Origin of the sequence: Aeromonas enteropelogenes (genome assembly GCF_020097295.1) — a bacterium.
GTDB lineage: Bacteria > Pseudomonadota > Gammaproteobacteria > Enterobacterales > Aeromonadaceae > Aeromonas > Aeromonas enteropelogenes.
On the sequence record NZ_CP083625.1, the window covers coordinates 2,075,001 to 2,132,671 of the forward strand.

Annotated in this window: 48 protein-coding genes, 2 rRNA genes, 4 pseudogenes and 1 riboswitch (2 of these 55 cut by a window edge); of the genes and pseudogenes, 34 read left to right on the plus strand and 20 right to left on the minus strand. The window is 58.0% G+C overall.

What is annotated here, in order from left to right:
* From LA321_RS09810 to LA321_RS09835, 6 genes are all read left to right on the plus strand, one after another.
* Positions 1-1,367, plus strand: a 23S ribosomal RNA gene (locus tag LA321_RS09810); it begins 1,522 nt to the left of the window's first position.
* A 124-nt stretch (positions 1,368-1,491) separates the two neighbouring features.
* A 5S ribosomal RNA gene (gene rrf / locus LA321_RS09815) occupies positions 1,492-1,606 on the plus strand.
* 226 nt (positions 1,607-1,832) lie between these two features.
* On the plus strand, positions 1,833-2,282 hold the full coding sequence (locus tag LA321_RS09820; RefSeq protein WP_042070203.1) for a pullulanase: 450 nt from the start codon (positions 1,833-1,835) through the stop codon (positions 2,280-2,282).
* A gap of 210 nt (positions 2,283-2,492) precedes the next feature.
* Positions 2,493-4,640 (plus strand): adenosylcobalamin-dependent ribonucleoside-diphosphate reductase, encoded by a 2,148-nt coding sequence (locus tag LA321_RS09825; RefSeq protein ID WP_042070202.1) that lies wholly within the window; start codon positions 2,493-2,495, stop codon positions 4,638-4,640.
* Between the two features lie 10 nt (positions 4,641-4,650).
* Positions 4,651-5,334 (plus strand): TSCPD domain-containing protein, encoded by a 684-nt coding sequence (locus LA321_RS09830; protein WP_026455905.1) that lies wholly within the window; start codon positions 4,651-4,653, stop codon positions 5,332-5,334.
* 208 nt (positions 5,335-5,542) lie between these two features.
* Positions 5,543-6,913, plus strand: a complete 1,371-nt coding sequence (locus LA321_RS09835) for a PhoH family protein (RefSeq protein WP_042070200.1) — start codon at positions 5,543-5,545, stop codon at positions 6,911-6,913.
* A 69-nt stretch (positions 6,914-6,982) separates the two neighbouring features.
* Here LA321_RS09835 and LA321_RS09840 read toward each other — a convergent pair.
* The 4 genes and pseudogenes from LA321_RS09840 to thiB form a co-directional block, all read right to left on the minus strand.
* Positions 6,983-7,117: pseudogene (locus LA321_RS09840) on the minus strand (thiamine ABC transporter ATP-binding protein); the annotation flags it as partial.
* A 30-nt stretch (positions 7,118-7,147) separates the two neighbouring features.
* Positions 7,148-7,855, minus strand: a complete 708-nt coding sequence (gene thiQ, locus LA321_RS09845; RefSeq protein ID WP_042070198.1) for a thiamine ABC transporter ATP-binding protein — start codon at positions 7,853-7,855, stop codon at positions 7,148-7,150.
* Positions 7,856-7,936: 81 nt separating this feature from the next.
* Positions 7,937-9,559, minus strand: coding sequence for a thiamine/thiamine pyrophosphate ABC transporter permease (gene thiP, locus LA321_RS09850; protein ID WP_042070197.1), 1,623 nt, complete (start codon positions 9,557-9,559; stop codon positions 7,937-7,939).
* On the minus strand, positions 9,556-10,536 hold the full coding sequence (thiB, locus tag LA321_RS09855; protein WP_042070196.1) for a thiamine ABC transporter substrate binding subunit: 981 nt from the start codon (positions 10,534-10,536) through the stop codon (positions 9,556-9,558). Before thiB ends, thiP begins: the two co-directional genes overlap by 4 nt.
* A gap of 99 nt (positions 10,537-10,635) precedes the next feature.
* A riboswitch (TPP riboswitch) is annotated at positions 10,636-10,726 on the minus strand.
* A gap of 91 nt (positions 10,727-10,817) precedes the next feature.
* Between thiB and LA321_RS09860 the strand changes: the two genes are divergently transcribed.
* On the plus strand, positions 10,818-11,108 hold the full coding sequence (locus tag LA321_RS09860; protein ID WP_042070195.1) for a PilZ domain-containing protein: 291 nt from the start codon (positions 10,818-10,820) through the stop codon (positions 11,106-11,108).
* Between the two features lie 64 nt (positions 11,109-11,172).
* Here LA321_RS09860 and LA321_RS09865 read toward each other — a convergent pair whose 3' ends face one another.
* The 5 genes from LA321_RS09865 to leuA all read right to left on the minus strand — a co-directional run bounded on the left by LA321_RS09865 (position 11,173) and on the right by leuA (position 16,895).
* Positions 11,173-12,099 (minus strand): hypothetical protein, encoded by a 927-nt coding sequence (locus LA321_RS09865; protein WP_042070193.1) that lies wholly within the window; start codon positions 12,097-12,099, stop codon positions 11,173-11,175.
* A 105-nt stretch (positions 12,100-12,204) separates the two neighbouring features.
* Complete coding sequence (gene leuD / locus LA321_RS09870; protein WP_042070191.1) at positions 12,205-12,804, minus strand: 3-isopropylmalate dehydratase small subunit; 600 nt, start codon at positions 12,802-12,804, stop codon at positions 12,205-12,207.
* A gap of 16 nt (positions 12,805-12,820) precedes the next feature.
* Positions 12,821-14,218, minus strand: a complete 1,398-nt coding sequence (gene leuC / locus LA321_RS09875) for a 3-isopropylmalate dehydratase large subunit (protein ID WP_042070189.1) — start codon at positions 14,216-14,218, stop codon at positions 12,821-12,823.
* A gap of 32 nt (positions 14,219-14,250) precedes the next feature.
* Complete coding sequence (leuB, locus tag LA321_RS09880) at positions 14,251-15,336, minus strand: 3-isopropylmalate dehydrogenase (protein ID WP_042070188.1); 1,086 nt, start codon at positions 15,334-15,336, stop codon at positions 14,251-14,253.
* Positions 15,333-16,895 (minus strand): 2-isopropylmalate synthase, encoded by a 1,563-nt coding sequence (gene leuA / locus LA321_RS09885; RefSeq protein ID WP_026455913.1) that lies wholly within the window; start codon positions 16,893-16,895, stop codon positions 15,333-15,335. Before leuA ends, leuB begins: the two co-directional genes overlap by 4 nt.
* 408 nt (positions 16,896-17,303) lie before the next feature.
* On the opposite strand from leuA, the gene LA321_RS09890 reads away from it, so the two are divergent.
* The 8 genes from LA321_RS09890 (at position 17,304) to LA321_RS09925 (ending at position 24,268) form a co-directional block, all read left to right on the plus strand.
* Positions 17,304-17,927, plus strand: a complete 624-nt coding sequence (locus LA321_RS09890) for a TetR/AcrR family transcriptional regulator (RefSeq protein WP_026455914.1) — start codon at positions 17,304-17,306, stop codon at positions 17,925-17,927.
* A 136-nt stretch (positions 17,928-18,063) separates the two neighbouring features.
* Entirely contained in the window at positions 18,064-18,561 is a 498-nt protein-coding gene (locus tag LA321_RS09895; protein ID WP_042070187.1) for a phosphatase PAP2 family protein, read from the plus strand.
* On the plus strand, positions 18,558-19,667 hold the full coding sequence (locus LA321_RS09900; RefSeq protein ID WP_042070185.1) for an MJ1255/VC2487 family glycosyltransferase: 1,110 nt from the start codon (positions 18,558-18,560) through the stop codon (positions 19,665-19,667). The genes LA321_RS09895 and LA321_RS09900 overlap by 4 nt, the downstream gene beginning before the upstream one ends.
* Positions 19,668-19,708: 41 nt before the next feature.
* A complete protein-coding gene (locus tag LA321_RS09905) occupies positions 19,709-19,861 on the plus strand; it encodes a hypothetical protein (RefSeq protein ID WP_156130703.1) in 153 nt (50 codons plus the stop codon).
* 391 nt (positions 19,862-20,252) lie between these two features.
* Positions 20,253-21,971: an acetolactate synthase 3 large subunit gene (locus LA321_RS09910; protein WP_042070183.1), complete on the plus strand. Its 1,719-nt coding sequence runs from the start codon at positions 20,253-20,255 to the stop codon at positions 21,969-21,971.
* On the plus strand, positions 21,971-22,465 hold the full coding sequence (ilvN, locus tag LA321_RS09915; RefSeq protein ID WP_026458423.1) for an acetolactate synthase small subunit: 495 nt from the start codon (positions 21,971-21,973) through the stop codon (positions 22,463-22,465). Before LA321_RS09910 ends, ilvN begins: the two co-directional genes overlap by 1 nt.
* A gap of 98 nt (positions 22,466-22,563) precedes the next feature.
* Positions 22,564-23,190, plus strand: a complete 627-nt coding sequence (locus LA321_RS09920; RefSeq protein WP_042070181.1) for a LysE family translocator — start codon at positions 22,564-22,566, stop codon at positions 23,188-23,190.
* Positions 23,191-23,308: 118 nt separating this feature from the next.
* On the plus strand, positions 23,309-24,268 hold the full coding sequence (locus tag LA321_RS09925) for a LysR substrate-binding domain-containing protein (RefSeq protein ID WP_042070180.1): 960 nt from the start codon (positions 23,309-23,311) through the stop codon (positions 24,266-24,268).
* An 83-nt stretch (positions 24,269-24,351) separates the two neighbouring features.
* Here the strand turns inward: LA321_RS09925 and LA321_RS09930 are convergent, their stop codons facing one another.
* The 4 genes from LA321_RS09930 to LA321_RS09945 form a co-directional block, all read right to left on the minus strand.
* On the minus strand, positions 24,352-25,533 hold the full coding sequence (locus LA321_RS09930) for a M20 metallopeptidase family protein (RefSeq protein ID WP_042070178.1): 1,182 nt from the start codon (positions 25,531-25,533) through the stop codon (positions 24,352-24,354).
* Complete coding sequence (locus tag LA321_RS09935) at positions 25,533-25,982, minus strand: hypothetical protein (RefSeq protein WP_026457657.1); 450 nt, start codon at positions 25,980-25,982, stop codon at positions 25,533-25,535. Before LA321_RS09935 ends, LA321_RS09930 begins: the two co-directional genes overlap by 1 nt.
* The gene (locus LA321_RS09940) at positions 25,979-26,797 is read right to left on the minus strand and encodes a DUF3100 domain-containing protein (protein ID WP_042070176.1); all 819 of its coding nucleotides are present in this window, start codon (positions 26,795-26,797) and stop codon (positions 25,979-25,981) included. Before LA321_RS09940 ends, LA321_RS09935 begins: the two co-directional genes overlap by 4 nt.
* Before the next feature lie 247 nt (positions 26,798-27,044).
* Positions 27,045-27,926: a DMT family transporter gene (locus tag LA321_RS09945; protein ID WP_082043370.1), complete on the minus strand. Its 882-nt coding sequence runs from the start codon at positions 27,924-27,926 to the stop codon at positions 27,045-27,047.
* 259 nt (positions 27,927-28,185) lie between these two features.
* On the opposite strand from LA321_RS09945, the gene LA321_RS09950 reads away from it, so the two are divergent.
* The 15 genes and pseudogenes from LA321_RS09950 (at position 28,186) to LA321_RS10020 (ending at position 48,168) form a co-directional block, all read left to right on the plus strand.
* Positions 28,186-28,716 carry an Arm DNA-binding domain-containing protein gene (locus LA321_RS09950; RefSeq protein WP_082043369.1) on the plus strand — a complete coding sequence of 177 codons (531 nt, stop codon included), beginning with the start codon at positions 28,186-28,188 and terminating at the stop codon, positions 28,714-28,716.
* Positions 28,599-29,612 (plus strand): annotated as a pseudogene (locus LA321_RS09955) (IS110 family RNA-guided transposase). The gene LA321_RS09950 and the pseudogene LA321_RS09955 overlap by 118 nt, the downstream one beginning before the upstream one ends.
* Before the next feature lie 910 nt (positions 29,613-30,522).
* Positions 30,523-31,245: a hypothetical protein gene (locus LA321_RS09960; protein WP_042070175.1), complete on the plus strand. Its 723-nt coding sequence runs from the start codon at positions 30,523-30,525 to the stop codon at positions 31,243-31,245.
* A gap of 76 nt (positions 31,246-31,321) precedes the next feature.
* Complete coding sequence (locus LA321_RS09965) at positions 31,322-31,813, plus strand: hypothetical protein (RefSeq protein WP_042070174.1); 492 nt, start codon at positions 31,322-31,324, stop codon at positions 31,811-31,813.
* A 94-nt stretch (positions 31,814-31,907) separates the two neighbouring features.
* Positions 31,908-33,047, plus strand: coding sequence for a hypothetical protein (locus LA321_RS09970; RefSeq protein WP_042070172.1), 1,140 nt, complete (start codon positions 31,908-31,910; stop codon positions 33,045-33,047).
* A 65-nt stretch (positions 33,048-33,112) separates the two neighbouring features.
* Positions 33,113-34,582 carry an SrfA family protein gene (locus LA321_RS09975; RefSeq protein ID WP_082043368.1) on the plus strand — a complete coding sequence of 490 codons (1,470 nt, stop codon included), beginning with the start codon at positions 33,113-33,115 and terminating at the stop codon, positions 34,580-34,582.
* Between the two features lie 18 nt (positions 34,583-34,600).
* Entirely contained in the window at positions 34,601-37,669 is a 3,069-nt protein-coding gene (locus LA321_RS09980; RefSeq protein WP_042070171.1) for a virulence factor SrfB, read from the plus strand.
* The gene (locus LA321_RS09985; protein WP_042070170.1) at positions 37,666-40,368 is read left to right on the plus strand and encodes a putative virulence factor; all 2,703 of its coding nucleotides are present in this window, start codon (positions 37,666-37,668) and stop codon (positions 40,366-40,368) included. Before LA321_RS09980 ends, LA321_RS09985 begins: the two co-directional genes overlap by 4 nt.
* Before the next feature lie 5 nt (positions 40,369-40,373).
* Positions 40,374-41,438, plus strand: coding sequence for a hypothetical protein (locus tag LA321_RS09990; RefSeq protein WP_042070169.1), 1,065 nt, complete (start codon positions 40,374-40,376; stop codon positions 41,436-41,438).
* Between the two features lie 137 nt (positions 41,439-41,575).
* Positions 41,576-43,408 (plus strand): vWA domain-containing protein, encoded by a 1,833-nt coding sequence (locus LA321_RS09995; RefSeq protein WP_201942168.1) that lies wholly within the window; start codon positions 41,576-41,578, stop codon positions 43,406-43,408.
* Between the two features lie 17 nt (positions 43,409-43,425).
* Positions 43,426-44,118 (plus strand): ABC transporter ATP-binding protein, encoded by a 693-nt coding sequence (locus LA321_RS10000; RefSeq protein ID WP_224212267.1) that lies wholly within the window; start codon positions 43,426-43,428, stop codon positions 44,116-44,118.
* Positions 44,105-45,319 (plus strand): ABC transporter permease, encoded by a 1,215-nt coding sequence (locus LA321_RS10005; RefSeq protein ID WP_224212256.1) that lies wholly within the window; start codon positions 44,105-44,107, stop codon positions 45,317-45,319. Before LA321_RS10000 ends, LA321_RS10005 begins: the two co-directional genes overlap by 14 nt.
* Positions 45,309-46,853: a formylglycine-generating enzyme family protein gene (locus LA321_RS10010; RefSeq protein ID WP_156140916.1), complete on the plus strand. Its 1,545-nt coding sequence runs from the start codon at positions 45,309-45,311 to the stop codon at positions 46,851-46,853. The genes LA321_RS10005 and LA321_RS10010 overlap by 11 nt, the downstream gene beginning before the upstream one ends.
* Positions 46,854-46,996: 143 nt before the next feature.
* A complete protein-coding gene (locus LA321_RS10015) occupies positions 46,997-47,668 on the plus strand; it encodes a hypothetical protein (protein WP_042070165.1) in 672 nt (223 codons plus the stop codon).
* A 203-nt stretch (positions 47,669-47,871) separates the two neighbouring features.
* A complete protein-coding gene (locus tag LA321_RS10020; RefSeq protein ID WP_042070164.1) occupies positions 47,872-48,168 on the plus strand; it encodes a TM2 domain-containing protein in 297 nt (98 codons plus the stop codon).
* A 63-nt stretch (positions 48,169-48,231) separates the two neighbouring features.
* Here the strand turns inward: LA321_RS10020 and LA321_RS10025 are convergent.
* From LA321_RS10025 to dusB, 5 genes and pseudogenes are all read right to left on the minus strand, one after another.
* A pseudogene (locus tag LA321_RS10025) lies at positions 48,232-48,876 on the minus strand (IS1595 family transposase); the annotation flags it as partial.
* A 34-nt stretch (positions 48,877-48,910) separates the two neighbouring features.
* Positions 48,911-49,998, minus strand: a protein-coding gene (locus LA321_RS10030) for an IS3 family transposase (RefSeq protein WP_156140914.1) whose coding sequence is annotated in 2 segments (ribosomal slippage) — positions 48,911-49,746 and positions 49,746-49,998 — 1,089 coding nt in all. Because the reading frame shifts where the segments join, the coding sequence is not laid out codon by codon here.
* A gap of 64 nt (positions 49,999-50,062) precedes the next feature.
* Positions 50,063-50,158 (minus strand): annotated as a pseudogene (locus tag LA321_RS20290) (IS1595 family transposase); the annotation flags it as partial.
* Between the two features lie 193 nt (positions 50,159-50,351).
* On the minus strand, positions 50,352-50,648 hold the full coding sequence (fis, locus tag LA321_RS10035; RefSeq protein ID WP_005309538.1) for a DNA-binding transcriptional regulator Fis: 297 nt from the start codon (positions 50,646-50,648) through the stop codon (positions 50,352-50,354).
* Between the two features lie 26 nt (positions 50,649-50,674).
* Entirely contained in the window at positions 50,675-51,640 is a 966-nt protein-coding gene (dusB, locus tag LA321_RS10040) for a tRNA dihydrouridine synthase DusB (protein ID WP_026458041.1), read from the minus strand.
* A gap of 291 nt (positions 51,641-51,931) precedes the next feature.
* On the opposite strand from dusB, the gene LA321_RS10045 reads away from it, so the two are divergent.
* From LA321_RS10045 to LA321_RS10060, 4 genes are all read left to right on the plus strand, one after another.
* Positions 51,932-53,338 (plus strand): TolC family protein, encoded by a 1,407-nt coding sequence (locus LA321_RS10045; protein WP_042070160.1) that lies wholly within the window; start codon positions 51,932-51,934, stop codon positions 53,336-53,338.
* Positions 53,339-53,411: 73 nt separating this feature from the next.
* A complete protein-coding gene (locus tag LA321_RS10050; protein WP_026457043.1) occupies positions 53,412-54,416 on the plus strand; it encodes an HlyD family secretion protein in 1,005 nt (334 codons plus the stop codon).
* Positions 54,416-55,555, plus strand: coding sequence for an ABC transporter permease (locus LA321_RS10055; protein WP_026457044.1), 1,140 nt, complete (start codon positions 54,416-54,418; stop codon positions 55,553-55,555). Before LA321_RS10050 ends, LA321_RS10055 begins: the two co-directional genes overlap by 1 nt.
* Positions 55,555-56,766 carry an ABC transporter permease gene (locus tag LA321_RS10060; RefSeq protein ID WP_042070159.1) on the plus strand — a complete coding sequence of 404 codons (1,212 nt, stop codon included), beginning with the start codon at positions 55,555-55,557 and terminating at the stop codon, positions 56,764-56,766. The genes LA321_RS10055 and LA321_RS10060 overlap by 1 nt, the downstream gene beginning before the upstream one ends.
* Before the next feature lie 56 nt (positions 56,767-56,822).
* Here LA321_RS10060 and LA321_RS10065 read toward each other — a convergent pair whose 3' ends face one another.
* Together LA321_RS10065 and LA321_RS10070 are read right to left on the minus strand one after the other, a co-directional pair.
* Entirely contained in the window at positions 56,823-57,458 is a 636-nt protein-coding gene (locus LA321_RS10065; RefSeq protein ID WP_042070157.1) for an NAD(P)-dependent oxidoreductase, read from the minus strand.
* 129 nt (positions 57,459-57,587) lie between these two features.
* Positions 57,588-57,671 carry the final stretch of a DnaA ATPase domain-containing protein gene (locus LA321_RS10070; RefSeq protein WP_042070155.1) on the minus strand. 771 nt of this gene lie beyond the right edge of the window, so 84 of the gene's 855 nt are visible here — the last part of the coding sequence; the start codon falls outside the window, past its right edge — the gene reads right to left on this strand; the stop codon is at positions 57,588-57,590.

Below are 57,671 nucleotides of genomic sequence, written 5' to 3' on the forward strand. Positions count from 1 at the left end.
GGTGCGGAAGCCATTGATGCCCTGCTTCCAGGAAAAGCCTCTAAGCTTCAGATTACAAGTCATCGTACCCCAAACCGACACAGGTGGTCGGGTAGAGAATACCAAGGCGCTTGAGAGAACTCGGGTGAAGGAACTAGGCAAAATAGTACCGTAACTTCGGGAGAAGGTACGCTCTTGTTGGTGAAGTCCCTTGCGGATGGAGCTGACGGGAGTCGCAGTGACCAGATGGCTGGGACTGTTTATCAAAAACACAGCACTCTGCAAACACGAAAGTGGACGTATAGGGTGTGACACCTGCCCGGTGCCGGAAGGTTAATTGATGGGGTTAGCGCAAGCGAAGCTCTTGATCGAAGCCCCGGTAAACGGCGGCCGTAACTATAACGGTCCTAAGGTAGCGAAATTCCTTGTCGGGTAAGTTCCGACCTGCACGAATGGTGTAACCATGGCCATGCTGTCTCCACCCGAGACTCAGTGAAATCGAATTCGCCGTGAAGATGCGGTGTACCCGCGGCTAGACGGAAAGACCCCGTGAACCTTTACTACAGCTTGGCACTGAACATTGAACCTACATGTGTAGGATAGGTGGGAGGCTTTGAAGGCGTGACGCCAGTTGCGCTGGAGCCGTCCTTGAAATACCACCCTTGTATGTTTGATGTTCTAACGCAGGCCCCTGAATCGGGGTCGCGGACAGTGCCTGGTGGGTAGTTTGACTGGGGCGGTCTCCTCCCAAAGAGTAACGGAGGAGCACGAAGGTTGGCTAATCCTGGTCGGACATCAGGAGGTTAGTGCAATGGCATAAGCCAGCTTAACTGCGAGACGGACAGGTCGAGCAGGTACGAAAGTAGGTCATAGTGATCCGGTGGTTCTGAATGGAAGGGCCATCGCTCAACGGATAAAAGGTACTCCGGGGATAACAGGCTGATACCGCCCAAGAGTTCATATCGACGGCGGTGTTTGGCACCTCGATGTCGGCTCATCACATCCTGGGGCTGAAGTCGGTCCCAAGGGTATGGCTGTTCGCCATTTAAAGTGGTACGCGAGCTGGGTTCAGAACGTCGTGAGACAGTTCGGTCCCTATCTGCCGTGGGCGTTGGATGATTGAAGGGAGTTGCTCCTAGTACGAGAGGACCGGAGTGAACGAACCTCTGGTGTTCGGGTTGTCACGCCAGTGGCACTGCCCGGTAGCTAAGTTCGGAATCGATAACCGCTGAAAGCATCTAAGCGGGAAGCGAGCCCTGAGATGAGTCATCCCTGACCCCTTGAGGGTCCTGAAGGGCCGTTGGAGACCACAACGTTGATAGGCGGGGTGTGTAAGTGCAGCGATGCATTGAGCTAACCCGTACTAATTACCCGTGAGGCTTAACCATACAACACCCAAGAAGTGTTTCTGGCCTTGTAGCAAGTGCATGAACTACTTATAAATTCAGTGATAATGACAAAGCAAACTAGCTAGGTCGTTATTCACGTCAGCTTTCTGGATTGAAGAATTTGCCTGGCGGCCATAGCGTCGTGGAACCACCTGATCCCATGCCGAACTCAGAAGTGAAACGCGGTAGCGCCGATGGTAGTGTGGCATTCGCCATGCGAGAGTAGGACACTGCCAGGCACCCAACACGAAAACCCCGCTCAGTGAGCGGGGTTTTTTATTGCCTGAAATTCAGTGTTTTCGATGCCCCGCTTCATTCGTTCAGTATCTATTCACGACAGGTATTTGCTGGATATGAAAAGAACAGAATGTGATGCCTCTACCTTTCTTGTGATCCCCGCTCTGGTTTAATTCATCAGTCCACCACGATGGACCAAGGAATCACAATAATTTGAGGAATGGACATATGTTCAAAAGAACAGTAACGATGATACTGGCGGCGGGAACCCTGGTATTGGGCGGTTGTGCATCCAATGGTGGTGCTGAGTCGTCGGCCGGCAATGGCGATTTTGGTGGCAAGTCCATCTACCTGCGAGGGGAGATGAATGACTGGATGGCAACCGATGAGAGCAAGGTGGTCAAGGTGGCCGACAAGCTCTACATGGCCAAGGGCACGCTCAAGAAAGAGTGGGCCCCCTACAAGTTCAAATTTGCTGACTCCGGCTGGAGCTGCGGCACCAACTTCGGCTACAAGAGCCCGAGTGACGGCGTTGCGGTGCTGGGTGGTGAGGCTGTGCCGGTCAATCCCTGCTCCAAGTACGAAGACATGAAATTTTCACCAGAGGTGGACGGGGTCTACGAGTTCTATCTGAATATGGCCGGCGAGACGCCGACCGTATATGTCAAACAGCCCTGAGCTCAGTCTGAACGTTAAATCTTTCAGGAAATGAACCAGTTAAATGCCCCGGTCCAGAAATCTGCTGGCCGGGGCGTTTTTTTAGGATAGAATCAGCGCCCTCATGGCGGCAGGTGTACTATATATTGTGTCATTTTTATTTAAAGTCACTATTGGTTGTGTTTTCTGCCGCACGGTGACCTAGATGCATTCATATAAGGTTGATTGAATATGGCTAAATCCGAACCGGTACTGGCGAGTGAAACCGGCTCTCGCCTTATCCCCTTGCAAGAGACCTCTCTCGAAATCTGGGATAGCAAGTATCGCCTCAAAAGCAAGGATAGCGTGCCCGTCGATGGCAGCATCGATGACACCTACCAGCGAGTGGCCCGAGCCCTGGCCGAACAGGAGCAGGATCCGGCGGCCTGGTATGAACCTTTCCTGTGGGCGCTGCGCAATGGTGCCATTCCGGCTGGCCGCATCACCTCCAACGCGGGGGCCTTCGAACACAAGCCGGCGACCTCGACCATCAACTGCACTGTCTCCGGTACCATCGAAGATTCGATGGACGATATCCTCGGCAAGGTCCATGAGGCAGGCCTGACCCTGAAGGCCGGCTGCGGCATTGGCTATGACTTCTCGACCCTTCGTCCGCGCGGTGCTTTTGTCTCCGGTGCCGGTGCCTATACCTCGGGTCCGCTCTCCTTCATGGATATCTATGACAAGATGTGTTTCACCGTCTCGTCTGCCGGTGGTCGTCGTGGTGCCCAGATGGGTACCATGGATATCCGTCATCCCGATGTGATCGAGTTCATTCAGGCCAAGCGGGAAGATGGCCGCCTGCGTCAGTTCAACCTCTCCCTGCTCATCACCGAAGACTTCGTCAAGGCGGTGAAGGAAGATGCTCCCTGGTCGCTTATCTTCCCCTACACCGCCAAAGAGGTGGAGCTGGATGGCATAGCGCTCGACGACCCGGAGCTGGTGATTTGGGCCGACTGGCCCAACAAGGAAGGGGTGGTTTTCAACGAGCTGGGGCAGGTCGCCTGCAAAGTCTACAAGACCCTGCCTGCCCGCAAGCTGTGGAATGTCATTATGACCTCCACCTACGACTATGCGGAGCCCGGTTTCATCCTGATCGACAAGGTCAACCAGATGAACAACAACTGGTTCTGCGAAGAGATCCGCGCCACCAACCCTTGTGGCGAGCAGCCGCTACCGCCTTATGGCGCCTGTCTGCTGGGATCGGTCAACCTGACCCGCTTCGTGCGCGATCCCTTCACCGAGCAGGCCGCCTTCGACTGGCCCGCGTTTCGCAAGGTGGTGGCCATCTTCACCCGCATGCTCGACAACGTGGTGGAAATCAACCAGCTGCCGCTGGCCAAGCAGCGCGAGGAGATCGTAAACAAGCGTCGTCACGGCATGGGCTTCCTTGGCTTGGGCTCGACCCTCACCATGCTGCAGATCAAGTATGGCTCTGCCGCCTCCGTCGCCTTTACCGAGCAGGTTTCCCAGGAATTGGCCATGACCGGCTGGCAGGAGTCTCTGCAGTTGGCGAAGGAGAAGGGCCCGGCTCCCATCATGGAACAGGAGTTCGAGGTGACCGGCAAGATGCTGCGACTGCGTCCCGAGATGGCTGCCGATGGCATCAAGTTGGGCGACAAGGTGAAGGGCAAGGTGCTGCACGCGCGCTACAGCCGCTACATGCAACAGGTGGCCGAGGTGGATCCCGTGCTCGTTGCCGAACTGGCCGAAGTAGGTGGCCGCTTTACTCACCACAGCAGTATTGCACCGACCGGTACCATCTCGCTGTCGCTGGCCAACAACGCCAGCAATGGCATCGAGCCAAGCTTTGCCCATCACTATTGCCGCAACGTCATCAAGCCGGGCAAGAAGAGCAAGGAGAGCGTGGATGTCTACTCCTTCGAGCTGCTGGCCTACCGTGAGTTGGTGAATCCGGCCGCCATGCCCTATGCCGAGGATGAGGCGAGCCGGCTACCGGACTACTTCATCACCGCCGATGACATCAGCCCGGCCCAGCATGTGGATATTCAGGCCGCGGCCCAGCGCTGGATCGACTCCTCCATCTCCAAGACCGCCAATGTGCCGACCGATTTTCCGTTCGAGCAGTTCAAGGATATCTACATGTATGCCTCGGACTCCGGCCTCAAGGGCTGCACCACCTTCCGCTTCAACCCGGAGGCCTTCCAGGGCGTGCTGGTGAAGGAGAAGGATCTGGAGAACACTCAATACGAGTTCACTCTGGAAGATGGCTCCGTCATCACCGCCAGGGGCAATGAAGAGATCGAATACGACGGCGAGCTGCACACCGCTGCCAACCTCTATGACGCCTTGAAAGAAGGCTATTACGGTAAATTCTGAGAACGACATCATGGTCAAGAAGATCGACAAGAAAATCGTCGCCTATAAGGTGCACACCCGGGATGAGCCACAAGAAGATCTGGCACCGCAGGACGACGTGGTACACATGCACGAGACCGTGCTGCGCCCGGAGCGGCTGATGGGCACCACCTACAAGCTGAAGACGCCGGAACATGTCTCCGAGCACTCGCTGTTTATCACCATTAACGACATCATCCTCAACGAAGGCACTGTTCATGAGACTCGCCGTCCGTTCGAGATCTTCATCAACTCCAAGAGCCTGGAACACTACCAGTGGATCGTGGCGCTGACCCGCATCATCTCGGCGGTTTTTCGCAAGGGCGGGGATGTCACCTTCCTGGTGGAGGAGCTGCGCTCCGTGTTCGACCCCAAGGGTGGTTACTGGAACAAGGGCAAGTATGTTCCCTCCCTCATCGCCGAAATTGGCAACGTGATCGAGACCCACCTCACCGAGATTGGCATGCTCAAGGCTCCCGGGCTGGATGAACACCAGCAGGCGTTTCTGGCCGAGAAGCAGGCGGAACTCCAGGCTGAGCAGAACGAGGAAGCGCAGTCGGCCGGCAATGGCTTCCCGGCCAATGCCGCGCTCTGCTACAAGTGCCACACCAAAGCGCTGGTACTGAAGGATGGCTGCATGACTTGCCTCAACTGCGGCGATTCCAAGTGCGGTTAAGTAGATGAACCAGCAAAGCGACCGGCCACAGTGCCGGTCTTTTTTTTTTGCTGCTTTTATGCGCAAACGATCGGGGTGAACAAGCGATTTGTTGCGCGATGGTAAAATCGGGCGTAGCGTTGAAAGTAATAAAACTGTCACGGCCGTGTGGTTTCAATGACATCTGAGATTCACACACGTGGCACCTTCAGTGCCAAGGAGGATGCTTATGGACAATGCTGACCGAAAGCTGTTTATCCTGGATACCAACGTTCTGCTTCACGAACCCCTCGCCATCTACTCCTTCAAAGAGCACGACGTACTGATCCCCATGACGGTGCTGGAGGAGCTCGACAACATCAAGGATCGCCACAAGGATGTCAGCCGTGACGCCCGGGTGGCTATTCGGGCACTGGAGGATGTGTTTCGCGATGCCTCGACCGACGAGATCACCCAGGGCGTTCCTCTGGCCGGTGAGGCCAGTGGCCACATCTGCATCTTCAGCGATCACCATCTGCCCCAGGATGCCGAGGTGTTCACCGACAAGGAGGCGGACAACCGCATCATCAACGCCGCCCTCTATCTGCAAAAGCATGAGATGAAGCGCCAGGTGGTGCTGGTGACCAAGGATATCAACATGCGCCTCAAGGCCAAGGGAGCCGGACTGGCGCACGTGGAGGATTATCGCAGCGACCAGCTGATCGACGACATCCGGCTGCTGGCCAAGGGCTTTCAGGTGGTGCCCGGAAGTTTCTGGGAGCGGGTGGGGGAGTGCGAGAGCGAGACCCACGGCCGCGACACCATTCACGTCATTGATGACAAGCTGCTGGACGGCGTCCACGTCAACCAGTACCTGATCGATGAAGAGAACTTCTTCGCGGCCCGGGTGCTGAGCCACGATGGCCACAAGATCCGCCTCAAGGATCTGGGGCGTGAGCGCCTGCTGTCGCGCAAAGCCTGGGGCGTACATCCCAAAAACGTCTATCAAGGCATGGCGCTGGACGCCCTGCTCGATCCCCACATCGATCTGGTGATCCTGACCGGCCCGGCCGGCTGCGGCAAGACCCTGCTGGCCATGGCGGCGGCCCTGGAGCTGGTGATCGAGAAGGGGATCTACGACAAGGTGATCGTCACTCGTAACACCCCGGAAATCGCCGAGAGCATCGGCTTCCTGCCCGGCACTGAAGAAGAGAAGATGATGCCCTGGCTGGCGGCCATCACGGATACCCTGGAGGTGTTACACAAGCAGGACGAGAACATGAACGGGTCGCTGAGCTACATCATGGAGAAGGCCAACATCCAGTTCAAATCGGTCAACTTTATGCGCGGGCGCAGCATCCAGAACACCTTCGTGCTGCTGGATGAGTGCCAGAACCTGACGGCCTCCCAGATCAAGACCATCATCACTCGCTGCGGCGAGGGGACCAAGATCGTCTGCTCCGGCAACCTGGCGCAGATCGACTCCAACTACCTGAGCCCGGTGACCTCGGGTCTGACCTACATAGTCGAGCGATTCAAGGACTTCGATGGCAGTGCCAACATCTTCCTGAACGGGGTGATGCGCAGCAAGCTCGCCTCCTTTGCTGAGGAAAACCTCTGATTGCAGGCGGCCTCTGCCCATGCAAAAGGGGAAGCCAGCCGGCTTCCCCTTTTTGATCTCATCGCTGGTTTATTGCCCCAGATAGCGCAGCAGCCCGGGATGATCGCTCTGTTGCAGGATGGCCGGTGTGCCTTGCAAAGCGATGCGTCCCTCGTCGATAAAGAGCACCTGATCGGCGATAAGCTGGGCATCTTCAGAGAAATGAGGGGGAAACCATCGCTGTTAATTGTTCCTTTATGGTGCGGGAGTACAGCCAAGGTAGCGCAGCAGCCCGGGGTGATCGCTCTGTTGCAGGATGGCCGGTGTGCCTTGCAGGGCGATGCGTCCCTCGTCGATAAAGAGCACCTGATCGGCGATAAGCTGGGCATCTTCCGGATTGTGGGAAACCATCAACACTGTGATGCCCTGTTCACAGGCAAGGCGGGCGACTTCGGCCAGCATCTCCCGGCGCAGGGCGGGATCGAGTGCCGAGAAGGGCTCATCCAGCAGCAGCAGCGGCTTGCCACGCACCAAGGCACGGGCAAGCCCCACACGTTGTTGCTGACCACCGGAGAGCTGCTCCGGCAGACGTGTCAGCATCTCGCCAAGGCCCACTCGTGCAGCGGCATCTCTCACCTGTTCCCGCTGGGCAGGAGTCAGTCTCAGGCCTGGGTGCAGGCCGATGGCGATGTTGTCGAACACCGAGAGGTGCAGGAACAGGTTGTGATCCTGAAATAGGGTGGTGACCGGTCGCTCGGCCAGCCCCAGCGGCAGCAGATCCTGGCCGTCGAAGCTGAGAGCGCCAGACTCCACCGGCACGAAGCCGGCGATCATGCCGAGCAGGGTAGACTTGCCCGCGCCGCTTGGGCCGATCAGCGCGGTGATCTCCCCCTTCGGCAGCGTCGCCGTGAAGCTCACGCGCCAATCCGGGTAGCTGGTGACGAGGGTATCAATGTTCAGCATTCTTTCTTCCTCAAGGGGTCCGTTCGACCAGCCAGAACAGCCGCAGACACGGTAACGCAGGGGAGCAAGCTCCTTTGTCGCTCAATGCTCGACATGTTTCCCTCCAAGTCCCCGTTCGACTAGCCAGAACAGGGAAAAACAGAGCATCAGCAGCAGCAGGGCAGTGGCGGCCGCCTCGGTCAGGCGATAGCTGCCGAGTTGCTGATAGAGCAGCCAGGGCAGGGTAGTGAGCTCCTGGCTACCAAACATGGCGATGGCGCCAAGATCCCCCAGCGAGAGGATCATGGAGAGCGCCGCCGCCTGGGCCAGCGGGCGGCGCAGCAGGGGCCACTCCACCAGACGCAGGCGATGCAGGCCGTGTACCCCCAGGCTGTCGGCCAGCCGGTCATACTGGCGTACCACCAGCTGCATGGGAGCGGAGAGAGTGCGTAGCACATAGGGCAGTGCCATCAGGGCGTTGACCAGCACCACCAGCCAGGGACCGAGAGCAAACACGTCGGTGAAGGGCATGAACATGATGAACAGGCCGGTGGAGAGCACCACGGCCGGGATCATCAGGATCATGGAACCGCTGGCTTCCCACAGGGCGGCGGCCCGGCGCTTGTGTTCACGTACCTTGAGGTGACGACTGGTGAGCAGCAGGGCGGCCCCGAGCAGGGTGGCCAGGGTACCCGCCGCGAGCGCGATCAGGATCGACTGGCCACTGGCCTGCCATAGCCGGTTCGAGCTCAGCGCCGTCAGCAGGCCGGGGTGAAAACCGGCCACGACGATGGCCAGCAGTGGCGGCAGGAAGATGGCCAGCCCGCTGAGCAGTGCCAGAGTATCGACCGCGAGCGTGCCAGGCTGGTGGCGGTCTGGGCGCAAGCAGGGGCGGCGTGAGCTCAGACGGTTGGCCGGTGTGGTTTGCAGCTTGTGCTGCAGCAGGAGCAGGGCGGCGGTCAGCAGCAACTGCACCAGCGCCAGTCCGCCGGCGGTGGCGAGATCGAAATCAAAGCGCAGCGCCTGATAGACGGCTACCTCCAGGGTGGTGGACTTGGGGCCGCCGCCGAGGGCCAGTACGGTCGTGAAGCTGGTGAAGCAGAGCATGAAGATTAGGCTCGCCAGACCCGGCAACTGGGCCCGGATCAGCGGCCACTCCAGCAGCCTGAAGATGTGGGAGGAGCGCATGCCGAGCTGGCTGGCGAGGCGCCAGGAGGATTCTGGGATGCTCTCTATGCTCTGCAGAAGGAGGCGCGCCGCCAGCGGCATGTTGAAGAAAACGTGGGCCAACAGGATGCCGAACAGACCGTAGAGGTAGTTGCCGGGATCCAGCCCGAGGGAGCGCAGCAACTGCGGCAGCCAGCCCTGCTTGCCGTGTACCGCGACGATGCCGAAGATGGCGATGATCACCGGCAGCACCAGGGAGAGGCCAAACAGCTTGAGCAGCAGGCGGCGACCGGTAAAACGGCGCCGGGCCAGGGCGCGGGCGACCGGGATGGCGAGCCCGAGGCTCAGCAAAGTGGAGAGCAGCGCCTGCCCGAGGCTGAAACCCAGTACGTGGCGCAGGTAGGGATCGGCCAGCAGGGTGCGAGGGGAGAGCCCCCCGGCCTGCCACAACAGGGCCGCGAGCGGCCCCAGGGACAACAGCAGGATCAGGCCGGTGGCTGCGCTGCCAGGCAGCCACCAGAGAGGGCGAGTTCCTGATTTCACGAAGAGACGATTCACTGGGTGACGGCTTGCAACCACTCGCGGATCCACTCCTTGCGATGGGTGGCGACCTCATCGGCAGTGAAGGCCAGCGGCTTGCTGACGGTGATCATCTGCTCGAATCCTTTGGGCAACGGCATGTCTGTCACCGGATACATCCAGTTGCCGGTGGGGATCTCCTGCTGGAAGGCGGGGCTCACCATGAATTGCAGGAACTGGTTGGCCAGCTTGTCCTGCGCCGTGCTCTTGAGTTTGGCCGCCACTTCAACTTGGCGATAGTGCCCCTCTTCGAACGCGGCTGCCTGATACTGGGGCTTGCTCTCGGCGATGAGATGGTAGGCCGGGGAGGTGGTGTAGGAGAGCACCATGTCAGCCTCGCCATCGAGGAACATGCCATAGGCCTCTGACCAACCCTTGGTGACGGTGACCGTCTTCTTGGCAAGTTGGGCCCAGGCGGCAGGAGCCTGGTCGCCATAGACGCTCTTCATCCACAGCATCAACCCCTGACCCGGGGTGGAAGTGCGGGGATCCTGGTAGATCACCTTGATATCGGGGCGTTCCACCAGCTCTTTCAGGCTCTTGGGCGGTTGCTTGAGCTTCTCCTTGTCGTAGACGAAGGCGAAGTAGCCGTAGTCATAGGGCACGAAGGTGTCATCCTGCCAGCCGCCCGGCACTTTCAGACCATCCAGCTTGATGGTGTGAGGGGCGAACAGGCCGCTCTGCTTGGCTTCACTCAGCAGGGCATCATCCAGCCCCAACACCAGATCGGCCTTGCTGTGTTTGCCTTCCAGTCGCAGCCGGTTGAGGATGGCGACGCCATCTTCCAGCGCCACCAGATTGAGGTTGCAGCCGCACTCCTTCTCGAAGGCCTGCTTGATCTTGGGACCAGGCCCCCATTCGGCGGCGAAGGAGCTGTAGGTGTAAACGGTGAGGGTATCGGCCGCGAAGGCGCTGGCCGAGAGCAGGCTGGTGGCAACCAGCAGCAGGGTTTTCATCGAGGGCACTCCCTGTGAGTCACGAGGTGCCATCGGTATGGTGTTTGGCGATGGCACCTCTGGGGTTGTGAAGTGCCAGCGGATGAGGGCGCCCGCAACGGGAGCCATGCCTCAAATTCCTCCGCCAGCATTATCTGGATCAGGTATACGGGTATAATCTCAGCGGCAAGCCGCACCCCGTTTGAGAAACGAACCGCATTGTATTAACGTTCTTGGGGGGAGGCCAGCACTATGTTTCTGCAGGCCGTCGAGATGGCGCCAGTACAACAGAGGATGCTCGCGTGATAACCAATACCAAGGAAAGACGCGCCTTCCAGCGCATGATCATCAATGCTCCCGTTACCATCTTTCAGCAACAACAGGTGCTGGAGGGGATCTGCCGGGACCTCAGTGCCAACGGCATGGGGATCGCCATTGCCGAATACCGGCTGGATGTAAATCAGCCCATCCGGGTGAGCCTTGCCACCAACAACAACCTGTTGCCCCCCTTCGAAGCCCAGGCCCGCATCATACGGGTACTGGAAGAGGAAGAGGGGCTGCTGCTGGCCGTCGAGTTTCAACCCCTCGGCTGAGCCCTTGTTGATATGACCCATGAATCGACCGGCAACCCGCCGGTCGATTTTATTTTGGCCTCCGTCAGGGGGTTGCCTGCACCGGCTGGATGCTCAGTTGCCCGCTGTCGATCAGCGTCTTGCTGGTCGGCGCTATCTGGCCGGGAGGGAGCTCCGCCGGCCCCGTGGGTTCCAGCAGCAGATAAGTCTGCCCCTGCCAGCTGATGGTCTCATCCCCGGGCTGGGCGGGCAAGTCGACGGCCAGCAGCGCATGACCCGGCACGAAGACCATGGCCTGTTTAAGCTCGGGAAAGAGCTGGGCAAGCAGGGCTGCCATCAGGGTAACCTTGCTGTCGCAGTCGCCGCGATTTTGCATCAGCACTTGGCGCGGCGTGAGAAAGCCCTTGCCCAGCCGTCCCCCCAGATTGTCCAGCTGCAGATAGGGAATGCTCTGGATGAAGGTGAGCATATGGGCCGCCGTTTTCTGGCGCGCCTCCACTTCGGTGCCACCCTCCTGCTTGAGCTGGGCAGCCAGCGGGGCCAGCTCGCCGCGGCTCTCCAGCGCGATGCGCACATGATCCTGTTTGACGGCCAGCTGTCCATCGGGCGGGGTGAAGTATTGAAAGTAGTGCTTGTGCAGCCAGGCCTCTTCGGCCTTGTTGCGCTCGGCTTCCAGCCAGGCCATCGCCTCGCCGGCCTTGTCCGGATTGCGGCTCTTCATGTGCAGCTCGAGTGAGGGGCGGGCCAGGGTAAATTGTACCTCCGGGTATTGCTGGCGTACCTGGCGCAGCAGTCCCTGCAGCACCTCTTCTTGCATTCGTGCCGGGCGGTAAGCGATGAGGGGAGGCAGCTTGCCCGCTTCCAGCCGGTAGGTGAGCTGCTGACGTTCTCCCTTGCTGTCTTGCCAGCCGACATTGTTCTGGCCACCACTGACATTGAAATAGGTTTGTTCGGCGCTGGCCGGCAGCGCAAACAGCAGGGCGGCGAGCAGCGGAACTGGCATGGCTTTCATCGAGACTCCTTTGCAGGTGCGCACTCCCTGGCACCCATGACCGGACAATAAAACGGGGAGCCAAGGCTCCCCGTTGATTCTACTCGTTTTATTGCAATCAGCTCGTCAAATCCAGCTCGGCTGTTTTGCTTCGAAGGCGCTGATGGCGGCCTCGTGCTGCAGAGTCAGGCCGATGGCGTCCAGCCCGTTGAGCAGGCAGTAACGGCGGAATTCGTCGATCTCGAAGCTGAAACTGAGCGCACCGGCCCGCACCTGATTGGCCTCCAAGTCCACTTCGATCTCGATGCCCGGCTGGGCGGCGACCAGCTGGAACAGGGCGTCGACCTCCTCCTCCTTCAGCCGTACCGGCACCATGCCGTTGTTGATGGCGTTGCCGTAGAAGATGTCGGCAAAGCTTGAGGCGATCATGGTCTTGAAGCCGTAATCCGCCAGCGCCCAGGGGGCGTGCTCGCGGCTCGAGCCGCAGCCGAAGTTCTCGCGAGCCAAGAGGATGCTGGCGCCGGCGAATTGTGGCTGGTTCAGCACGAACTCGGGGTTGGGCTGCTGGCCCGCATCGTCCAGAAAGCGCCAATCGTGGAACACGTGCTTGCCAAAACCAGTGCGGTTTACCTTCTGCAGAAACTGCTTCGGAATGATGGCGTCGGTGTCGACGTTGGCGCTGTCGAGGGGGACGACGATCCCTTTATGCTGTTTGAACCCTGTCATCTTGTTCTCCTCGTAATTACAGCGCGCGAATGTCGGCGAAACGGCCGGTAACGGCGGCGGCGGCGGCCATGGCCGGGCTCACCAGGTGGGTACGGCCGGCACGGCCCTGGCGCCCCTCAAAGTTGCGGTTGCTGGTGGATGCGCAGCGCTCGCCTGGCTGCAGGCGATCGTTGTTCATCGCCAGGCACATGGAGCAGCCCGGCAGGCGCCACTCAAAGCCGGCCTCGATGAAGATCTTGTCCAGCCCCTCGGCCTCGGCTTGTGCTTTCACCTGCTCGGAGCCCGGCACCACCAGCGCCTGTACCCCGGCGGCGACCTTGCGGCCACGGGCAATGGCGGCGGCGGCGCGCAGATCCTCGATGCGGCTATTGGTGCAGGAACCGATAAACACCTTGTCGATGGCGACCTCGGTGAGCTTCTGGCCGGCATTGAGCCCCATGTATTCCAGCGCCTTGCGGGCGGATTGCTGCTCGATGAGATCGGCAAAGCTCTCGGGGGAGGGGATGGGGGCATTGACGTCGATCACCTGGCCCGGGTTGGTGCCCCAGGTCACCTGCGGTGCGATATCGGCGGCTTCCAGCACCACTTCGGCGTCGAACTTGGCGCCTTCGTCGCTCTTGAGGCTCTGCCAGTAGGCGATGGCCTGTTCCAGTGCCTCACCTTTGGGAGCGAACTCCTTGCCACGGATATAGTCGATGGTGGTTTGATCGGGGGCAATCATGCCCGCCTTGGCGCCGAGCTCGATGGCCATGTTGCACACCGTCATCCGCCCTTCCATGGTGAGTCCTTCGATGGCCTCACCGGCGAACTCCACCACATAGCCGGTACCGCCGGCGTGGCCGACCTTGCCAATGATGGCGAGCACCACGTCCTTGGCGCTGATCCCCTCGGCCAGCTTGCCGCGTACGCTGATGCGCATGGTCTTGGCGCGCCCCTGTTGCAGGGTCTGGGTGGCCATCACGTGCTCGACCTCGGAGGTGCCGATGCCAAATGCCAGCGATCCGAAGGCGCCGTGGGTGGCGGTGTGGGAGTCGCCGCAGACGATGGTGGTGCCGGGCAGGGTGATGCCGAGCTCGGGGCCCATCACGTGGACGATACCCTGGTACTTGTGGTTCAGGTCATAGAGGCGAACCCCGAACTCCTTGCAGTTGGCGGCCAGGGTCTCCATCTGGATGCGGGCCATCTCGCCGGAGGCGGCGATGTCCTTGGTGGTGGTGGAGACGTTGTGATCCATGGTGGCCCAGGTCAGATCCGGGCGGCGCAGCTGGCGGTTCATGGCGCGCAGGCCGTCGAAGGCCTGCGGGCTGGTCACTTCATGCACCAGGTGGCGGTCGATGTAGATGAGGGGCGTTTCGCCTTCCACTTCCCGCACCACGTGGGCGTCGAATACTTTCTGATAGAGGGTCTTGGCCATTGCTCAGTTTCCTTGTTATCGATTCCGTGGCGTCAGATGCGGGCGGCGATCTGGTCACCCATGGCGGCGGTGCTCTGTACCGGGTGGCGGGCGCTTGCCTGGTGCAGGTCGGCGGTGAAGTAGCCTTCGGCCAGGGTCTGGGCCACGGCCTGCTCAATGGCCTGGGCGGCAGCTTCCTGGCCCAGGCTATAGCGCAGCATCAGGGCGGCGGAGAGGATCTGGGCTATGGGGTTGGCGATGCCCTTGCCAGCGATGTCCGGCGCCGAGCCACCGGCCGGTTCGAACAGGCCGAAACCGGATTCGTTCAGGCTGGCGGAGGGGAGCAGCCCCATGGAGCCGGTGATCATGGCGCATTCGTCGGAGAGGATGTCACCAAACAGGTTGGAGCAGAGCAGCACGTCGAACTGGGACGGATCCTTGATGAGCTGCATGGTGGCGTTGTCGATGTACATGTGATTCAGCGCCACGTCCGGATAGGACTTGGCGACTTGTGTCACCACCTCGCGCCACAGGATGGAGGAGGCGAGGACGTTGGCCTTGTCGATGGAGGTGACCTTGCCCTTGCGTACCTGGGCGGACTCGAAGGCAATCTTGGCGATGCGCTCGATCTCGAAGCGATGGTACACCTCGGTGTCGAATGCCTTCTCGGTGGGGCCTTCACCCTCGCGCCCCTTGGGCTGACCGAAGTAGATGCCACCGGTCAGCTCGCGCACGCAGGCGATGTCGAAACCGCGATCGGAGATGTCGGCGCGCAGCGGCGAAAACTGCTCGAGACCGGTATAAATGCGGGCCGGGCGCAGGTTGCAGAACAGCTTGAAGTGGGCGCGCAGGGGCAAGAGGGCGCCACGCTCCGGCTGATCGTTGGGGGGCAGGTGCTCCCACTTGGGACCACCGACCGAGCCGAACAGCACGGCGTCGGCGGCTTCGCAGCCTTTGATCGTGCTCTGGGGCAGCGGAGTGCCGTGGTTGTCGATGGCGATGCCGCCGACGTCATGGCGATCGTACTCGAGATTGAAGCCGAACTTGGCCTGCACTTTTTCCAGCACCTTGACGGCCTCGGCCATCACTTCCGGGCCAATGCCGTCACCCGGCAATACTGCGATCCGATAACTGCTCATACTGTCTCCGTCTTGATATTGTTATTGCGTTCCATCTGTTCGGCGACCTGGTCGGCGCGCCAGATGCTGTTGATCACATGCAGCAGGGCATGGGCTGATGATTCGATGATGTCGGTGGCCAGTCCCATGCCATGGAATTTGCGTCCCTTGTACTCGGCGACGATATCGACCTGGCCGAGGGCATCTTCCCCTTCCCCCTTGCTCTTGAGGGCGTATTTGTCGATGCGGATCTCGTAACCCGTGATGCGGTTGATGCACTGGTAAACCGCATCCACCGGACCATTGCCGGTGGCCGCCTCGCAGACCAGATCCTGCCCCACCTTGAGCTTGACCGAGGCAGTGGCGAGCACCGAGCTGCCGCTCTGCACCCCGAGGTACTCCAGCTTGAAGTGCTCCGGCTCTTCGTGGATCTGGCTGAAGAAGGCGAGAGCTTCCAGGTCATAGTCGAACACCTGCCCCTTCTTGTCGGCCAGAGTCAGGAACTTGGCGTAGAGATCGTCGAGGCTGTAGCTGCTCTCGGCGTAGCCCATGGACTCCATCCGGTGCTTGATGACGTGTCGGCCGGAGCGGGAGGTCATGTTGAGGTTGTTCTGGGTCAGGCCGATGCTCTCGGGGGTGATGATTTCATAGGTGTTTTTCGCCTTGAGCACGCCATCCTGGTGGATGCCGGAGCTGTGGGAGAAGGCGTTGGCACCGACGATGGCCTTGTTCGGCTGCACCGGCATGTTGCAGAGTTGGCTGACCAGGGTGCTGGTGCGATGAATTTCGCTGTGGCGGATGTTGGTGTGCACCCCGAGCAGGTCGGCGCGGGTTTTGAGGATCATCGCCACCTCTTCCAGCGAACAGTTGCCGGCCCGCTCGCCGATGCCGTTGATGGTGCACTCGATCTGGCGAGCGCCCATCTGCACGGCACCGATGGAGTTGGCCACCGAGAGGCCCAGATCGTCGTGGCAGTGCACCGAGATGATGGCCTGGTCGATGTTGGGTACCCGGTTGAACAGGGTCTGGATGATGCCGGAGAACTCGGTCGGGACCGTATAGCCCACGGTGTCCGGAATGTTGATGGTGCGGGCTCCGGCCTTGATGGCGGCTTCCACCATGCGGCAGAGGTTATCGATCGGGGTGCGGCCCGCATCCTCGCAGGAGAACTCCACGTCATCGGTGTAGCGGCGGGCGTGCTTGATGGCGCCGATCCCCATCTCCAGCACGTCCTCGAAGCTCTTCTTCAGCTTGCTTTCGACATGGATGGAGGAGGTGGAGATAAAGGTGTGGATGCGAAACGCCTCGGCGACTTTGAGCGCCTCACCGGCGGCATCGATGTCTTTTTGCAGAGCCCGGGCGAGGGCACAGACCCGGCTATTCTTGATGTGGCGGGCGATGGTCTGCACCGACTGGAAATCGCCGGGGGAGGAGACCGGGAATCCCACTTCCATGACATCGACACCGAGCCGCTCCAGGGCCTGGGCTATCTGCAGCTTCTCCTTGACCGTCAAACTGGCGGCCAGAGCCTGCTCACCATCACGCAAGGTGGTGTCGAATATGATGACCCGATCTGACATGTGACTTCCCTCTTCCTAAGTTCGGTGACGTGCATCCTGCGGCGGCATAAAAAAACCCGTGCAGGGTGCACGGGTTTTTGTAAATTCCGGCTATACCTGAGCCCGGCTACAAGGATCCCGCGCGAGTCAACGCGATTAGGGAGATTAGTAGTAGCGGGGTGGCAATATGCATGACGGTGTTATTCCTTCCTGTCGGTAACGCCTTTACCAATATCGAGATTTTTATGCTGTGTCAACACGGGCGGCCAGGGGCAATCTGCTGACGTATTTAATCGGATTGTAAAGGATTGCAAATTTCCTTGTCCCATATTCGGCCCATGACTGATTATTCGGTCATTCCTGCTGTACTCGATTCTTTGCACAACCAGATCGACTTATCAGCATTGGCTGAATTATCTGAGGTGTTAAATGGAAAAACGTAGACCTGGTCGTCCGGTCGGGCGTTCTGACATTCGTGACAAACTGCTGGCTGCCGCTCGCGAGCGCTTTCTCTCCACTCCCTACAGCAAGGTCACTACCCGCGAAATCGCCGAGTTGGCCGGCTCCAATCTGGCGATGATCCACTACTACTTCGGCAGCAAAGAGGGCCTCTACAAGGCGGTGCTGGGAGATGTGGCCGAGCCGCTGGAACACGCCTGGCAGGATGAGCACAGCAACCACAGTCTCAACGAGTTGCTCAACACCTACTACCAGGTCATGGCGCCGAACAGCGAGCTGACCTCCGCCATCTCCAGTGCATTGTCGACCGAGAAAAGCCCGGGACGGGATTTTGTGCTGAGTCGTCTGCTGGAGCGCCAGCTGCCCCAGTTTGATGCGCTGCTGGAATCCATGAAGTCCAACGGTGAACTGGGTGACAACCTGGATCCCGAGATGCTGAAGGTCTCCTTCCTCAGCATGATGTGGCAGCCGTTCGTGATGAAGGATCTCTACGAGCAGGTGTTCGGCCTGAAGGTGGATGAGCACTTCATGGCCCGTCTGGCGGATCACAACTGCCGTCTGATGGAAAACGGTCTGCGTGGCAGCCTGAACTAAATACGCCGAGGCATACCGCCTGGCAGTCATCAAAAGGGCCCTTCGGCCCTTTTTTCATAAATCTGTTATCCCCCGTTCAACACCCTGTCATCCCTCTTTCCTACCCTGCCATGAAAGCTCAAGGAAGGAGAGAGTCATGAACAAACTCCAGCAATGGGATCTGCAGGTATGCCGGGTCTGCCTGCTGCATGCCTACAACCGGCCACAGGCAAGAGTCAGTCGGCTGATTTCCCGCACCGGTGATGGCCCGCTTTATGGCGTGCTGGGGGCCTTGCTCTGGTGGCAGGGGGAGCGGGAACTGGTAGGGCAGGTATTGCTCGCCTTTGCCCTCGAGCTGCCACTCTATCTATTGCTGAAAAACAGCCTCAAGCGGCAGCGTCCGGTGGGGCTGCCGGTCTTCATCACCCCCTCTGATCGTTACAGCCTGCCCTCCGGTCACACCGCCGCCGCCTTTCTGATGGCCACCCTGCTGGCCACGGCGTTTCCGCTCTGGGCCCCCCTGCTATTTGGCTGGGCCGCCCTGGTGGGGGCATCCCGATTGTTGCTCGGGGTGCATTATCTCAGCGATCTGGTGGCCGGCGCCCTGCTCGGCGGTGGCTGCGCCATGCTGGTACTGCTCTGGAGTCAGGGATGAGAATACTGTTCGGGGTGCAGGGCACCGGCAATGGCCATATCAGTCGCAGCAGAACCCTGGCCCGGGCTCTGCGCGGCGCCGGGGTCGAGGTGGATTATCTGTTCAGCGGCCGTCCCGCCGACGGCTACTTCGACATGGCGGAGTTTGGCGCCTATCGCGCTTTCTCCGGGCTCACCTTTGTCACTCATGAAGGCAAGGTGTCTCCCTGGCGTACCCTGCTGGCGGCATCGCCGCTCACCTTCTGGCGGGATCTGCACTCCCTTGATTGCCACGAATATGACCTGGTGGTGAGCGATTTTGAGCCTCTCACCGCCCACGCCGCCCGCCGTTATCACAAGCCGAGTCTCACCATCAGTCATCAGGCCAGTTTCAACTGGCCCATCCCCCGCTGGGGAGAAGATGGCCTGAGTCGCCAGCTGATGCGCCACTTCGCCCCCGTTTCCCGGCCGCTCGGATTGCACTGGTTCCATTTCGGGCAACCCCTGTTGCCACCGGTGATCGACCCTCTGGTTGCGGCGCCTGACAACGGCAACATCCTGGTCTATCTCCCCTTCGAGCAGACCGAAGCCATCGCGGCCCTGTTGTCGCGTTTCAGCCAGCAACGCTTCGTCTGCTTTCATCCGGCGATCCGCAACGTCAGTCAATGGCGCAACCTGCGCTTCGAGCCCCCCTCCCGTGAGGGTTTCCTTGAGGTGCTGCGTGGCTGCCGCGGAGTCATCTCCAACGCCGGATTCGAGCTGGCGAGCGAGGCCTTGTCTCTTGGCAAGAAGCTGCTGGTCAAGCCGCTGCACGGCCAGTTCGAGCAGTTGACCAACGGCAAGACGCTGGAGATGATGGGGCTGGCGACCCTGATGGATTGCCTCGACGCCAACCAGGTTCGCCACTGGCTCGACAGCGCCGCCCCGGGAGTGATCAGTTACCCGGATGTGGCGGGCGAGGTGGCACGCTGGCTGGCGGCAGGGGCCGAAGAGAGCGTGCCCGCCCTGTCACGGCGGCTCTGGGCCCGTACCCTGTTTCCGGAAGAGGTCTGCGATCGCCTGAGCGAGCTGGAAGGGGGCGAGAGTTTGTCCGGTTGCTGGTTATCGCAAGTCAGTGTTGTCAACTAGACTGAAAGGCGAGCCGGCAAGATGCGAAGAGGAGGGAAGTAATGCGCTTTACCAATGAAAATGGCGAAACCATGGATCTGGCAGACAACCTGACATTGCACGAACTGCTGGACATGGGCGTCAGTATCTCTGTCAGCGAGGAGACGGATCCGGATCAGCAGATCTGGCTGGCCGAGCCGGAACAGGATCACTGAGTCACCCGCAACGATAAAGCCCACCGATCAATCGGTGGGCTTTTTTATGGCCGTCACTGCCCTCATCGGGACGATCCGCTGGCTTTTCATCGACTTACTTCCCGTTTGTGTTACCGCCATGGTAGCAAACCATTGAATGTTAATAGCCGGTTGAAATCTATGACTGTTTCGGTCAGACAAAGCCGTGGACAAGCGTTCACGGGCAGGTTAAGTTGGTTTTTCACCCGATTCTCGGGTCAATGATGGAAAAATCCTTTTTTTCTGCTGTCGGCGGGGCTGAATTGGCCCGATCTGCATTCAGATAACAACAAGAAACGGATTGGGCTGTGCCGGGAAGCACGGTGCTGTCGACGGGATTCGCTAAACGGAGCAAAGCCTGGAGGGCTTTATCATGGAGATGTTATCAGGCGCCCAGATGGTGGTTAGAGCGCTGGAGGATCAGGGAGTCGAACACGTATTTGGCTACCCGGGTGGTTCGGTGCTCGACATCTACGACGCTCTCTTCGAAAACGGCAAGATGGAGCATGTTCTGGTGCGGCACGAGCAAGCCGCTGTGCACATGGCTGATGGTTACGCCCGTTCCACCGGCAAGGTGGGAACCGTACTGGTGACCTCTGGCCCTGGCGCGACCAACTGCATTACCGGTATTGCCACCGCCTACATGGATTCCATTCCGCTGGTGATCCTCTCCGGCCAGGTGCCGACCAGCATGATCGGCGAGGATGCGTTCCAGGAGACCGACATGATCGGCATCTCCCGCCCGGTGGTGAAGCACAGCTTCCTGTGCAAGAAGGCGAGCGACATTCCCGAGGCCATCAAGAAGGCCTACTACATTGCCGCCAGTGGCCGCCCGGGGCCCGTGGTGGTGGATCTGCCCAAAGACGTGCAGAACCCGAAAGAGAAATTCCCCTACCAGTATCCGGAGACGGTCTCCCTGCGCTCCTACAACCCGACCAAGTCAGGTCACAAAGGCCAGATCAAGCGCGCCGCCAAACTGCTGGTGGAGGCCCAGCGCCCCGTGATGTACGTGGGGGGCGGTGCCATCAACGCCAATGCGGATCATCTGGTAACCAAGCTGGCCGAGCTGTTGAACCTGCCGGTGACCACCACCCTGATGGGGCTGGGGGCCTTCCCGGGTACCCATCCGCAGTTCATCGGCATGCTGGGGATGCACGGCACCTTCGAAGCGAACAAGACCATGCACAACGCGGATCTCATCTTCGCCGTGGGTGCCCGCTTCGATGACCGCGTCACCAACAATGTGGCCAAGTTCTGCCCCAACGCCACCGTGGTGCATATCGACATCGATCCCACCTCCATCTCCAAGACGGTGCAGGCCCATGTACCCATCGTCGGCTCGGTGGAAACCGTGCTGGAGCAGATGCTGGAAGTGATCCGCGAGAACGACTTTGACAACGACAAGCAGGTGATGGCGGACTGGTGGGAGCAGATCAACCAGTGGCGCTCCCGTCACTGCCTCGCCTACGAGACCTCGCCCACCCAGATCAAGCCGCAGCAGGTGATAGAGACCCTCTACAAGGTGACTCAGGGCCAGGCGTTCGTCGCCTCCGACGTGGGCCAGCACCAGATGTTTGCCGCCCTCTACTACCCGTTCGCCAAGCCGCGCCAGTGGATTAACTCCGGCGGCCTCGGCACCATGGGCTTTGGCATTCCGGCCGCAATGGGGGCCCAGTTTGCCAACCCGGATGCGGTGGTCTGCTGCGTCACCGGCGACGGCTCGGTGCAGATGAACATCCAGGAGCTCTCTACCTGCATGCAGTACGGGGTGCCTATCAAGATCATCTCCATCAACAACCGAGCGCTGGGCATGGTCAAGCAGTGGCAGAAGATGTTCTATGGCGGCCGTCACAGCCACTCCTACATGGAATCCCTGCCGGACTTCGTCAAACTGGCGGAAGCCTACGGCCATGTCGGTATCGCGGTGAGCGATCCGGCCGAGCTGGAGAGCGCCATGGAGAAGGCGTTTGCCATGAAGGATCGGCTGGTGTTCATGGACATCTCGGTCGACCCGGATGAGCACGTCTATCCGATGCAGATCAAGTTTGGTGCCATGGACGAGATGTGGCTGAGCAAGACGGAGAGAACCTGATGAGACATATAATTTCCGTTCTGCTGGAGAACGAATCCGGCGCCCTGAGCCGGGTGGTGGGCCTCTTCTCCCAGCGCGGCTACAACATCGAAACCCTGACCGTGGCTCCCACCGAGGATCCCACCCTGTCGCGCATGACCATAGTCACCATGGGGGATGAGCGGGTGCTTGAGCAGATCCAGAAGCAATTGCACAAGCTGGTGGACGTGCTCAAGGTGTGCGATCTCAGCGAAGGGGAGCACATCGAGCGGGAGATCGCGCTGGTGAAGGCGCGCGCCGCCGGTGGTGGTCGCGACGAACTCAAGCGCCTGGCGGATATCTTCCGTGGTCAGATCGTCGATGTAACCCCGGAGCAGTACACGGTGCAGCTGGTGGGCACCAGCGAGAAGCTGGATGCCTTCATCAAGACCGCCGCCCAGACCAACGAGATCATCGAAGTGGTGCGCTCCGGTGTCTGCGGCATCTCCCGCGCCGACAAGGCGCTGCGTCCCTGATGCAGGTGCAAGTCCGCGGAGCAAGATAAAGACACCCATGATACAGGGGGCTCTGCGGAGCCCTCTGCTTTTGGCAATCGGAAAGTAGAGGAGGAGAGATGTTCGGGATCCACGATTTGGCGCTGTTTGTGGTATCGGGTCTGCTGCTCAACATGATGCCGGGGCCGGACTCCCTGCTCATCATGCTGCGCAGCGGTTCGCAGGGGTGGCGGGCCGGTTCGGCGGCGGCCCTGGGGATAGGAACCGGCACCATGATCCATGTGCTGGGGGCCGCCCTTGGTCTCTCGGCCCTGCTCAGCGCCTCGGCCGAGCTGTTCGCCGTGATCAAGCTGGTGGGGGCCCTCTATCTCATCTATCTGGGGATCTCGCTGTTTCGCCAGAAATCGGCCAGGGTCGACAGCACGGGAGTGAGCCTGCCGGCGCTCTCCTATGGCCGCATCTACTGGCAGGGGGTGTTGACCAATGTGCTCAACCCCAAGGTGGCGCTCTTCTTTCTCGCCTTCGTGCCCCAGTTCATCGCGCCGGATTCCCCCGACAAGGCCCTCGCCTTTATCCTGCTCGGCTGCATCTTCAACCTGAACGGTATGATCTGGTGCCACTTTCTGGTCTTCAGCACCGCCTATGCCAGCAACAAGGTGAAGCTGCCGACCAGGATTGGCCGCTGGCTCAACCGGGGTATCGGCACCCTCTTTGTCGGGCTCGGGGTCAAGCTGGCGAGCGAATAGTCAGCCACTCCCTGACCTGGGGCAGGTTATCCCCGGCGACCCTGTGATATGGTCGCTGGGTATTTCCATTCGCGGCCACGGCCTGCCGGCCGCCGACAATCGAGACCCACTAGCACAGATGAACATCGCCCGGCTCAAGAACTTTACCGAGATAGTGAAGAACAACTTCAACATCTCGGCGACGGCGGAGAAGCTCTACACCTCCCAACCCACCCTCAGCAAGCAGATGAAGATGCTGGAAGACGAGCTGGGGCTGGCTCTCTTCACCCGCAAGGGCAAGAACCTCATTGGTCTGACCCCTGCCGGTGAGCAGGTGATGGAGCTGGCCAAGGGAGTGGTGGCCCAGGTGGAGCAGATCAACCAGCTGTCCCTGGGCGAGCAGCTCGCCACCAGCGGGGTGCTGCGCATCGCCACCACCCACACCCAGGCCCGCTACAAGCTGCCCGAAGTGATTACCGAGTTTCACCGCCGCTATCCCGAGGTGGCGATCCATCTTCATCAGGGGGCGCCCGCCCAGCTGGCCCAGATGGTGCAAAGCGGTGACGTGGAGATGGCCATTGCCACCGAGTCCATGTACCTGTTCGACGAGCTGGCCGCCGTGCCCTGTCATCGCTGGGGGCGCAGCGTGGTGGTGCCCCATGGCCACCCGCTCCTTGAGTGCCAGCCCTTGTCCATGGCCGATCTGGCCCGTTACCCTCTGATCACCTATGTGTTCGGTTTCACCGGCCGTTCCAAGATGGACAAGGCTTTCGGTCGCCACGGCCTCTCCCCGAAAATCGTGCTGACCGCCACCGACACCGATGTCATCAAGCATTATGTGCGGCTCGGCATGGGGGTCGGGGTGATCGCCAGCGTCGCTTTTGACGAGGGGGACAGGGAGGATCTGGTCTGCCTCAATATCGATCATCTGATCGCCTCGAGTGCCACCCACGTTTGCCTGCGCAAGCATGTGCACCTGCGCGATTACATGTATGACTTCATTCACCTCTATGCCCCCCATATCAGCCGGGAGACGGTACAGCGCCACCTGATGAACCAGCCGTCGGCCATCAATATGGCGGAGCTGCCCTGGCTGTAACGCCGTGTCCGCCATATGGATTTGAATCGCAGAGATAAAAAAAGAGAGGCATTTGCCTCTCTTTTGTTTCAGGGGATGGGACTTTAAGGGCGACGGGTCGCCAGATTGATAAAGATCTGGGCTCCGATCAGCAGGCAATCGTCATCCAGGTAGTAGGGGTTCGCGTGCAGATAGTTGCAGATCCCCTTGGCCTGGCAGCCGCTGCCGAGGAAGAACATAGCGCCCTTGCGGCCACGGCAGGCGTTGACCATGTAGCTGAAATCTTCGCTGCCGGTCATCGGCTGACCCTGAGCGTTGATCCCTTCCGCAGGCAGTACGTCGGCGGCGGCCAGCAGCAGGCGCTCGCACGCCTCCTGGTGGTTCTCTACCGCCGGATAACCGGCATAGATCATGCTGGTCTTGAAGCCGCGCAGTTCGCTCTGGGCCACTATCTCCCTGAAGCTGTTTTTCAGGATCTGGTCGGTTTCGGCGTCCATGGCGCGGATGGTGCCGCGCGCCTGCACATGGTCGGCGATGGCGTTGGGGATGGTGCCGCCGTTGATCATGCCGCAGCCGAACACTGCCGGACTGAACGGACTGGTGCGCTTGGCGACGATATAGTCCATGTCCTCAATGATGCGCACCGCCTCGCGGATGGCGTCCAGCCCCTTGTGGGGAGTGGAGCCGTGGGCCGAGACCCCGTGCACTTCCAGGGTCCAGGCCGAACCCCAGGAGGACATGACGCCGCTGTTGAACTTGATGGTGCCGGTCTCCATGGCGCCGTCGTTGTGCAGGGCATAGACCTCGTCCACCCCCGCCATGCAGCCCAGCTCCACCATCTTCTCGGCGCCCGGCACCCGCATGTCTTCCTCCGCCATCTGGAAGATGACGCGCACATTGTGGGTCAGCCGCTCTTTATGCTCCGCCAGAAATTTCGCCGTGGTCAGGGCGATCGCCATATGGGAGTCGTGACCGCAGTTGTGGGCCATCCCCTCGTGGGTGGACTTGAACGCCACCTCGCTCATGTCGTGCATCTCTAAGCCGTCCATGTCGGCCCGAAAGGCGATGGTGGGCAGGCTCGGGTCTATCACCAGATCCCCGTGAAAGCCGGTGAAGCCCGGGTAGTCGGTGAGGCGGTAGCCAAAGCCTTGCATCAGCTCGCGGCAGTAGGCCGAGGTCTTGAACTCGACGCCGGAAGCCTCGGGGATGGTGTGCAGGTGGTGGCGCACTTCCTGGCTGAAGTCACGCAAGGCCAGCAGGGCCGGTTCAATGTGATAGTGGTTCATCAGATGATCCCTTGAATGGAGAAGCCAAGCTGGGCAACCAGCGACGCGCCGAAGAAGCAACTGGTGGAGACGATCATGAAGATCAGGATCACCTTCCACGACATCTTCTTCAGCTCCTCCAGCTGACCGCCCACCGAGAGACCGGCGAAGGCCAGCAGCGGCACGCAGCAGGAGAGGAAGGAGATCTTGGCCACGGCATCGATAAAGAGGCCGCGCACCGGAGTGTCCGGCAGGCAGATGAGAATGCCGATGATGGTGGCATAGGCAAACGCCGGCAGGGAGGAGGGCAGATAGTGCTTGGCCACCAGAGAGGCAAACACCACCAGCGACATGGCCACGAAGCTGTCACCCATCTGCCAGATCGGCAGGCCAGTGGTCAGAGTCTGGGTAAACATGGCCAGCAGGATCGCCAGAAAGACGAACCGCATATCCATTACGATGCTTCTCATGCTTTCTCTCCTTTCGCAGTCAGAGCAAAGATCTTCTCGGCAAGGGGCAGTCCCAGGTAAGTGAGGGAGAGGGCGCCCAGCGCTGACGAGAGCAGGTTCGAGGCGGCAGCGATGCTCAGCACCTGCTGGGCCAGCGCCTCGTCGAGGCCGTTGATCAGCGCCCCGGAGGCGGCGCTCAGCATGGAGCCTGAGCCCACGCCGGAGCCGGCGGCCAGCGCCAGCGGATGCAGGCCGGTGAGCGGCGCTATGCTGCCGAGCACGCTGAACCAGAGGGTGCCGATGACGGAGCCGCACAGGTAGATGGCGAGCACGCCTATGTACTCCTGGGAACCGGTGCCGAACTTGCCCTGAATGACTGCGACCGAGGGCTCACGGCTGATGGAGGAGCAGGCCCCGATGGCGCGGCGGCCGAAACCGAACTTCACCGCCAGCGGAATGGCGATGAGGATGGGCAGCAGGTTGCCAATCTCCTGCAAAAAGAGCGGTACGCCGACGCTCAGGATCAGTTTCAGGTTGGGGATGATCATCCCCGCATACTGGGTGCCAAGGATCAGCAGGCTGAAGCCCACCATCTTGCCGCAGAACCCTTCCTCTTTTTCGGAGAAGAGCTTGCGCCAGCCGGGGATGCGCTCCTTGACCGGCTTGGCGGAAACAATCATGCCGATGATGACGGCAAAGAGCATGGGCAGGATGGGGATGATGGCGATGCCAATCTTTATCTCCTGTTTGCCTATCAAGTACTGGGCCACAAAGATCAGTATGGCGGTTGCCAATATGCTGACCGTGACCGTCTTGAGGGGGCTGGTTTGCTGCATAGTCTTCTTCTCTTGTTATCCCATGTGTGGCCATCCTCAGGGCGGGCCCGACGGATGGATGATGGAGGCATGATAGGGAGCAGGGGAGGTGAGTAATGTGACCGCCATCAAGCTGGCCATATGGCATTTTTTCATGGGGTATGCCCTTTAACCCTTTGGATACCAAGGGTTAAATCCAGTGACACATCAGCGTGACAGGCGTGGGTACAAGAGGGGGGCCATCGGATGGATGGCCCACGGGAGAGGCTTATCGTTCGAGCGGCTTGAGCCGGGTGCTGCGCAGCAGCAGGGGGAGCTGGTAGAGCACCAGGGCACCCAGCACCAGCCCGGCGCCAGCCAGTTTGTTGCCACCGAGCGGCTCGCCATAGAAGAGGGTGCTGAGGATCAGGGTCCAGACCGGTTCGAGCAGCATCATCAGGGCGGCGTGGGCCGTGGTCATCCTGCTCAGGGCGTGGGTGAGCAGCCAGTAGCGCAGGGTGGTGGCGATCAGGACGCTCGCGGCAAACCAGCCCCAGATGCCGTGACTGATGTTGGCGGGCCACTGCTCGGTCAGCAGGGAGAGCAGGGTGCCAAGCAGGCCGGTCACCGCCAGCTGGATGCAGGTGAGCCAGGTGGGGGGAATGGACTGGGCGAAGTGGCGATGGACCGCGAGCTGGATGCCGAGGGTGGCGGCCGCCGCCAGAAACCAGAACAGCGACAAAGAGACGCCCCATTGGGTGCTGCTGGAGAGCAGCAGCAGGCCGGCGATGGCGAGCGGCAGGGTGAGCCAGTAGTGGCGACCCGGTCTGGCCTTGAAGGCAGCCCAGGCGGCGAGCGGCGCCATCAGGGTGGCCACGCTCATGATGAAGGCGCCGCTGCCCAGCGCATCGCTCTGGCTGATGGCGGTGACCCAGAGCAGCAGGCTGGTGCCGAGCAGGGTGCCGCAGCCCGCGGCGCGGATCAGCTGGCCACGGTTGGGGGGCGGTTCGCGCAGCCAGGCGAGCGGCAACAGCAAGAGGGCGGCCAGCAGGAAACGGCTGCCGATAAAGGCGGCGGGAGGGAGTTCGCGGATCGCCTCTTTCGAGAAGAGCCAGCCGGCGGCGGCCAGCAGGGTGACCAGCACCATCAGCAGCAGGGGAGCGCGGTTCATAGAGGGCATCATGATGAAACAGGAGGGGAGAGCATAAAGGAAAGGCGCCGGGTATTGCTACCCGGCGCCTTTCATCTCTGCCGGGCATCGCTTGCACGATGCCCGGCCAGCAATCAGTTCATGCCGTATTATCACACCGCTTGTCTAATGCTGTTTGGTGATGTCTATAAATCGCACCTATCTTATTGATTTATATCGTCTAACTTTCCATGCTTGTCTAAAGTTATCTTAGGGGATATAAGACAAATGTGGGTTCAAAATGGCAATCTCAGATTCAAAACTCAAAGCAATGCTGCGTGGTCACGATGATGATACGCCCAGAAAGGTTGCGGACAGGGATGGGCTATCTGTTCTGTGGAGGAATAGCGGAAAAGTCAGCTTCGTGTACCGCTATCGAATTGTAGGCAAGGCAAAAAACCTGACTCTGGGATCCTATACCGGTCAGGAGGGGGGACTGTCGCTTTCCGAAGCAAGGAAAAAGGCGGCGCAATGTCGAGCTTGGTTGGAAGAGGGCAACGATCCCGCCTTGATGACGCGGATCGGGAAAGATGAAAGGCTGAAGCCTGTCACGGTTAAAGATGCACTCGAGTATTGGCTCTGCCATCACGCTGATAAGAAAAGGTCTAACAGTGAGAAGCATCGCCAGCAATTTGCGAAGTGGGTCTATTCAATCTGGCAAAATCCTGCATCCAAGTTCATTGCGTCGATGTGCACGGCAAGCGGATCCTCAACAAGAAACTCAAACGCGAGCAGGTGGTGCCGTTCTTCAGCGACCGACCCGCCTGTCTGATTGGCATGGAGGCCTGCGGCAGTGCCCACTTCTGGGCTACAAACTTCAGGCGCTGGGGCATACCGTCAAGCTGATAGCACCGCAGTTCGTCAAACCTTACGTCAAAACCGACAAGAACGATGCGGCCGATGCCGAAGCCATTTGCGAGGCGATGAGCCGCCCGAACATGTGCTTTGCGCCGATTAAAAACAGCGAACAACTGGCCGTCCTGGCAATGCATCGGGCCCGCCAGGGATTCGTCAAGGCGAGGACCGCGCAGGCAAACCAACTCCGGGGGCTGCTAGCGGAGCACGGTATTATCATCCCCAAGGGCATTCGCCACATCAATCAGCACCTGCTTGACATTCTGGAGGCGGGGGATAATGGGTTGCCAGGGCGGTTTCGTCAGTTACTCGACCGCTTGAGCGCTCACTTCAAGGAGCTCGATAAGCAGGTGAGGGAATTGGACGTTCAGCTCCAAAGTTGGCATCAGGACAGTCCGGCCAGCCAGAAACTGGCGAAGATACCGGGTATCGGTCCACTCACCGCCAGCGCGCTGGTTGCTACCATCGGCGATGCCAAACAGTTTCAGAACGGCCGGCAGTTGGCAGCCTGGCTGGGGTTGGTGCCCAGGCAACACTCCAGCAGCGGCAAGCCAACACTGCTGGGGATCAGCAAGCGCGGCGATACTTATCTGCGCACCCTACTCATCCATGGTGCCCGCAGCCGTGCTGCGGGTGGTGAAGAGCAAGGCACAACACGCAGGTAGTTGGCTGGAGGGGGTCATGGCGCGACGCAATCATAATGTGGCGGCGGTAGCACAGGCCAACAAGACGGCCCGCATCGTCTGGGCTCTACTAGCCAATGATCGAGAATTTGATGCGCAATACGGCACAGGCACAATCCTAGCGGCGTAATGACAAGACAATAGCAGAGGCAGAAAACCACCGATTGCACAGGCAATCATGACGTGATGGCGAGACAGGTCAGACCGTGACTGGCAAAACCCGAGGTATTCAAAGCACTTTCGAGAGCGACAAACTGATAGAGGAGCCAGTCAGCGAATTCCATCAGGGACAGAGGCAGTAGCCTCGATCACAGTCCGGATCTATGGCTGCAATCTCAACCTAACTCACCGTCATCGATTGAAGGCTTGGCAAACCGAGGCGACCATCTATGAATACCCTGGAACTACCTGTCAGACAGCCCCGAGTGTAGCGGTCACCTGGGGCTGGCGAAGTCATGACTTGCTGGCTGATTTGGGAAACAACGCCACGTTTGAGCTCACCGTGACGGGCTGCCGCATCGACCGGGGTAGCCATCAGGCTGACCGTTACTACTACGACCGAACACTGCTGGCCCAAGGCTGGCAGCAAGTACGACACCGAGGAGGATGCCTGGTACTTTGGCATCTGGATTAACACAGAGAAGCTGGAGAGCTTTACCTACGCCGAGGGGGATACCAACCATGTGATGGCGCCAAACGTTGAGGCGTTTCGTGCCGAATTGGCGCGGCTCTACCAGTACCACCCGCAAGCCCCGGCGTTTATCTGTATCAATCGGGAGGTAGGCATCGTGACTCACTACTTATAGTGCTGAGTCGTTCATTCAGGCGGTGTATCACTGTTTAATTAACAAACAAGTCTAGTCATATCCATATAGGAATTTGACTATGCTCAAGTTTTTTGTTTGTCAAAGCTGAATCGAGGTGTGTGGAAAAGTTTGCCGCTGTAGTATGGGGAGCCTATAGGGTCTGGTGCCAAACGGAGTTAGCACTGCTGATTAGAGGCATAGATTCATTTTTTACAACGTTCGGAGTTTTTGAAGATGAAAATTACGGCTAAACGCACAGCTGTTTGTTTAATGGTTTCCGCCAGCCTTATTCTCTCTGGCTGTGCTAGCACTGGGAGCTCGGTGACAGGGAATCAACCGGCAACAGATTCAAGACTTACTAATGGCCAAGAGGCTGAATTTTTTAGTGCGTCTGGATTCCAGGCATGTGCCGTTGCCGCAGGTATGGGGGTTGCAGCTTGCATGCTTTTGAAGTCAGAAGAAAAAACTCAGTGTGCAATAAAAGCGGGTATAGCTGCATGTGGTGTGGCAATGGGGGCAAACTACTATCTTGATTCTCGTCGCGCCGAGTATGCCAATACCACCGATCGTTTGCAGGCAATGAACAACGATATTCAAAAAGACACCGAGGTCGTGGTTGCTCGCACCAATATTGCCAAGCAGGTCATTGCTGACAACAGTAAAACCTTGACCCAAATTGCTAAAAATAAAGACCAAGCGGGTTTTGACAAGGTGGTAGCACAGCGTCAACTCGGCAAAGTCGATGCAGATCTGGCTCAACTTAACAAAGAGTTGACCAATATGCGTAAGAAGGCGACCGAGTACCAACAAGTTGCTAAAAGTGAGCAGAGTGAGGCAACCGAGGCCGAGTTGGCAATGGTCAATGCCAAAGTACTTGAGCTGAACAAGCAGATTGCCGTATTGGAAAAAGAGGTTAATGGCCTCTATGACCAGCGCAGCGCCATCACTGTTGGTTGAATATCGACCATCGCATCATTATCGTTAAGGGGGTGTCAATATCCTGGGTCTATCTGGGTATTGACAGGAAAATGTTATGAAATTTAGAGCCGTCTATCTGAGTAGCTTGCTGGTATTAACGGGTTGTGCTACCACCCCAGCTGATTGCGATCCTGCCAACCGTAGCGCTAGCCTCCTCACAAAAATGAGTTGTGATTCCTCTGGAGCATACCGCCAAAAGGTTAATGACCAAGAGCAACAGCTACAACGAAATCAGGAGCTCAATGCACTGTCGCATCAAATTTTGATCGACATGGAAAGTCGCAAGCAGCATTCAAATACGACTTTGGCACAAGAGCAGGCTGATCAACAGGCACTGAAAGCCTCATTGAGCCAACTAGTTGCCCAACTGAAAGTTAAAGGTGGTAAGCAAGCAGGTCTACAGCGGCAGATCAACGCATTGGCGAAAGCAGAACAGCAGTTCACTCCCTCCTCAAATGACAATGCGGCTCAAGTTGCAGCTAAGCGAGAGGAGGCAGCACAACTCGAAGCCAAGGTTAAAGAGCTGAATCAAAGTCTGGGTTATTAGAGCTGATTTTTTAGACCTAGCTTAAGGTCATCTTGGCAGCAGAGTGTTTGTTAGCACGCACTCTTTAGCGTGCTTTTGGATATGAAGTCTCTTTATGCAGCGAATAATATCGGATTTTCCGATTGACGAAAAAACGCTCGAAAATTATGAGCAGAGCCTTGCCGTACTCTGTCGTTATTTTCCTCCCCTCATTACCAGCTTGTTTGCGACGGCGCGTCGTAGCCGCGATGGTAATCTGGAGTGGTGGAGCGAGCGTGAAGGGCAACCCATACTGCTGAATGCGCTCCCTGCTACAGAACAAGCCGTGCTGCAGGAGAAATGTTTGCTTCGCCAAGAGGCGATCCGTCAACTGGCAGGAGAGCTGGCTCGCCGTGGTGAGCCAGTTCATGCCGAGCGACTGCATAACTTGCTCAAGCAGACACCACAACTAGTGTGCTACGGCATCAATGGTGAGCCGGTGTTGGTTCACTGGGGGATCCCGCAACAGCCTGCAGACCCAATTCTGCTAGAAGAACCCACCCCGAGGCTTCACAAGGGACACTGGATTACCGCTAGGCATCATGGCTGTCTGGCTGCGATATTATTGGCGCTGCTACTAGGGATCCTGCTGCTGCGTTGCTGGCCTACGTTATTCCCAGTTGATCTCCCCTCTGACGGTAAGCAGCTAACCGAGTTGACCAAAGAACAGCCCAACGTCAGCCTAGTCAAGCAACACGATTATGGTCGTATTCGGGTCAATCTCAATTGGACTAACCCTAACCCAGACAATGCGATCGATCTGGATGTCGCTGCGTTTGTTCGGCTGAAAAATCAGAAAAAAACCGGGGTTGAAGCGCTCAGTCGTCTGTTTGGTGATTATGACAACGTGCCTTATGTGGCGTTGGAGGGAGATGATCGTAGTGGGGACAACAGTCATGGGGAGTGGTTGCTAATTAACGGCTCTCATTGGCAGCAGATCGATGAGGTGCTGATTTATGCCTTCATTTATAGCGGTGCTTCCAATTGGCAAAATACTCAGGCCACCATCACCATACATATTCCCGGTCAGTCACCCATTACGACGCGCTTGACCGAAGGGGATGAAGACATGCCTGTGAGTGTCATCGCTCGGTTAATTAATGTTGATGGCGCCATCAAAGTTGAACGGATAAACCAGTATTTTGACGATCGAAAGAGCATCGATAAGGCGTTTGGATGGGGGTTGGAGTGGCATTCAACCAAGGGTAAAGGTTGAGCCGTCCTGCTGTCACAAGGGCTGAGTCTCGCAATAACATAATTAGATTTTTTGAGGGTTTATAGATGCAGGATTCCATCCAGGGTCCATTACTGCGCAGTGGTCATAATTCTGCGTTTAAGGCGCTCGGTGAGACCGGTTTCCCTGTCTACCGTATGGCCACTCAATTACGGGAGACCATCCGTCGTCTGGATACGGGGCAGGAGCTTGCACGCCATTTGGCCATTCCGCAAAACCATCAAGGGGGGGATAAAACCGATTGGTACAGTAGTTTTGCGGGAGATGTGATCCCATGGAACAGTGCCACGGAGTCTGAGCGAGCGGCTGCTTATTCGCAGCTTGAATCCTTCAAGTTAGCTGTGCTGGCACTGAGCGAGCAACTGCTGACCACTGATAACAAGGATAGGGGGGGTGATAAACGGGTCTTTGCAAGTTTGCTCAAACAGGTAGTCAATTTTCCGGATCAGGATTTTGTCTATCTGGTTGATGGGGTATTGGTAATCACGTTTTGGGGATTTGTGCACGATAACGACGAACAACGTGACCCGATGCACTGGCTAAAGCCTGTGAGCCCGAGCTTGACTACGCCGGGAGTAGCCGCGAGTGCCCCTGTCGCAGAGCTTGCCCCTGCGTGTGAGATAGTGCCAACAACAGGCGCGGTGCCGGCAATCCCCATGTATGCCCAGCCGGTAACACCGACAATCCAGAGCGCGAGTTGGTGGAGTCGCTGGCGTTGGCGTTGGTTGTTCTGGCCGCTGTTGTTGCTGGCCCTGTTGGCATTATTGCTGTTTGGTTTGCGATCCTGTGCCCCCAGCTTTTCGCTGCCAGGCGTATCATCGATGGGCTTGCCAATACTCAGGGATAGTGCAGTAGCTGTTCCCTCATCAGGGCAAGCGCTGCCCGCTGCGCATGGTCCTGCTGATGTGGCAGCGACAATACCTAGTCGAGCATCAGAGCCGCATACCACGGTGGAGAGCGCCGCTTTAGCGTCAGGCGATCCGCTTACGCCTCCACCAGCCCCCTTGGCTAGCGGTGAGGAGCCTGTGTCAGCAAGCCCCCCGCAAGCTTCGATGCCGAGCGCAACTGCAGACCTAGAGCCGCCCACATTACCGCCAGCAAGTCCCCCTAGCACTGATGTCGCACATCCGGTACCTCAAGGTAAGGAGCTGACGATACCGCCGACCATTGCCAATGGACCCGCCCAGTTTTTAGACGGTGACTGGAAAGTTAACGGGGGTATTCAGGACACCCAGACCGGCAAGCCTTTGCAACTGCAATACAGCTTCAAAGAGGGTAAAGGCCAAGTTAGCTTGCGCCAGTCCAATGGGGTTGTGTGCCGGGGCGCGGCTAGCGGTGTAATGAAAGACGGCCAATTGAGTATTAATAATCTGAGGCAAGCGCGGTGTGCAGATGGATCCAGCTATATGATCCCTCAAATCGAATGTAAGCCAGGAACGGACAATGGTACCGATTGCGTGGGCCGCAATGAGGGTGAGCAGCAGTTCCCCATCAAGATGCGCCAGCAAAATCCCTAAGGGCAGGAAGAGATAATCATGTTGCCAGAAATAAAACCATTTGATCGTCAGGTCACCCTGGTGGGTGATTCTGGAATCCAGTTTATGGATTTCGGTCTGACGCTGGGGCGCGAGCAGGCAGGTGAGTTTGTTGAGCTGGCCAGCGGCGTGCTCACTCGTCTACTGTACAACGAAGAGAAGGATTTCCATTTCTTCCAGCCAGGGCCCGACGCCATCGAAAAGGCGCGCGCGAAGTATGATATCGCACTTAAGAGCAGCCTCGAGTTGCTAGACGGGACCTGGCTACCGCTGCCGCTGTTCCGGTTTAATTCTCCCCATTTCTACAACGAGGGACCGATCAACTGGGCACGTTTTCGGTTGGTCAAACTGCAAGAGCCGGACTTGGATGGCCATACCCATCGCCTGACTCTGGCTTTTGATACCCGGATCATGGCCAAGTTGCACGGCTCAGCCGATCTGGGGCCCAATCAAGAAGATGTCAGTGCAGGGGCCACCTTCCAACTTGCCACCTCGACCTATGCCCTTGGTTGGTATTTGACCCAGCCTTGGCTAAAAGAGTGGCTGCTTGAGGTCTTTAATGATGCAAGCCAAGGGCGTGATAGAGAGGAACGGGATAGCGAGATACAGCAACAATACCCAGTTGCACATTACCTTAATCTGCTCTCCTTGTTGGCGAAGCCGGTCGCTGATCAGCAAAGCAAAGAGCCGCCAAGGGTCGAGATACCGCAATTTCGGATCATCGCTAACGGCGAGACCAATGCCATCAAGCCGATCCCGGTGGATCTGGTTCTCGATGTGGGTAACTCTCGTACCTGTGGCATTTTGATTGAGGATCATGGTCAGTCCGGTTCTGGCCTGATGCACAACTATGTGTTGCAACTGCGGGATCTAAACGCCCCTGAACAGGTATATAGCCAGCCCTTCGAGAGTCGCATCGAATTTTCTCAGGCCTTCTTTGGCAAGGATCACTGCTCGGTTCGCAGTGGTCGCCATGATGCATTTCAATGGCCGACCATAGCCCGGATCGGCAATGAGGCTGGCCGTTTGGCCAGCCGCCGTCGCGGCAGTGAAGGGTCGACAGGTCTATCTAGCCCGAAGCGCTACCTCTGGGATGAAAAATTCTATGGTCAGGGCTGGCGCTTCAACTCGGCTTATCAGCAGCACGATACCCATTCGCTGGCAACGGCGGCCCCTTTTGCGAACCTTATCAATGAAAAAGGGGAAGCGCTGCACACCATAGAGGATGAGATGGATCGCATCCCGGTGTTTACGCCCCGCTACTCGCGCAGTGCCTTGATGACCTTTATGCTGGCAGAGGTATTGACCCAGGCGTTGACCCAGATCAACAGCCCGGCGCAGCGAACTCGCCAGGGGCATGCCGGTATTCCGCGTCAGTTGCGCAATATCATTCTCACTGTGCCGCCCGGCATGCCGATGGCCGAACGCTGTATTCTTGATGAACGGATGCACCAGGCCGTCGGGTTGGTGTGGAAGGCGCTGCGCTGGCATCAGGGGGAACAAGACCCTTATCGTCGTCAGGAAGATGGGGATATACAGGATAATATCCAAGTGCCATTGCCCCGCGTCCGAGTGGAGTGGGATGAGGCCTCCTGTGCTCAGCTGGTCTATCTCTATACCGAGATAAACCAGAACTTTGCCGGTCATCCGGAGGAGTTTTTTGCCGCGCTGGGCCGCCCCGATAGAAAGAACCGTGAGAGTATTACCCTAGCCTCCATCGATATTGGGGGCGGCACCACGGATCTGGTCATCACCGATTATGCTCTCGATCGCAGCGGGCAACAGGGGGCTGGTGTCAATGCCCATATCGTGCCACAGCAGCGCTTTCGCGACAGTTTCAAGATAGCGGGGGACGATGTGCTGCTCGATGTTATCCAGCTGTTGGTGCTGCCTGCGCTGGAAACCTCGTTCAAACAGAGTGGTGTTGGCTCGGTTGATACCCTCATGTCGCAGCTTTGTGGTGCCAATAACGTGAGCGCGGCGGAAGCTGTGCTGCGCCAGCAACTCAACTTACAGGTATTTGTCCCGATAGCCCTTGATTTACTCGGTCGCTATGAACAGTACGATCCGCAGGGCTTGGGTGCGAACGTGAGCGAGAGCCTGCGTTATGGCGACTTGGTGCCAGCCAATAACATCAGTGCGGCAGTCGAGGCGTTTGTACAGCGGGAGGTACAAAAAGCGGGCGGCGGCTGTGACTTCAAGCTGCGCGAGGTGCCCATCACCTTCAATGTGGCACAAGTGCATCAGGCACTGCTGTCTGGTCGTTTCAACATCTGCAAGGTGTTGACCGCGTTGTGTGAGGTGATGGCTAACTACCATTGCGACATGCTGCTGTTAACCGGGCGCCCCTCCTTGCTACCGGGCATTCAGGCCTTCATTCGGATGTGTCTGCCATTACCGCCGGGACGCATTTTGCCGCTACATGGTTACCATACTGGCACTTGGTATCCGTTCCACAAGAATGGTCAAATTGATGATCCAAAGAGTACTGCCTCGGTGGGGGCCATGATCACCTTGCTGTGTGCCAATCACAGTATTCCTAACTTCCATTTCCGTACAGCAGCGCTCAAGCCTTACTCCACCATTCGCCATATGGGGATCATCGATCTGCAAAATATCATTCGCGATCACGATGTGACCTACCGTGATATTCAGTCGTTCGAGGGCCAGATCCGGTTGCCGAAGGTTGGCAGTGAAGATACGGATACCCCAGTCTGGATCATGCGCGGTGACTTGCGTCTAGGATATCGCCAGCTTGATGCTGAACGCTGGACCGCCGCCCCCTTCTATACCTTGCGTTTCAGTGATGAGGGTCGAGCCAAATATACCCAGGCTAAGTCTTTGGATGGCAGCTCACCCTATCTGGAGGTCAAGCTGGCCATCGGCAAGGATAACCGGGCCAGGGCATTGGGGCTTATCAGTGACAAGCTGATAGTCAGTGAGGTAGGTAGCAATACTGACAAAACATTTAATAAGCGGGATCTGGAGCTGGAGCTCAACACTATGCCAGATGCCGGACTCATAGATAGCAGACACTGGTTAGATAGCGGGAGTGTAAAACAACAATGAAGCCTCAACAGGAGACCTTAAGTCAGGGGTGGGCGACAATCGAGCGCAGCGCCCAGGATGCACTTGGCTGGGTCGATGTAGTGCGCCATGACTCCCACCGGCTCGATAATGAGGCGGATAAGCTTAACCTCAGTTTGCATCGGGCTCGCAATGTGGCTCACAGCCTCAAGCGAGTGGCGGGGACCCCCATGACGGTGGGTTTTTTCGGCATTTCCCAAGCGGGTAAATCCTATCTGATATCAGCCTTGGCAGCCGGCGGTAATGGTGCGCTGGAGGGGTGCTATGGGGAGCGTAAGGTTGACTTCATCAAAGAGGTGAACCCTGTGGGCGGCGGCAAAGAGGCTACAGGTCTGGTCACGAGGTTTACTCGTGCCAAAACCGCTGCTCCGGTGAAGTACCCCGTGCCCTTACAGCTGTTTAGCGAGATTGACTTAGCCAAGATCCTGGCCAACACCTGGTTCAACGATTTCAACCACGAGCTGCTGAGCTATCAGCTCGATGAGGCGCGTATCGAGGCGCGGTTGCAGCCGTTTGAGCATCGCCCCATCAACCCGGTCGCCAACAATGGTGTCAGCCGTGATGATGTGGTGGCCCTGTGGGACTATTTGAACGGCAGTTTTAGGAAGTCGGTGGAAAAGCTCGAGCATGGCTATTGGCCACGAGTATTACAACTGGCACCCACACTGATGCCCGCTGAGCGGGCAGAGTTGTTCTCCCTGCTATGGGGTGAGCAAACCGAGCTGACTGAGATTTATCGTAACCTGGCAACCAGCCTTGCCAGACTGGGCCATGCCAAGACCGTTTACGCGCCTCTTGATTGCCTGTTGAATCAAGGTAACGGCAGCGTCAGCATCATGAACGTGGACAGTCTCGGCTTGTTGGGTTCAGCCGAGGACAGGACCGTCGAGATCTGTTTCTTGGGGGCGGACGGCCGGCATATGCCAGCCTCGATTGCCCAGGCCCAGCTGGCAGCCCTGACCACCGAGTTGATCTTTCCTATGGTCGAGGGGGCTGCGGGTAGCTTGGTGGAGCAGGTGGATCTACTCGATTTCCCCGGCTACCGAGGTCGCCTCGCAATTAGTAAACTGGAAGAGGCTGCCAGCGCAGGTGGTAGTCCTATTTCTCAGCTGCTGCTACGTGGCAAGGTCGCGTATTTGTTCGAGCGTTATACCGATAATCAGGAGATGAATGCCTTGGTGGTTTGTGCCAGCGCCGCCAAGCAGAGTGATGTGACCAGTGTGGGGCCCGTGTTGACGCGCTGGGTAGAAAAGACCCAGGGCAAGTGTGCCAGTGAGCGGCAGAGCCGCAAACCAGGCTTGTTTTGGGCGTTGACCATGTTTGATATACGGATCAATAGCGGGCTTAACCTGACATCTGCTCAGCTCAAGGAAGGTTGGGATGGCCTGATGCAGCAAACCCTGCTGGAACGTTTTGGCCAATATGAGTGGATCCAGGAGTGGGCTCCGGGGCGCCCATTTAACAACTGTTTCTTGGTGCGCAAGCCTGGCATGCCGGTCCCTTTCTTGAGCATAGACGGTGGGCGAGAAGTGGCTGTCGCACCGCAATATGCTGATGTCTTGCAACAGATGGCGACCTCTTTTGTTGCAGGAAAAGGTGTTGCGCAACATTTGGCTGATCCCGAAGCTGCGTGGACGGCGATGCTGTCGCTCAATGATGGTGGTATGGCCCTGCTTGGACAAGAGCTGAGGGGGGTGGCGCATCTTGAATTCAAGCTTGATCGACTCCAGCAGCAGCTCGACGCCAAGCGCAAAGAGCTGGCGGAACAACTGCTAGGGCGCTGGTATGAGCAAGATGGTGACGGCCAGCTGGCGAAAAAGCGGGAGATAGGCAAGCAGCTTTGGACTGGGCTTGGCGCACGTGTTAACTCCCTTGGTGAGCTCATTAGCCAGCTGGATCTGCCCTCAGCGGAACTGAGCAATATCTACCTCAGTATTCGTGAGGATGTCCCCAAGGATGATGGGGGAGAAGCCACCGCAATCTCTCCTTATGGCAGTAGCCCGGCGAACCCGTTTGGGCAGACACCTTTTGGCGCTAGTCCTTTTGATAGCAGCCCATTTACGAGCAATCCTTTCGATCAGGCTGATGTCGCCGTGGTGAACACAGCCGCCAAGGCTGAAGAGCGGGTAGGCCAGGATGATAGCTTCGCCCGTGAGGCATTCAAGGCATGGGTCGCTCATTTGCGGGATCTGCCCACCCGGAAAACCCTGCTGGCTCAGCTCGGTATCGAGACCGAATTGATAGACTTACTTACTGAAGAGTTAGTCACTGCGGCTAACCGTCTGGATCTGGAGGGAACGTTGAAACGAACCCTGGCTGGTCAGGAGCAGGCGGGGGTGCGGCGAGAACAACAGCTTGCACGGCAAGTGATGAAGGCTCAGCTTACATTGCGCGATTTCGTGGCTTGGTTTGGTTTTTTGGCCATGCCACCAGAGAAGGTACCACACAGCTTTGCGGGCACTAAGGGCAAGCTATTTGCCCGTGGTTCAGCAATAGGCCAAAACGAGTTACCTTGCCTGCCTGCCACTCCGCTCAATCCTGCCATGGCGTATTTGGGGGATTGGCTCTCTTCCCTGGTGCTGATCACCCAAGATAACGCGGGCCATAGCGCCACACGGGATATTTCTCACGATCAGAATCAGCGTCTGGGCCAGATCATCCATCAATTAAAACAAGAGTAAGCACCATGCTAGCCAAAATAATTGCTACCGACCCCGCTGTGCCGGGTGAAGCCCAACTACTAATCCGGTTGCGGGGCATCTCCGAGCTGGTGGAGGGGCTCGAATTTTCTCTTCTCAATAATCAGCAGAACTATTTGCAAGAGGGGGGGCTGTGGAGCCCCGCCCCCCACTGGTTTGGCATCAGTGGCGGTTATCCGCTACAAAGCGGCAGCGGCTTTCGGGTGGGTGCTGCGATCGTGGACCCCTTGTTGGTCAACTCAAGCCCAATTCAGATCAACGTCAAGCTGGCTTCTAGTGAAATCCGTCATACCACCTTGCAAGTGGCACGCCAGGCGGTATTCCCCTCCAGTGCTCGAGGCGAGGTGGGTGAATATGGTGGCAGCAGTGTCATTAACTCACCCGAGGTTGATGCTCCTCCAGTGCCAGATTTAGCTCCAGTTGAGGTGCCGGTTGAGATTGAACTGCCAGCCTTCCGTGTGGAACCCGAGATCGAACCAGCGCCCGTGCCGGTGGAGACGCCCTTACTGGCGGCCACTACTGCTGCTCCTAAATCGAAGACTCCGCTGATCCTAGGTGGGGTGGTGCTGTTGCTGCTGATTGGCGCCCTGATCTTCTGGTTTAGCCGCTCAGCAACTGCACCAGTGATCGAGCCTATTGCTGCAACGGCTGTCGAACCGGTGGCGGCAGAACCAGTGGTTAATGAAGCCAGCGGCGAGGCAACTGAGGATGGTTGCAGTGCCGCTAATTTGGCGACGAAGAGCGAATTGGAGTTTGTGCAAGCCTGTATTGCACAGCAGTCGCCAACCGATACCTTATTGGCGGTGATCCAAAGCGCCAAATCAGCCCAGAAATGTGGTGTGGCGCAGCGCCTTTATGCCAACCGTGCGCAGGGGGGAGATAGCAAGGTGGCCCTGGCCTATGCCCGTGAATATGATCCCAAGTTCCACCAGCCGAACGACTGCTTTAAAGAGGCTGATAACGCCACTGCAGCCTATTGGTATGACACAGTACTTCAGGTTGAGCCCGACAATGGCGAGGCCAAACAGCGCTATGAGGAGTTAAGCAAGTGATTGCAGCAACTAGGTCATTGCGCGGCGCGGCAGTACTCATGCTGCTGTTGGGGGGCGCAGGTGCGGCGGCGGCCGAGACAACATCGGAGCATCGTCCATTGTTACAGGAGGGGAAAAAGAGCCTATATCAACGAGTATTGACCACCCCCGGTTGCGAGTTGGTGGCCGAGGCGGGTCAGACGTCTGGGGTGCTGCAACCAGCCTTCAGTAGCTTCTATGTCTATGAGCAGGTCAATGCCAAGGGGGCCGGCTGGGTAAAGGTCGGCCCCGACAGCTATGGCCAGAGCATCGGTTGGTTACCCCAGTCTTGTACTGTGGATTGGAAGATGCAGCTGACTCTGGCTTTCACCAATCCGGCTAACCGAGATCGCCTGCTTTTTTTCAAGGAGCGAGATCAGCTCGATCAGATTCTGGAGGCGGCGGATCCGGTCGCCAAGGTTGCACCGCTGCGCGCTGCGTTGAAGAAGCAGGGCAATGCTGGCGGGGTGCTGGCGCAAGAACCCGAGTACTTTGTCGATCTGCAGCAACAGTTCTATCTGTTACCCATCCTCAGTGGTGAGGAGGTCATGACCGAGGATGGTTTCTACACCCGTTTGCTCAATGTGGCCTCGGTCAGCAAGGCCGAGGCGGCCACTGTTGAACCCAGTGCCAAGGTGAGCCAGCTCAAGGAGTTCAATGCTGCTGTGGTGTTCGTGGTGGATTCCACCATCTCGATGGGGCCTTATATCGAGCGAACTCGGGAGGCCGTGCGCAAGGTCTATGAGCGGATCAACAAGGAAAATCTGGGTCAGCAGGTGAAATTTGGCATGATCTCCTTTCGCTCCAACGCCCAGGCGGTGCCTGGTCTGGAATACACCACCCGCATGTATGCCGATCCTAATGAAATCAAAGATGGTGCCGATTTTTTGAAAAAAGTGGCCGATCTCAAGCAGGCGACCGTTTCGAGCAAGCTGTTCAATGAGGATGCGTATGCAGGTGTGATGCAGGCAATAGACCAGGTCGACTGGAGCCACTTTGGAGCCCGTTATGTGGTGCTGATCACCGATGCAGGTGCGATAGAGGGGGATAACAAGCTCTCTACGACAGGATTGGATGCCAAGCAAATCCGCTTGGAAGCTGCCAACCCAGGTGTGGCGATATATACCCTGCACCTGAAAACGGCGGCGGGTAAGAAAGATCACGCCAAGGCTGCGAGCCAATATCAGGAGCTATCGACTTACAGTGGTACCAATACCTCGCTTTACTATCCGGTCAATGCTGGCGATGTAAACGAGTTTGGTGACAAGGTTGATGCGTTGGCTACCGCCATCACCGAGCAGGTAAAAGCATCCTACTTTGGCGAACCTGCCATCGGCAGCGCCAGTAACGCCACGGAGGATGATTCGCTCACCCCGGAGCAAAAATTGCTGCAAGATACTGCGCTAATCGGTCATGCCATGCAGCTTTCCTACCTCGGCAAGAAGAGTGGAACACAGGCTCCTCTGGTGTTCGAGGCCTGGATCAGTGACCGGGATCTGATCAAGCAGAATATCCCGACCACCGAGGTCAGGGTGCTGCTCACCAAGGGCCAGCTTAGTGATCTTAGCGATGTGGTGAAACAGATTTTGGATGCGGCTAATGAAGGCATGATCTCACCGGCCAAGATGTTCGAGCGCTTGCGCTCGGTGGCTGCGACCATGGGGGCTGATCCCAATCAGCTCAAGCAGTTGGATAATACCAGCATCACGAGTCTGGGGGTGATGGGGGAATACCTTGCCGATCTGCCTTATCGCAGTGATGTACTCAATCTGGATGAGGAGACCTGGAAGAGTTGGGATGGGTTGGCACAGGAGAAGTTTATCCGCACCCTAGCGACCAAGTTGCGCCATTACCAGCGTTACAATGCTGATGTCAGTCGCTGGGTGGCGCTGGCCAAGGATAGCGATCCCCGTGATCATGTCTATCCGGTTCCTCTGGAAATGATGCCCTGATGCTTTGTATCGAAGCTATGAGCATAGTGCGGGGCAGCGGTGAACAGGCCCACAGGGTCTGTTTGCCCTCACTGAACTTGCCTCTGGGGCAGGTGGTCGCCGTGACAGGGGAAAGTGGCTGCGGCAAGAGCACCCTGCTTGAGGTGATTGGGCTGTTACTGACTCCCAGCCGCGTGGGGCGGTTTGAGATGGACTTTACTGATGCAACTCCAGTAGTGGTCAATATTGCACGTTTGCTGGCGGCCAACGATCAAGCGGCGTTAGCCGCTATCCGCGCAGCTAGAATAGGCTTTATGTTGCAAAGCGGTGGTTTGCTGCCCTTTTTGACGGTGAGAGACAATATCCGCTTGCCCTGCCAACTGCTGGGTATCGCAGAAGATGAGCGGTTACTCACGCGGGCCGTCCAGACCCTCAAGTTGGCGGGATTGCTGAACAAGAAACCGGCCCAGCTTTCTATCGGGGAGCGCCAGCGAGTTGCTTTTGTGCGGGCGGTAGCGCATCGACCTAAGCTGTTACTGGCCGATGAGCCTACCGCGTCGCTTGATCCCCACACTGCTAGATTGCTCTTTGCGCTCTTTATCGAGTTAGTTCAAGAGTGGGGCATCGCGGCGCTGGTGGCCTCCCATGATTGGGGGCTGGTCAAGACGTTTGGCTTGCCCTGTCTCAAAGCTAATTTGACGCGGGGAGAAACTCATTTTGCGCTCTCCTAAACGCGGACTACTGCTGCGCTTGGCCATGCAGGATCTTTGGCATGATCGCTCGGTATCGTTTTGTATTATCTCCTCGCTGGTGGCCGTCATCGCCCCTTTACTCCTGATGTTTGGGTTGCGTTATGGGGTGGTAAGCCAGTTGCAGCAGGAGCTTGCGAGAGATCCACGTAATCTGGAGATCCGCATGGTGAGCAGTGGCCACTATTCAGCAGAATGGATCGCTGCCCTGCAGCAAAAATCGGAGGTAGGTTTTGCCATCGGCCAAACCCGATCCCTCAATACCCAAGCCGATTTGCTTAAAGATATGAGCCATTTCATTGAAAATGCGGAGGTGATCCCGACCGATCTTGGGGACCCGCTGCTCGGTGCATTGCAGCCGGGAGGGGAGGATGAGGTGATCCTCAGCTCCGAGGCCGCGCGCCGCTTGGCTGTCCGTGAGGGTGACACTATCCGCTTGCGCGTCATGCGCCAGCTAGACACTCGACGCGAATGGGGAGAGCGCACCCTGACAGTGGGCGCGATATTAGTGCCCACTTATTTCAACCGTCCAGCCCTGTTCGTGCAGCAGTCTTTGCTGCTGGCGCTGGAGTCTTTTCGTGATGGCTATCGTATCCCTATGCTGGGGATCAGCACAGGTCTGCCGTTAACGGACAAACCGCCGATGTTCGCTCGCGCCCGCATTTATGCCAACAGTATTGACCAGGTGGCGGCGCTTGATCTGTGGCTCAAGCAGCAGCGTATCGAGACAGTGAGCCGACTGGCAGATATCGAGAACATAAAGAGTATCAACAGGGTACTTAGCCTCATCTTCAACGTCATCGCTGGCACCGCGCTGATCGGCTGTATTGCCTCCTTGATCGGCGCTTTCCTCGCGAACGTGGATCGCAAGCGCAAGCACATTGCAGTATTGCGCTTACTCGGTTTCACCAGCCCGGCGGTGGGCCTCTACATCATCTTTCAGGGGGTGATCCTGACGCTGCTTGCCTATGGGGGCGGCATTTTGCTCTATCTGAGCGGCAGTGCACTGTTTAATAGGACGCTGGCTAGCAGCCAGAGTACCGAACAGATGATCTGCCGGATCACCCCATTTCATAGCTTATTGGCCCTAATTCTGGCCCTGACGGTGGCCATTCTGGTGGCCATTATTGGCGCGCGACGAGCCATTGCCATTCAACCTGCGGAGAGTCTGCGTGAACTCTAAGAAGACCTTATCCCGGCTCATCATCATGGGATGTGCCCTGTCCAGCGGTAGTGCATTTGCTGAGCCATGGCCAGAGAAAAATTACAATCCCAAACCCGATGCAGAAGATGTGATCCTGCCGATGCCATGCGAGGGATCCATGGCCTTTCGGCGAGTGCAGGTGCCAGTCAGCGGCCCGCTGGAAGACTTACCCATTCAGGTAGGTCAAGACGGTAGCGACTGGGGCTTTGTCGAGCACACTCATCCTGCTTTCATTGCCGGTAGTTTCACTCAGTCAGCTAAGGAGCAGGGCCGCTATTACCTGATGGCTAAATATGAGCTGAGCCAGCTGCAATATCAGGCACTTACCGCAGATACCTGCCCTACACCATCGAAGAAGCTTAGCCTGCCGGCGAGCGGCATAAGCTGGTTTGATGGGGTCGCGGCAACCGATAAATACAATCTTTGGTTGCGACAGCATGCCGCTGACCAGATCCCCAAAGAAGATGGTAAAGCGGGGTTTGTACGCTTGCCGACCGAAATCGAGTGGGAATTTGCTGCTCGTGGCGGGCTCAAGGTCAACAGCGCTGAGTTTCGTGATATTCGTTATCCAATGAATGACCTTAAAGAGCATGAATGGTTTGCTGGGGCTCAGTCAGCCAATGGTCGTTTGCAACTGGTGGGGCTGCTTGCTCCTAACCCGTTGGGCTTGCACGACATGTTGGGCAACGTGGACGAGATGATGTTTGAACCTTTCTACCTCAACAAGCTCGATCGTCAGCATGGTCAGGCAGGTGGTTATGTGGTAAGAGGTGGAAATTACCTTACCGAGCAGGCCGCCTTGCGCAGTGCGGCCCGCAAAGAGGTGAGTTACTACGATGACGATCGTCACTTTACCAGCAAGAGTACCGGACTACGACTGGTGCTAGTTTCTCCCACCATGACCTCGACCAAGCGGGTCAAGAGCATCGAGAGCAGCTGGCGGCAACTGGGAGCAAACAAACCGGCAGGGGAGGCCAGTGATAAGAAGGATGCGGTCAGCGAGCTGAATACACTGGCCTCCGGGGTTGACGATGAGGGGCTCAAGCAGAAACTGAAAAACCTGGAAGGCCAGCTCAGGGCTAGCAACCAAAAGCAGCAGGAAGAGCGTGCACAGTCGATTCGCGCCAGCCTTAACCTCGGTGCCTTTCTTTGCACCAAGTTACAAGATGATGGCAAGTTCTTGGATTTTCTTAGCTCCAACTATGAGCTGCTCTGCAGTGATAAAGCAGATCAAAACTGCGCAGCTCGCAAGACCAAGCTGGATGAGCAAAAAGAACGACTGAGCCAGCTTACTGGCTATTACGCCAGTGGTTTGGTTGAGTCTGCATCCATATATGGTGAGGGGCCAATTAAAGAGCAAGTATCAGTTTTTAATCAAATGCTGACAATTAACAAAAAGCTGAATGGACTTAGACCATTTCTTGCAACTCATTGGGCAAACCAGCAGCGTTATCTACAAAATGGAAAAATTGATGCTGTCATGTGGTTGGAAAACTGTAAGAAGTTGCAATGACTTAATTGAATTTAAAAATGCTCAGCCTTTTTGACCAATAGTGAGGTCATGTTCTGAATTCCAATATCTATGAGTCCCTATGCGAAGGGGTCATCACGCCCCTAAAGGTGAACGGGGATTACCCAATACCAATGGAGAAAATCATGATCCACTTTTTTAACCAAGTATTACGCGTAGTTTTATTTAGTGTTTTGGTAACCGGAGCGGTGGCCACCTTCGCTGCTGATGGTACTTTTGAGATTGAGACCAAGGTGCCTGCAACTCTGAGCGGAAAACTGAGCTATGCCAGCATGAAATTCTGGGTCGAAGTATCAGGGAAAGATGCTGTGGAGCTATGGTTCAACGATGAGGATTACACTGCTCTAATGGAACTTGTGGGAACTCAAGTAGCATTTGATGGCTCTATGGTGACTTACACCAATGGGAGTGTCTATTTTCAGCCCAAGCTGGCAAACGCATTGGCTGGATTTACTGTACGCAAAAATGATGAATTGAACTTTGATGTGCTGCTCAATGGTGAGCTACTGACTCATCACGACAGTTATGCCGGGGTTGATGTGGCCCACCAGTTTGCAATACCCGATGGTAAAGCCGCACTTCTTGAGCTTTTTAGTGGTGGGGTGGCGTGTCCTGTTCTCTATCAATTAGTCATTACCAGGAAAGACTCCCTGACGATGATGTCTGAGGTATTTGGCACTTGTAGTGATCAAGGCAAGCTCAGTTCCTATAGCAACAGTTTTACTCTCGAACTGCCCGGCAATCCTAGTGAGCGTTGGGTATGGGATATCAACAGCCTTATGCTACGTAAGGACTGACAACTGCCATTGAAAAAGCTTCATGAATAGTTCATAGAGCAATTATGTTGGGGCATGAAAAATTCGGTGTTAAAATTGAATGGATTGGAAAGGTACACTCCTGATGAGTGGGATAAATAGATGGTGTTTCGATATTTATAAGCATACATCATCGTATGAGATTTAACTTTCATAAATAATGTTCATATAAAAATGGAGCTTATATGTCAGAGATGGTTTTTTGTCGTGGGTGTGGTAAGGAAATTCACAAAACAGCAACATCATGTCCCCATTGTGGAGCAGTATATGGTGCAAGCAAGAGCCGGATTACTGCCGCTCTACTTGCTTTTTTCCTTGGTGGGATTGGTATTCACAAGTTTTACCTTGGCAAGACCCTGCAAGGGTTTCTATATCTAATCTTTTGCTGGACGTTTATTCCGGCAGTCATCGCCTTCATTGAGTTCGTGATATACATCTGTATGTCTGATGAGAAGTTCGCAGAGAAGTACGCCAAAGTGTAGTCAGGGGGGAGTATCTGAGCCCGCTTGCGCGGCGGGCTTTTTAGGTTCAAGATTTGCCGTTGGCTATGTTCCGATTACGTGTTGCCCCAGTGCCCCAGTGCCTCATGCAAACACGCTTTGATATTTACGCCCCTTTCGTAACGCTCCAGCATCATGCGCCAACCTAGGTAGTTCTTCAGGTAGTGCGTAGCCACGCCATGGAACCGCTCCATCCACTCTTTCCATCGATGGTGATGCCTGTTCACGTGTTGGATGTGATAAGCACCGACCAGTCGTTCGCCCCTTGCAACCACGATGCTTTGGCGGACGTGGCAGTCCCCGTTGCCCCTTGAACGATTCGAGGAAGAAGGTCTCGTCTACCTCAACGATGTCCTCCCCTCTTCCCGGGCGGCCTGATGGGTTGCCATCGCACACTAGAAACGGTGACGCCAGAGGAAAGCTGTGTTTTTGCTGACTCCGCAACGTAGAGATCTTGCGAACGGTCACTCATTCGATAAGGGCTTGCGCGTAGTCTTACCAGCACTGGGCTTTGCGCAACCGAGCCATCGGCGTTTTGGTCAGAATGGTGCTGGTGCGCAGGCACAGTTTTCAACGGTAGCGGAGCAGTCCCCGACTCCATCCCTAAGTTACCAGCTGAGCGACATCGGCCTGACAATGTGGGCAGCCACTGCATGCCGGTAACTGAGTATTGAGCGAGGTAATGGGGTATTCCCCCATTTTTAGGAGCACTCAAAAGTAGAGGTCATGCGGCCTGCGCTAGGCGCTGTTTCGGCGTGTAGCCACCCAGTGCCATATTGGGCCGCTCATGGTTATAAACCCACAACCAGTTCGTAGCAAACTCCTGTAGTTCATTCTGTGACTCAAACAGGTATTGGCCCAGCCAGTCGTAACGCACCGTGCGGTTAAAGCGCTCGATGTAGGCATTCTGCTGTGGGTTTCCTGGCTGGATATACCTCAGCACTATTCCCTCCTGCTTCGCCCAGCGCTTGAGCTCTTCGCTGATGTATTCCGGACCATTGTCACAGCGGATTGCAGCCGGTTTGCCCCTCCACCCGATCACTTGCTCCTGCACCCGTTTGACCCGCGAGGCGGGCAAGGAAAAATCCACCTCGATGCACAGTGCTTCGTGGTTGAAATCGTCGATCATATTAAGCAACCGCACCGAGCGGCCATCGCTGAGTTGGTCATGCATGAAGTCCATCGACCAACACAGATTAGGCTGGTCAGGGACTGCCAACGGCTCCGGTTTGGCACGTACCAACCGTTTCGTGGGTTTTATCCGCAGATTGAGCTCCAGCGCCCGATAGATCCGGTATACCCGCTTGTGGTTCCAGCCAAAGCCTTTGACATTGCGCAGGTACAGGAAGCAGAGCCTGAAGCCCCAGTTGCGCTGGTTGGCGGTGAGGCGCAGCAGCCAGTCGGCAATCTCCTGATTTTCATCGGCCAGCACGGGCTGATAGCGATAGCAGCCTTCGCTCACCTTGAACACCTGGCAAGCCAGGCGAATAGAGATGGCGTAGTGAGCCACGGCCTTGGTCGCCATCTCCCGGCGGGCAGATGGCGTCACCACTTTTTTGCCATAGCCTCGGAGATGATCTCGGCCTTGAGGCGCTCCTCGGCATACATCTTCTTGAGGCGGCGGTTCTCGTCCTCCAGCTCCTTGAGACGAGCCATGAGGGAGGCATCCATCCCGTCGAATTTGGAGCGCCACTTGTAGAAGGTAGTGGTGCTGATGCCGTGTTCGCGGCAGAGCTCCGGGACGGGTGAGCCGGCCTCGGCTTGTTTGAGGATGGCGATGATCTGGGTATCGTTAAAACGTGATGTTTTCATGTAGAACCTCCTGCATTCACAGTACGGGAAAATTCTACTTATGAGCACCTCAGTTTTTCGGGGGGATTACCATGGCTTGTGGCGCCATGAGCTCCTGCTGGGCAAGCAGGGTAAGCAGTGGAAAGAGAGACAACAGGTGTTGAAAGGCTAGGGGATCCATGATGGTAGACCATCAAGGTGATGGCCCACTTCAAGATTAGCCTTTCAACACGTAATTGGGGCAGCGCCTTACATTAAGCTTCAATTGGATCATTGTTAATGATGTCTAGTTGAATAGGTGTGGGTTCAAAACTAAAAAAGCACCTCCATTAAAATGGAGGTGCTTTTATTTTCAATAGCTTATGTGTTTTGGCTTAGTTCATGCCGTAACGCTTGAGCTTCTTGCGCAGGGTGCCACGGTTGATACCCATCATCACGGCGGCGCGAGTCTGGTTACCACGGGTGTACTGCATGATCACGTCCAGCATGGGAGCTTCGACTTCGGAGAGAACCATATCGTACAGATCAATCACTTCCTGACCGTTCAACTGGGCCAGGTAGTTACGCAGGGCCTGTTGCACAGAGTCACGCAGGGGGCGCTGGGTCGGCTCGGCAGCGTGATTGTGAGTAGTTGTTACCAATGCATCAGAAGTCAGGGTTTGTTCGAACATATTCGGTCGGCTCTTTAGTTATCTTGTTAACCTAATCCATCGAAATACGCTTCGAGTGCCTCGAGCTGTGCGTCTGCACAATCCAGGGCATTGAAGTGCTTACGGAATTCTCGGCCCGTCTCTTCTTCATCCAGGTACCAGCCCACGTGTTTACGGGCGATGCGTGCTCCCAGATATGCACCATAAAACCGGTGCAGGTTGGTGACATGCTCGTTCATCAGGGTGCGAACCTCTTCCCTCTCGGGAGGCGGCAGCTTGGTGCCCGTCTCAAGAAAATGACGGATTTCCCGGAAAATCCAGGGTCGTCCTTGCGCAGCGCGGCCGATCATCACGGCATCGACACCGGTATAGTCGAGGACATACCGGGCTTTCTCCGGGCTGTTGATGTCGCCATTGGCGACAACAGGAATCGATACGGCCTGCTTAATCGCCCTGATCGTGTCGTACTCCGCTTCGCCTTTGTAGAGGCAGGCGCGGGTGCGACCATGCACGGCAAGGGCCGCGATACCGCAATCTTCGGCGATTCGGGCGATCTCCACGCCATTGCGGTTATCCGGATCCCATCCTGTGCGGATCTTCAAGGTGACAGGAACCTCCACTGCGTCCACCACGGCCCGGCAAATTGCTTTGACTTGGTCTGGGTAACGCAACAGGGCTGAGCCTGCCAGCTTCTTATTCACTTTTTTTGCCGGACACCCCATGTTGATGTCGACGATCTGTGCGCCCTGCTCCACGTTGTAGCGGGCAGCAAACGCCATCATCTCGGGATCGGCTCCGGCAATCTGGACCGATCGCAAACCCCCTTCAGCAGAGTGATCCATTCTCATCCTGGTTTTCTGGGTATCCCAGACATCCGGGTTGGCCAGCAGCATCTCGGAAACGGCCATGCCGGCCCCCAGTCGCAAACAAAGTTCACGAAATGGTCGGTCAGTTACACCGGCCATGGGAGCCACGATCAAGGGGGTTTCAAGCGTGTGGGGACCTATCTGCATTCCACGGTTACCATCGGCTTAGGGCGGCGTATATTACGCATTTTTTAGGCAGGAGAAAAGGTTAGTATTTGAGCGTCAGCCATTTTTTTCTGAAAAAAACGTCGCGCCAAGGCTTGCAAATTCTGGAGTTGTTGAAAAACGGCCAGATTGGGCGGCAAGGATCTCTGTACCATAGGGAGAGCTCCCTTGCATAATTGTCAGTCCACTTGCGAGGCCTGTTTGCGTTATGATGGCGAGCTTCCAAAGAGTAAATACTCCAAACATTTTCATAACAATGCGGGTTGGGGATCTATGACGTCAAGGTTCATCAAATCACTCTGGTCATGCCTGATGGGGGCCATGCTGGGGTCGGCGCAGGCGCAGACCATCAGCTTCAGCGAAGCCTGGACCCGGGTCATCCAGCAGGATGAGGGGCTGGCGGCCGAACAGGCAGGGGTGGAGCGCGCCAAACAGCTGCGAGAGGCGGCCAGGGACATGTATCTGCCCAAGGTGGATGTGGGGGCCAGCTATACCCACCTCGATCAGCCGATGGAGCTCGACATGATGGATCTCAATCCCATCGCCAACCATCCCGAGCTTGGCAAGGTGCTGGCCCCTCTGATGCAGGCCTTCAGGCTCACTCCGGATGACTTCGTCACTCCTCTCACCAAACAGAATGTGGTCACCAGCTCGGTCAAGATGCTGTGGCCACTGTTCACCGGTGGTCGCATCGATGCGGCGCAGGACATTCGCGAGGCCCAGGTGAGCGAGGCACAGCAGCTGCTGGTACTCAAGCAGCAGTCCACCTTCGAAAGCCTCTCCCAGACCTATTTCGGGGTGGTACTGGCCGCCCAGGTGGTGCAGACCAAGCAGGAGATCGAAGACGGGCTGGCTCATCATCTCGATCACGCCAACAAGCTGGAGGCCCAGGGCCAGATCGCCCGGGTCGAACGCCTCTCCGCCCAGTCAGCTTATGATAGGGCACGCATCGATACCCAGAAGGCGCGACGCAGCCTAGAGATCGCCCAGCTGGCCCTCGGCCACATGCTCAAGCTCAAGCAGGCGAACCCGGACAGCGCCCTGTTCGTCAACACGGAACTGCCGCGTCTGGAAGGGCTGGTGAGCCAGACTCTGGAAGTACACCCCGGCCTCAAGCTGCTCAGCGCCAAGAAGGAGCAGGCCAAGGGGATGATCCGGCTGGAGAAGGGCAAGTACGCCCCCGAAGTGTTCCTGTTTGGCAACTACAACCTCTATGAAGATGACTCACTGGCGTCCAAGACCACCCCGGACTGGCTGGTGGGGGTCGGTGTCAGCATGCCGCTGGTGAGCCGCGATGGCCGCTCCGAGACGGTGCAGGCCGCCAAGAGCGCCGAACTGCAGGTCAATCTGCTGCAGGCCAAGACCCGCCAGGATCTGGAATTGCTGGTGGAGAAGACCTGGCGCGAGGCGGCTCAGGGACTGGAGGAGTATCAGTCTCTCTCCTCCACCCAGGCTCTGGCGGAAGAGAACGTGCTGCTGCGGGACAAGGCATTCGGACAGGGGCTCTCCACCTCGCTGGATGTGGTGGATGCTCGCAACCAGCTGGCCGGGGTCAAGACCCAGCGCGCCGCAGCCGCCTATCAGTACGTGGTGTCGCTGGCCCGCCTGCTGGCGCTCTCCGGCCAGATCAACAGTTTCAACCAATATCAGCACGGCCAGGTGATCGAGGTGAACTCATGAGCCTGATGCTGACCGTGGATCTTTTTGTTCGTGTTTCGACCGCCAAGGGTCGCCAGATTGTCGAGGTGAAGTGATGAGCCATCCCCCCATCAAGAAGAAGATGAGCCAGGGTAAACCGCTGTTGTTGCCGCTAGCGCTGGTGATCCTGGTCGGCTGGCTCGGTTGGCGCTTCTGGCTCGCCTATCAGCCTGAGCCGGTCCATCTGCAGGGCCAGATCGAGGCGCAGCAGTATTCGGTCTCCTCCAAGGTACCGGGCCGCATCGACGAGGTGCTGGTGAAGAAGGGGGATCAGCTTGCCAAGGATCAGCTGGTGTTTACCCTGGCGAGTCCCGAGATTGAAGCCAAGCTGAGCCAGGCCAAGGCCGGCGAGGCCGCCGCTGGCGCCCTGGCGTTGGAGGCGGAGAAGGGGGCTCGTGCCCAGCAGATCGCCGCCGCCAAGGATCAGTGGCAGAAGGCCAAGGCCGCCGCCCTGCTGCGGGGCAAGACCTATGAGCGGATCGCCAACCTGCACCGCGATGGCGTGATGCCGCTGCAAAAGCGTGATGAGGCCTGGACCGCCTGGCAAGCCGCCCGCTACACCGAGGGGATGGCCTGGCAGCAATACCAGATGGCGCTGGAAGGGGCGCGGGAAGAGACCAAGATCGCTGCCCGCGAGAAGGCCAAGATGGCGGCGGGCTCGGTGGCCGAGGTGGAGGCCTATCTGGCCGACACCCGCATTGTCAGCCCCCATGCCGGCGAAGTGAGCCAGGTGCTGCTGCGCAGCGGCGAGCTGGCGCCTCAGGGCTTCCCCGTGGTGACCCTGCTCGACATGAACGACGCCTGGGCCCAGTTCCATATCCGCGAGGATCTGCTGCCCCGCTTCCCGGTCGGCACCGAGTTCGACGCCCGCATCCCGGGTCTGGGGGATCAGACGGTGCGCTTCAAGGTGACTCATGTGGCCGTGATGGGGGATTTTGCCACCTGGCGCGCCACCGATACCCGCCAGGGGTTCGACATGAAGAGCTTCCAGGTGGAGGCGCGTCCGCTGCAACCGGTCGACGGGCTGCGGGTCGGCATGAGCGTGCTGGTTGATCTCTGATGGGACGCGAACTTCGGCTGTTGTGGCAGGATCCGTTCAGCCGGGCCCTGATGAGCTGGGTGCCCTTGCTGCTGATGGGGATCCTCTGCTGGATCTTCTCGGCGGGGCTGGCCCGGGATCTCAAGGTGGGGCTGGTGGATCTGGACCAGAGCAGCCTCTCGCGCCAGCTCGCCTTTTCGCTGGATGGCTCGGCGGGGCTCAAGATCGCACGCCAGTTTGACTCCATCGATGCTGGCGCCCGCGCCCTGCGTGGTGGCGACATCTATGCGCTGGTGGTGATCCCGAACCATCTGGAGCGGGATGCCCGCCAGGGCACCCAGCCGCAGGTCACCGTGTTCAACAACGGCCAGTTCATCCTGATCGCCAAGCTGGTCAATTCGGCGCTGGCCCAGGTGGTGGGCACCCTCAACGGTCAGGTGGGTGTGCTCTCCGCCATGGCTGACGGCAAGGCACCCCCCGGGGCGCTCGGGCAGGCGGTGCCCATCAGCAGTCAGGTGACGGCGCTTTACAACCTCAACTCCAGCTATGCCCAGTTTCTGCTGAGCGCCATCCTGCCCGCGGTCTGGCAGATCCTGGTGGTGCTGTTCGGCCTTAATGCCCTGGCCCGTACCGACCGGCTGGGACTGGACTGGACCACCCGCGGCGTCTGGTTCGGGCTCTGGCGCACCCTGTTGCCCCATGTGCTGATTGGCTGGGCCTGGGGGCTGGCCTGGAGCTGGCTGCTGTTCAAGGGCTTTGCCTATCCCATGCACGGCAACTGGGCCGTGCTGGTGGCGGGCCTCGGGCTCGCTTCGGCCGCCTGCGTCACCATGGGGGCCTTCTTCTACGCCATCATCCGGGATCCGGCCCGCGCTCTGTCGCTGGCGGGAGCCTACACAGCGCCCGGCTTCGCCTTCATGGGTGTTACCTTCCCGGTGAGCGCCATGGGGGATTTCGCCCGCTTCTGGCGCAACCTGCTGCCGGTTTCCCACTATGTGGAGCTGCAGATAGGCCAGAGCAACTACGGCCTGCCACTGCAGGCCGCGCTGCCCCAGCTCGGGGCCCTGCTGCTGTTTCTCTTGCCCCTCATTCTGGTGGTGCGTCGATACAGGCAGCAGGCCGAGCTTGCCCGTCAACCTGCCGAGAAGGAGTCGCCGTAATGCTGGGTTTTCGGGATTTGCTGCGCCTCGAGCTGCGCACCCTGCTGGCGGATCGTGCCATCATGCTCACCCTGTTTGGCGGGATCTTCTTCTACTCCTTCCTCTATCCCCAGCCCTATCTGCACCAGCTGCCGCGGGAAGAGGCGGTGGTGCTGGTGGACGAAGATGGCAGCCAGCTTTCGCGCCAGCTGGCGTTCATGGCCGATGCCACCTCCCAGGTCAGGCTGGTGGCGCAGGCCAGCTCCCTTGAGAGGGCGCGCCAGCTGCTGCTGGAGGGCAATGGGAGCGGCATACTGCACATTCCCAGGCACTTCTATCGGGATCTGATGCTGGGCCGGAGCGTCACCCTGAGTTATGCCGGTGATGCCTCCTATTTCCTGGTCTATGGCACCATCGCCGAGGGGCTGGCCCAGGCGGGCGGTACCCTGGCGGCCCAGGTGAAGGTGGCGCGGCTGCTCACCCACGGCGAGGCGCTGCCCCAGGCAAGGATGGGCTGGAACGCGGTGGCCCTCAACGTGGTGCCGGTGTTCAACCCCACTATGGGCTATGTGAACTATGTGGTGCCTGCGGTGTTCGTGCTGATCCTTCACCAGATCCTGCTGATGGGGGCGGGGCTCCTGGGAGCGACCCAGAACCAGCGGGGCCTTCGCGGCGAGACCGGCTACTGGCAGAGTGCGCCCGTGCTCCCCCTGCTGCTGGCGCGCACCCTGGTGACGGTGGGGCTGTTCCTGCTGCCTGTGAGCTACTTCTTCGGCTTCTGCTTCGATTACTACAACATCGCCCGCAACGCCGAGCCGGCGCAGTTGTGGCTCTTCACCCTGCCATTCTTGCTGGCAACCTGTTGGCTGGGTATCGTGCTTGGCGCCCTCTTTACCCGACGCGACATGCCTACCCAGGTGGTGCTCATCTCCTCCCTGCCGCTGGTCTTTCTGGCGGGCTTTATCTGGCCGCTGGAGCTGATACCGGCGCCGCTCAACTGGCTGGCCCAGTGGGTGCCGAGTACGGCGGCCATCGAAGGATTTCTGCGCCTCAACCAGATGGGGGCGGGGTTTGAGCAGGTGGCCTCTTACTGGTGGCAGCTGTGGGGACTGGCGCTGCTCTACGGTACTCTGGCCTGCCTGCTGCTGCGCTGGCGCCAGCGCCAGTTGCCGCTGGCCACTCACGGAGCTGCCCATGGGGCGACCACGGAGAGCGGCGCAACCGGCGGCTAAACGATGCCGGATGGATAACGAAACGGTCAGCCCCTGGGCTGACCGTTTTTTTGGGTTCAGGCGCGCGTGAGCGCGGGATCGGCGATGGCGTAGATCTGGCCCAAGGCGTCCTCATCGAAGAGCAGTCGCAGCCCCTGTGCGGCGACATCGGCACGGCGTACCAGGCCATGCACTTCCCGTCCCTGACTCAATTCGGCAAGACCGGTGGCCTCGCCATCCTGCAGGCCCGCCGGGCGCACTATGGTCCAGGCCAGCGCGCTGGTTTGCAGCCAGCTCTCCGCCAGGCTTTTGAGCCGCACCTCGTGACCGAAGGCGGCGCGAGCCCGCTCTGGCAGATATTGCCAGCTGTCGCCACAGCCGAGGGAGGTGACCAGCAGCAGGCGCCTGAGGCCCTGTTGTTCCATGGTATCGATCACATGGCTGTTGCCGAGATAGTCGACGGGGTCGTGCTGGCGAAAGCTGCCGAGGGTGGAGACAACATGGGCATCCTTGCCAGCGAGCGTGCAGGCTCGTGCCACGGCCCCCATATCCAGCGCATCCCCTTCAACGACGTCGACCCCCTGTGTGCGCAGCTCGGCGGCCATCTCGGGGCTGCGTACCAGCGCCACCACCCGGTGGCCTGCTTGCAGGGCGTGATCGGTAAAGGCGCGGCCCAGCCCGCGGCTGGCTCCGAAGATGAGTGTGGTCGGCATAGATGAGGTTTCCTTCAAAGAAAGGGCTAGCCTAGTGGCTGACTCTTTCGATGTAAATGAGAGCTGTTTTTATTTGTGGGGCAAAAGATAAAAAATGCGAGCCGCTTGGGCTCGCATTTTTGCACGGGCTCAGCCGCGATAGTTGCCGATGCTGGGGCGACGGCTGGGGCCGCTCAGGTGGATATCCACCGGGTTGAAGGCCTTGATCGCCTC

Excerpts from the sequence above, each read along its gene's own strand:
- LA321_RS10060 (WP_042070159.1), top strand. The coding sequence starts at position 55,555 with ATGCTGGGTTTTCGGGATTTGCTGCGCCTCGAGCTGCGCACCCTGCTG.
- LA321_RS09950 (WP_082043369.1), top strand. The coding sequence starts at position 28,186 with ATGGCAATCTCAGATTCAAAACTCAAAGCAATGCTGCGTGGTCACGAT.
- LA321_RS09975 (WP_082043368.1), top strand. The coding sequence starts at position 33,113 with ATGCAGGATTCCATCCAGGGTCCATTACTGCGCAGTGGTCATAATTCT.
- leuA (WP_026455913.1), bottom strand. The coding sequence starts at position 16,895 with ATGTCAGATCGGGTCATCATATTCGACACCACCTTGCGTGATGGTGAG.
- fis (WP_005309538.1), bottom strand. The coding sequence starts at position 50,648 with ATGTTCGAACAAACCCTGACTTCTGATGCATTGGTAACAACTACTCAC.
- LA321_RS09830 (WP_026455905.1), top strand. The coding sequence starts at position 4,651 with ATGGTCAAGAAGATCGACAAGAAAATCGTCGCCTATAAGGTGCACACC.
- leuB (WP_042070188.1), bottom strand. The coding sequence starts at position 15,336 with ATGAGCAGTTATCGGATCGCAGTATTGCCGGGTGACGGCATTGGCCCG.
- LA321_RS09935 (WP_026457657.1), bottom strand. The coding sequence starts at position 25,982 with ATGAGAAGCATCGTAATGGATATGCGGTTCGTCTTTCTGGCGATCCTG.
- LA321_RS10065 (WP_042070157.1), bottom strand. The coding sequence starts at position 57,458 with ATGCCGACCACACTCATCTTCGGAGCCAGCCGCGGGCTGGGCCGCGCC.
- LA321_RS09895 (WP_042070187.1), top strand. The coding sequence starts at position 18,064 with ATGAACAAACTCCAGCAATGGGATCTGCAGGTATGCCGGGTCTGCCTG.
- LA321_RS09890 (WP_026455914.1), top strand. The coding sequence starts at position 17,304 with ATGGAAAAACGTAGACCTGGTCGTCCGGTCGGGCGTTCTGACATTCGT.
- LA321_RS09825 (WP_042070202.1), top strand. The coding sequence starts at position 2,493 with ATGGCTAAATCCGAACCGGTACTGGCGAGTGAAACCGGCTCTCGCCTT.
- LA321_RS09925 (WP_042070180.1), top strand. The coding sequence starts at position 23,309 with ATGAACATCGCCCGGCTCAAGAACTTTACCGAGATAGTGAAGAACAAC.
- LA321_RS09930 (WP_042070178.1), bottom strand. The coding sequence starts at position 25,533 with ATGAACCACTATCACATTGAACCGGCCCTGCTGGCCTTGCGTGACTTC.
- LA321_RS10045 (WP_042070160.1), top strand. The coding sequence starts at position 51,932 with ATGACGTCAAGGTTCATCAAATCACTCTGGTCATGCCTGATGGGGGCC.
- LA321_RS09865 (WP_042070193.1), bottom strand. The coding sequence starts at position 12,099 with ATGAAAGCCATGCCAGTTCCGCTGCTCGCCGCCCTGCTGTTTGCGCTG.
- LA321_RS09985 (WP_042070170.1), top strand. The coding sequence starts at position 37,666 with ATGAAGCCTCAACAGGAGACCTTAAGTCAGGGGTGGGCGACAATCGAG.
- LA321_RS09910 (WP_042070183.1), top strand. The coding sequence starts at position 20,253 with ATGGAGATGTTATCAGGCGCCCAGATGGTGGTTAGAGCGCTGGAGGAT.
- LA321_RS09835 (WP_042070200.1), top strand. The coding sequence starts at position 5,543 with ATGGACAATGCTGACCGAAAGCTGTTTATCCTGGATACCAACGTTCTG.
- LA321_RS09920 (WP_042070181.1), top strand. The coding sequence starts at position 22,564 with ATGTTCGGGATCCACGATTTGGCGCTGTTTGTGGTATCGGGTCTGCTG.
- LA321_RS09900 (WP_042070185.1), top strand. The coding sequence starts at position 18,558 with ATGAGAATACTGTTCGGGGTGCAGGGCACCGGCAATGGCCATATCAGT.
- LA321_RS09945 (WP_082043370.1), bottom strand. The coding sequence starts at position 27,926 with ATGAACCGCGCTCCCCTGCTGCTGATGGTGCTGGTCACCCTGCTGGCC.
- dusB (WP_026458041.1), bottom strand. The coding sequence starts at position 51,640 with ATGCAGATAGGTCCCCACACGCTTGAAACCCCCTTGATCGTGGCTCCC.
- LA321_RS09990 (WP_042070169.1), top strand. The coding sequence starts at position 40,374 with ATGCTAGCCAAAATAATTGCTACCGACCCCGCTGTGCCGGGTGAAGCC.
- LA321_RS09970 (WP_042070172.1), top strand. The coding sequence starts at position 31,908 with ATGCAGCGAATAATATCGGATTTTCCGATTGACGAAAAAACGCTCGAA.
- LA321_RS09905 (WP_156130703.1), top strand. The coding sequence starts at position 19,709 with ATGCGCTTTACCAATGAAAATGGCGAAACCATGGATCTGGCAGACAAC.
- LA321_RS09940 (WP_042070176.1), bottom strand. The coding sequence starts at position 26,797 with ATGCAGCAAACCAGCCCCCTCAAGACGGTCACGGTCAGCATATTGGCA.
- LA321_RS09960 (WP_042070175.1), top strand. The coding sequence starts at position 30,523 with ATGAAAATTACGGCTAAACGCACAGCTGTTTGTTTAATGGTTTCCGCC.
- ilvN (WP_026458423.1), top strand. The coding sequence starts at position 21,971 with ATGAGACATATAATTTCCGTTCTGCTGGAGAACGAATCCGGCGCCCTG.
- LA321_RS09820 (WP_042070203.1), top strand. The coding sequence starts at position 1,833 with ATGTTCAAAAGAACAGTAACGATGATACTGGCGGCGGGAACCCTGGTA.
- LA321_RS10020 (WP_042070164.1), top strand. The coding sequence starts at position 47,872 with ATGTCAGAGATGGTTTTTTGTCGTGGGTGTGGTAAGGAAATTCACAAA.
- thiB (WP_042070196.1), bottom strand. The coding sequence starts at position 10,536 with ATGAAAACCCTGCTGCTGGTTGCCACCAGCCTGCTCTCGGCCAGCGCC.
- LA321_RS09965 (WP_042070174.1), top strand. The coding sequence starts at position 31,322 with ATGAAATTTAGAGCCGTCTATCTGAGTAGCTTGCTGGTATTAACGGGT.
- thiQ (WP_042070198.1), bottom strand. The coding sequence starts at position 7,855 with ATGCTGAACATTGATACCCTCGTCACCAGCTACCCGGATTGGCGCGTG.
- LA321_RS10050 (WP_026457043.1), top strand. The coding sequence starts at position 53,412 with ATGAGCCATCCCCCCATCAAGAAGAAGATGAGCCAGGGTAAACCGCTG.
- LA321_RS10015 (WP_042070165.1), top strand. The coding sequence starts at position 46,997 with ATGATCCACTTTTTTAACCAAGTATTACGCGTAGTTTTATTTAGTGTT.
- LA321_RS10000 (WP_224212267.1), top strand. The coding sequence starts at position 43,426 with ATGAGCATAGTGCGGGGCAGCGGTGAACAGGCCCACAGGGTCTGTTTG.
- leuD (WP_042070191.1), bottom strand. The coding sequence starts at position 12,804 with ATGACAGGGTTCAAACAGCATAAAGGGATCGTCGTCCCCCTCGACAGC.
- LA321_RS09980 (WP_042070171.1), top strand. The coding sequence starts at position 34,601 with ATGTTGCCAGAAATAAAACCATTTGATCGTCAGGTCACCCTGGTGGGT.
- leuC (WP_042070189.1), bottom strand. The coding sequence starts at position 14,218 with ATGGCCAAGACCCTCTATCAGAAAGTATTCGACGCCCACGTGGTGCGG.
- LA321_RS10055 (WP_026457044.1), top strand. The coding sequence starts at position 54,416 with ATGGGACGCGAACTTCGGCTGTTGTGGCAGGATCCGTTCAGCCGGGCC.